Source organism: Streptomyces sp. NPDC088745 (genome assembly GCF_044751045.1).
Classification (GTDB): Bacteria; Actinomycetota; Actinomycetes; order Streptomycetales; family Streptomycetaceae; genus Streptomyces; species Streptomyces cremeus.
The window spans coordinates 64,989-121,903 of the sequence record NZ_JBIVLB010000008.1; the positions used below are offsets into that span (position 1 = coordinate 64,989).

Consider the following 56,915-nt stretch of genomic DNA (forward strand, 5'->3'; position numbering starts at 1 on the left):
GTGTCGCGGCTCCGCGCGACCAGTGGCCGCGCGCGCCGGGGGGCGGCCCGTGGCCCCCCGGTTGTACACGCGGCGGGCGGGCGCGCCGCCCCGCGCGCGCCGCACCTCTTCTGTTTGGGTTCTGTTCGGGGCCCGGCCGGGTTCCCGTCCGGGGTGCCCTTGGAGGATTCCTCCAGGCCTTTCGGGGGTTCCGCCAGGGAAGTGTTTCTCGTATGGTGGAAAACAGTTTCCGAAACGGGAGCACCCATTAACCGGTACCCGCCGGTAGGTGCGACGATCGGACCACGCTGCCCGGTTTCGGAACCGGGCGGCGTAGCAATGAAGCTAGGGAAAGCAGAGGAAGTCGGCCATGGCAACGGCGCCCAGCGTCTCGTACTCGATGACGGTCCGGCTGGAGGTCCCCGCGAGCGGGACCTCGGTCAGCCAGCTCACCTCGGCCGTCGAAGCCTCCGGCGGCTCCGTGACCGGCCTCGACGTCACCGCGTCCGGCCACGAGAAGCTGCGGATCGACGTCACGATCGCAGCCTCCTCCACCTCGCACGCCGACGAGATCGTCGAGAAGCTGCGCGGCGTCGACGGGGTCGTGCTCGGGAAGGTCTCCGACCGTACGTTCCTGATGCACCTCGGCGGCAAGATCGAGATGGCGTCCAAGCACCCCATCCGCAACCGTGACGACCTCTCGATGATCTACACGCCCGGCGTCGCCCGGGTCTGCATGGCCATCGCCGAGAACCCCGAGGACGCGCGCCGCCTCACCATCAAGCGCAACACCGTCGCGGTCGTCACCGACGGCTCCGCCGTGCTCGGGCTGGGCAACATCGGCCCGATGGCGGCCATGCCCGTGATGGAGGGCAAGGCGGCCCTCTTCAAGCGCTTCGCCGACATCGACGCCTGGCCGATCTGCCTGGACACCCAGGACACCGACGCCATCGTCGAGATCGTCAAGGCCATCGCCCCCGGCTTCGCGGGCATCAACCTGGAGGACATCTCCGCGCCGCGCTGCTTCGAGATCGAGGCCCGGCTGCGCGAGGCCCTGGACATCCCGGTCTTCCACGACGACCAGCACGGCACCGCGATCGTGGTCCTCGCCTCCCTGACGAACGCGCTGCGGGTCGTCGGCAAGTCGATCGGCGACGTCCGCGTCGTCATGTCGGGCGCGGGCGCGGCGGGCACGGCCATCCTCAAGCTGCTCATCGCGGCGGGCGTCAAGCACGCCGTCGTCGCCGACATCCACGGCGTGGTGCACGCGGGCCGCGAGGACCTGGTCTCCGCGGACGCTCCCGGGGCCGGCGGTGCCGCGCTGCGCTGGATCGCCGACAACACCAACCCCGAAGGGGTGACGGGCACCCTCAAGGAGGCCGTCGTCGGCGCCGACGTCTTCATCGGCGTGTCGGCCCCCAACGTCCTCAACGGGGACGACGTGGCCGCCATGGCGGAGGGCTCCATCGTCTTCGCGCTGGCCAACCCCGACCCGGAGGTCGAGCCCGCGATCGCCCGTCAGACGGCGGCAGTCGTGGCCACCGGCCGCTCGGACTTCCCCAACCAGATCAACAACGTGCTGGTCTTCCCCGGCGTCTTCCGCGGCCTGCTGGACGCGCAGTCGCGGACCGTCAACACGGAGATGATGCTGGCCGCCGCGGCCGCCCTCGCCGACGTCGTCACCGAGGACGAGCTGAACCCGAACTACATCATCCCGTCCGTCTTCAACGACAAGGTCGCGGGGGCCGTCGCGGGCGCCGTCCGCACCGCCGCCAAGGCCGCGGGCGCCACTGTGACGGGTCCCACGTCCGCCTGACGTGCGGCGCGTCGCGGGTCGCGGCACATCCGGGGCACCTCTAGGGTGGCGGGCTATGAGCCTGCGGAACCCGGTCGCCCCGGGGGCCGCAGCCCGTAAGCAGTCCGCGACAGGGAAGTCGACGGAGCGTCACGACACGAGGCAGTGACGCTCTCCAGGTGGCCTTCGGGTGACTCCGCCGGGTGCCGGATTGGCTTTCCCGCCGCTGGTGGGGGCAGGATGCGTAACCGGGCGCGAGGGTCTGAGCACCAGACCCGGTCCGGGGACTGTCCTAGAGCCCTGGCAGCATCGGCTTCGCTGTGCCCCAACACGCGGCTCCGCCGCGTGGCACGCCTCACAGGCAAGAAGAACACGGGAGTAACAACATGAACCGCAGTGAGCTGGTGGCCGCCCTGGCCGACCGCGCCGAGGTGACCCGCAAGGACGCCGACGCCGTGCTGGCCGCGCTCGCCGAGACCGTCGGCGAGATCGTCGCCAAGGGCGACGAGAAGGTCACCATCCCCGGCTTTCTGACCTTCGAGCGCACCCACCGTGCCGCTCGTACCGCTCGTAACCCGCAGACCGGCGACCCGATCCAGATCCCGGCCGGCTACAGCGTGAAGGTCTCCGCGGGCTCCAAGCTCAAGGAAGCCGCCAAGGGCAAGTAACACCGCCAGGCGACAGAGGCTGAACCTTTCAGGGGGCGGCCGTCCGGAATACGACGGACGGGCGCCCCCTGTGGTGTGTCCGCGCGTCCTGCGGCGCCCCCGCGCTCCGTGGCGCCGCCCACGGGGTTCCCGCGCTCCGTGGCACCGCCTACGGGGTTCCCGCGATCCGTACGTCCTCCAGGGAGGCGTAGAGGTACGTCCTGGGGCCCGGCTCGATCCCGGGGACCGACGGGACCGCCAGCAGCCCGCAGCCGGCCGCCAGGGCCGCCTGCGCGCCCGTGGGGGTGTCCTCCACGGCCAGGCAGTCCGCCGGGTCCGCGCCGAGCGCCCGGGCGGCGGCCAGATACGGGTCCGGGTGGGGCTTGCCGCGCCCGGTCTCGCCCTGGGCCACCGACGCCGCGAAGCGCTCCGCGCCGAGCCCCTCCAGCACCAGGTCGGCGACCTTGCGCTCGGAGGCGGTGACCAGGGCGACGGGGACGCCCAGTTCCGCGGCCCGGTCCAGGAGCCGCAGCGCCCCCGGCTGGACGCTCACCCCGGCGGCCACCAGCGCGGTGAACTCCCGGTCCAGGCGCCCGGCCGTGCCGAGGACGCCGTGCCGGTCGGCGAGGAGGGCGGCCGCGGTGTCGATGGCGGCCCCGGCGAAGGGGGCCAGGGCGTCGGGCGTCGGCTCGACGCCGTGCTCCGTCAGCAGGGCGGCGACGACCGCCAGCCACTGGTGTTCGGTGTCGACGAGGGTGCCGTCCATGTCGCAGAGCAGGGCGGCGGGGCGGGCGAGCGCGGGCGGGTTCATGGGCGGCCTCGGTCTCTCGGGTTCGGTGATCGGTGATCGGTGCGCGCAGTGTGCCGGGCCCACGTGAACACCTGGTGGGCGCACGGGACGGGACAGACGGGACAAGGGGCCGGCCGCCCGGACCCCGCCGGCCCCGCCGACGTCTCGGGCCCGCCCGGAACGTGCGCTCTCGGACTCCGCCCGGTCCGCCCGGGGCGTGCGGCCCCGGACCCGCCCGGTCCGCGCGGGACACGTGCACCGGGTACTGACACGCCGACGGGGGCGCCCCCCGCGCGATGGCGGTGGGCGCCCCCGGTGACGTACGGGACGATCCGTCAGACGAGCGCGCCGCCCGGCAGTTCGACCTTCGCGCCGAGCTTCTCGAGCTTGTCCATGAAGTTCTCGTAACCGCGGTTGATCAGGTCGATGCCGTGCACGCGGCTCGTGCCCTGGGCGGCGAGCGCCGCGATCAGGTACGAGAAGCCGCCGCGCAGGTCGGGGATGACCAGATCGGCGCCCTGGAGCTTGGTCGGGCCCGAGACGACCGCCGAGTGCAGGAAGTTGCGCTGCCCGAAACGGCAGTCGGAGCCGCCCAGGCACTCGCGGTAGAGCTGGATCTGCGCGCCCATCTGGTTGAGCGCGGAGGTGAAGCCGAGGCGGGACTCGTAGACCGTCTCGTGGACGATGGACAGGCCGGTGGCCTGGGTGAGGGCGACGACCAGCGGCTGCTGCCAGTCGGTCTGGAAGCCCGGGTGGACGTCCGTCTCCAGGGCGATGGACTTCAGCGCGCCGCCGGGGTGCCAGAAGCGGATGCCCTCGTCGTCGATCTCGAAGGCGCCGCCGACCTTGCGGTAGGTGTTGAGGAAGGTCATCATCGAGCGCTGCTGGGCGCCGCGCACGTAGATGTTGCCCTCGGTGGCCAGCGCCGCCGACGCCCAGGAGGCCGCCTCCAGACGGTCCGGGAGGGCCCGGTGGGTGTAGCCGTCCAGCCGGTCGACGCCCGTGACGCGGATGGTCCGGTCGGTGTCCATCGAGATGATCGCGCCCATTTTCTGCAGGACGCAGATCAGGTCTTCGATCTCCGGCTCGACGGCCGCGTTGGAGAGCTCGGTGACGCCCTCGGCGAGGACGGCGGTGAGCAGCACCTGCTCGGTGGAGCCGACCGAGGGGTACGGGAGGCGGATCTTGCAGCCGCGCAGCCGCTGCGGGGCCTCCAGGTACTGGCCGTCGGCCCGCTTCTCGATGGTCGCGCCGAACTTGCGCAGCACCTCGAAGTGGAAGTCGATGGGGCGGCCGCCGATGTCGCAGCCGCCGAGACCGGGGATGAACGCGTGGCCCAGACGGTGCAGCAGCGGGCCGCAGAAGAGGATCGGGATGCGCGAGGAGCCCGCGTGCGCGTCGATGTCGGCGACGTTCGCGGACTCGACGTGGGAGGGGTCCAGGATCAGTTCGCCCGGCTCCTCGCCGGGGCGGACGGTGACGCCGTGCAGTTGGAGGAGCCCGCGTACGACGCGTACGTCGCGGATGTCGGGCACGTTGCGCAGTCTGCTCGGCCCGCTGCCGAGGAGGGCCGCGACCATCGCCTTGGGGACGAGGTTCTTGGCGCCGCGGACGCGGATCTCGCCCTCCAGCGGAGTGCCGCCGTGGACAAGCAGTACATCGTCAGTGCCGGTCATGTATCTCGCGTTCCGGAATCGTCGGGCAGGGGGCCAAGAGGAAAGGGTAATGGGCTGATGCCCCGGTTCAGCGTGTGCGAACGCGATGGACGTAGGTCATGAATTCGCCACAACACGTTCTGTTTTCCGTGCATCAGCGGAGGGTCACGGTTCAGTTGTGTGCGGTGGTGCGCGCTCCCGTTGCTGCCGTGCGCCCTGAGCTGGGGACCTGTCGGGCGCCGACGACTCCCCGCGCGGGACGAAACTGCGGGATCATGTGGCGCATGACGGAGGTGTCCTCGCTCACAGGGCGGCTGCTGGTGGCGACCCCGGCACTCGCGGACCCGAATTTCGACCGTGCCGTGGTGCTGGTCATCGACCACGACGACCAGGGCTCGCTCGGCGTGGTGCTGAACCGGCCCACCGCGGTGGGCGTCGAGGAGATCCTCGCGCCCTGGGCCGGGCTGGCGGGCGCGCCCGGGGTGGTCTTCCGGGGCGGCCCGGTCTCGCAGGACTCGGCGCTGGGGGTGGCGGTGGTGCCGGGGGCGGACCCGGCGGGGGCCCGGGCGGGGGCGTGGGCGGGGGGCGGCCCCATGGGGTGGCGGCGGGTGCACGGGGCGATCGGCCTGGTGGACCTGGACGCGCCGCCGGAGCTGCTGGGGGCGGCCCTGGGGTCGTTGCGGATCTTCGCCGGGTACGCGGGGTGGGGGCCGGGCCAGCTGGAGGAGGAGCTGGGCGAGGGGGCCTGGTACGTCGTCGAGTCGGAGCCGGGGGACGTGTCCTCGCCGCGGCCGGAGGGGCTGTGGCGGGAGGTGCTGCGGCGGCAGCGCAGCGGGCTGGCGATGATTGCGACGTATCCGGACGATCCTTCGCTGAACTGAACGCGGGTGCGTGGGTACCCTTGGGTGCCATGAGCACTCTTGAGCCCGAGCCCGAGCGCGGGGCAGGTACGGGGACACTTGTCGAGCCGGTTCCGCAGACGTCGCGCGGCGACGGGGACCACGAGCGGTTCGCCCACTACGTCCAGAAGGACAAGATCATGGCGAGCGCCCTGGAGGGCACTCCCGTGGTGGCGCTCTGCGGCAAGGTGTGGGTCCCGGGCCGCGACCCGAAGAAGTACCCGGTCTGCCCGATGTGCAAGGAGATCTTCGAATCCCTTGGCGACAAGGGTGGCAAGGGCGGCAAGGACGGCAAGGGCGACAAGAAGTAGCCCCGGAGTCCTGCCGGATTCTTTTGCCCGCGGGGCCCCCAGGTCCCGCGGTGCCGTTGTGGGAGGGCAGCCCCCTCGTGGTGCGTTGACGCGCGCCGCGAGGGGGCTGTTCTGCGTTCGGAGCCGTTCCTGAGCCGTTCCGGAGCCGTCCGGGGGTGCGCTTCGGGGCGTGCGGGGCCGTTCGGAGCCGTTCGGGGGTGCGTTTTCGCGGCGGCCGGGGCGTTCGGAGGTGCCTTCGGAGCCATTCGAGGGAGCCTGCCGAGCCCTTCGGATGTGTCTGGCGAGGTGATCGAAACCGTTCGGGGGTTGTTCACGGTCCGGGTGCCGCCTACTCTCCTGCCTGTTGTGTTGTGCAGTACGAAACGTGCGTTGCGGAGAATGCAACGGCGCTTACTCGACAGGGGTTTCCGTACATGAAGCGCATCGTCCGAACGTCCCTGCCCGCGGCGGCACTTGTCCTGAGCGGTGTGCTGGCGGCGAGCGCCTGCGCACCGCAGACCTCCGGCGGGGGCGGCGCCAAGAGCGACGAGAAGAGCGGCACGCTGAGGGTGTGGCTGTTCCAGGAGGTCGGCAACGACCCGAAGAAGAAGGTCGTCGACTCCGCCGTCGCCGCCTTCGAGAAGGCCCACGCGGGCACGGAGGTCGAGGTGGAGTACATCCCCGTCGACACCCGCGCCCAGCGCATCAAGGCCGCCTTCAACGACCCGAAGAGCGCCCCCGACGTGATCGAGTACGGCAACACCGACACCGCCGGGTACGTCCGCGACGGCGGACTCGCCGACGTGAGCGCCGAGTTCGGGGCGTGGAGCGAGGCCAAGGACACCGACCCGACGGCCAGGCAGTCCGTCACCGTCGACGGCAAGGTCTACGGGTCGCCGCTCTTCGTGGGCGTGCGGGCGCTGTACTACCGCACGGACGTCCTGAAGGAGGCCGAGGTGGACGTCCCGACGACGCAGGCCGAGTTGATCACCGCAGCGAAGGCCCTGCACAAGGCGAAGCCGGACATGTACGGGCTGGCCGTGGGCGGCGCGTACACCTACGGGGCGATGCCCTTCGTGTGGGCGAACGGCGGCGAACTCGCCACCGGCAGCGGCTCCTCGTACAAGGCGGCCATCAACAGCGAGGCCTCCCGCAAGGGCATCGCCGCGTACACCTCGCTCTTCGGCGACGACAACTGCCCGGCCGCCAAGTGCGCCAAGATGGGCGGCAACGACGTCATCACCGCCTTCGCCGCCGGCAAGGCCGCCATGGCCGTCGGCGGCGACTTCAGCCACGCGGCCGTGGAGGCGGGCCCGGCGAAGGGCAAGTACGCGGTCGTGCCGCTGCCCGGCGTCGAGAAGGGCTCCGTGGCGCCGGCGTTCGCGGGCGGCAACAACATCGGCGTCCTCAAGTCCAGCCCCCGCCGCACGCTGGCCGTCGACCTGATGAAGTCGCTGACCTCGAAGAAGACCCAGGGCGAACTCTTCGACGCGATGGGCTTCCTGCCGACCTTCAGCGACGTGCGGGCGGCGGCGGCGAAGAAGGAGCCGTTCGTCGAGCCGTTCGTGAAGACGCTGGACGCCGGAACCAAGTTCGTCCCCGCCTCGCCCGGCTGGGGCCAGGTCGACGCGTCCCTGGTCCTGCCGACGATGTTCCAGCAGATCGTCAGCGGCAAGAGCGACGTCGTGAAGGCGTCCGACGAGGCGGCGAAGAAGATGGACGAGGCGTTCGGAGCGGCCGCCAAGTGAGCGCCGCACCTGTGACCGCGCCCCCCGTGGAGAAGCACGGGGCGCCTTCGACGGGGCGTGGCGGGGGCGGGCCCGCGCGCGGGCGGCGCCCGTCGCCGCGCGGGCGCGCCGGGTGGACGCCGTGGCTCTACCTGGCCCCCGCCCTGGTCGTCCTGGCCGCCCTCCTGCTCTACCCGATCTACCAACTTGGCCTGATCTCGTTCCTCGAATACACCCAGGCTCAGGTCAGCGGTGGCGAACCGACCACCTTCCAGGGCTTCGGCAACTACTCCGCCCTCTTCGGCGACGGGCAGTTCTGGCAGGTGCTGGGCGCGACGGTGGGCTTCGCCGCCGCGTGCGTCGTGACGACCCTGGCGGTGGGGTGTGCGCTGGCCGTACTGCTGACGCGGGTGCGGGCGCTGCCCCGGCTGGCGCTGATGCTGGCGGCGCTGGGGGCGTGGGCGACGCCCGCGATCACCGGGTCCACGGTGTGGGTCTTCCTCTTCGACCCGGACTACGGGCCGGTCAACCGGCTGCTGGGCCTCGGCGACTTCTCCTGGACGTACGGCCGCTACAGCGCCTTCGCGCTCGTCCTCCTCGAAGTGGTCTGGTGCTCCTTCCCGTTCGTGATGGTCACCGTGTACGCGGGCATCCGGGCGATTCCGGGGGAGGTGCTGGAGGCGGCGGCGCTGGACGGGGCGTCCCAGTGGAAGATCTGGCGGTCCGTCATGGCGCCGATGCTGCGGCCGATCCTGGTCGTGGTCACCATTCAGTCGATCATCTGGGACTTCAAGGTCTTCACCCAGATCTACGTCATGACGGGCGGCGGCGGCATCGCCGGCCAGAACCTCGTGCTGAACGTGTACGCGTACCAGAAGGCCTTCGCCTCTTCCCAGTACAGCCTCGGCTCGGCGATCGGTGTCGTCATGCTGCTGATCCTGCTGGCGGTGACGCTTGTGTACTTGCGGTTGATGAGGCGTCAGGGAGAGGAACTGTGAACGCGGTGGACGGGGTTTCGCTGAGGGGGCGCCTGCGGGTGCGGCGGCCGTGGCGGCTCTTCGCCGAGGCGTCGGCGCTGCTGGTGGCCGTGGTGGTGGCGTTCCCGCTGTACTGGATGGTGCTGTCGGCGTTCAAACCGGCGGGGGAGGTGCAGTCGACGGAGGCGAAGCCCTGGACGCTGGCGCCGTCGCTGGACTCCTTCCGGAGGGTGTTCGCACAGGAGGACTTCGGGCGGTACTTCCTCAACAGCCTGCTGGTGGCGGGGTCGGTGGTGGTGCTGTCGGCGCTGATCGCGTTCCTGGCGGCGACGGCGGTGACCCGGTTCCGCTTCCGGTTCCGCACCACGCTGCTGATCATGTTCCTGGTGGCGCAGATGGTGCCGGTCGAGGCCCTGACGATTCCGCTCTTCTTCCTGATGCGGGACTTCGGGCAGCTCAACACCCTGGGCTCGCTGATCCTGCCGCATCTCGCCTTCTCCCTGCCCTTCGCGGTGTGGATGCTGCGGGGGTTCGTGAAGGCGGTGCCGGAGGCGCTGGAGGAGGCCGCCTACCTGGACGGGGCCTCCCGGACCCGCTTCCTGTGGCAGATCCTCTTCCCGCTGGTCTTCCCGGGCCTGGTGGCGACGAGCGTCTTCTCCTTCATCTCGACCTGGAACGACTTCCTCTTCGCGAAGACCTTCCTGATCAGCGACGTCTCGCAGTCGACGCTGCCGATGGCGCTGCTGGTCTTCTTCAAACCCGACGAGAACGACTGGGGAGGGATCATGGCGGCCTCGACGGTGATGACGGTCCCGGTCCTGGTCTTCTTCGTACTCGTACAACGCCGCCTGGTCTCGGGACTGGGCGGGGCGGTCAAGGACTGAACCGATGTCCCGGGCGGGACTGATGGGAGTGATGGGCGTGACGGACCAGATACCGGTGATTCCGGCCCCGGCGACGGTGGAGCGGTCTTCGCCGGAGGGCTTCGTACGGCTGGACGCGGCGGCCACCGTGCACGCGGCCCCCGGCACCGAGGGCACCGCCCGCTGGCTGCGCGGTGTGCTGGGCACGGCGTTCGGCCTGCCGCTGGACCCGGCCGGGCGTGCCGAGGACGCGGTCGTACGGCTGGCGCTCGACGCGTCGCTGGCGGCGGAGGCGTACCGGCTCGACATCGGCCCCGACGCGGCCGTGCACCTCACCGGCGGCGGCCCGGCCGGCGTCTTCTGGGGCGCCCAGACGCTCCGGCAGCTCCTGGGACCGGAGGCGTTCCGCAGCGCGCCGGTGACGGCGGGGCCGACGGGGCTCGCGGAGCCGGCGGGGCTGGCGTACCAGCGCATCGAGGACGCGCCCCGCTTCGGCTGGCGCGGCATGATGCTCGACGTGGCCCGGCACTTCATGCCGAAGAACGATGTCCTTCGCTACCTCGACCTGCTGGCCGCGCACAAGCTGAACGTCTTCCACTTCCACCTCACCGACGACCAGGGCTGGCGCATCGAGATCAAGCGCCACCCCCGCCTGACCGAGGTCGGGTCCTGGCGGCCGCGCTCCAAGTGGGGCCACCGGGCGTCCGAGTCGTGGAACGACACCCCGCACGGCGGCTTCTACACCCAGGACGACATCCGCGAGATCGTCGCCCACGCCCACGCCCGGCACATCACCGTCGTCCCCGAGATCGACATCCCGGGCCACTCGCAGGCCGCCATCGCCGCCTACCCGGAACTCGGCAACACCGACGTCGTCGACACCTCGGCGCTGGGCGTCTGGGACACCTGGGGCATCAACCCCAACATCCTCGCCCCGTCCGACCGTGTGCTGCGCTTCTACGAGGAGGTCTTCGAGGAGGTACTCGCCCTCTTCCCCTCGCAGTTCGTGCACATCGGCGGCGACGAGGCCCCCAAGGACCAGTGGAAGCGGTCCCCGGCCGCGCAGGCCCGGATCGAGGAACTCGGCCTGGCCGACGAGGACGAGCTCCAGTCCTGGTTCGTCCGGCACTTCGACACCTGGCTCACCGAACGCGGCCGCCGCCTGATCGGCTGGGACGAGATCCTGGAGGGCGGCCTCGCCCCGGGGGCGGCGGTCTCCTCCTGGCGCGGCTACCAGGGCGGCATCGCCGCCGCCAAGGCCGGCCACGACGTGGTGATGTGCCCCGAGCAGCAGGTCTACCTGGACCACCGTCAGCACGACGGCCCCGACGAGCCGATGCCCATCGGTTACGTCCGCACGCTGGAGGACGTCTACCGCTTCGAGCCCGTCCCGCCGGAGCTCTCGGCCGACGAGGCCCGGCACGTCCTGGGCACCCAGGCCAACGTGTGGACCGAGGTGATGGAGAACCGCGCCCGGGTCGACTACCAGGTCTTCCCCCGCCTCGCCGCCTTCGCCGAGGTGGCCTGGTCGTCCCTCCCGGCCCCCGCCGAACGGGACTTCTCCGCCTTCGCGTCCCGGATGACCGCGCACTACGCCCGCCTGGACGCCCTCGGCGTCGACTACCGGCCGCCCACCGGGCCCCGGCCCGAGCAGCGGCGCCCCGGAGTGATCGGACGCCCGATCGAGGGGTCGCCCCCGAACGTGTGAGCCGCACGGGCGGCGGCGCGTCCTGCGCGCCCGGCCCCGGGACCGTTCCCCGCGACCGTCCCGGGGCCTTCGCCGTGCCCCCGTCCCCGCGTTCCGCCACGCCGCGACCCGTGCCGGGGCCCGGCCCGGCCGGCCGTGCGACGGCACCTCGAACAGCACCCCGAACGCCGGCCCGAACCACGCCCTGAACAGTGCAATGTTGAACAACAGCCGTGAAGGCTGCGGTGCGGCCCGAACGATCCAAAACACCCCGTTCCGGTCAATCCGGCCCGGGCGGGAGGAGCGGGTCAAAGGGGCGGCGTGCCTGCGCACCGGGCGGGAAGTCCTCGGGCGGACCCTCGCGTCGGACCGATTCGAAGATGTGCCAGAGTTGCCACCTCCGGGCCGGGAGCACGTACCGTACGGCGCAACAAGGCGGGAGACCGGGAAGGGGCAGCTGGGTTGACCACGCACGCACCGCAGGCGGCACACTCGGTGACGCTGCCTGCCTCGCTCGACGAGGCGGTGGCGGCTCTCACCGCCATGCCCGCCGCCGTGCCCGTCGCGGGCGGCACCGACCTGATGGCCGCCGTGAACTCCGGGCACCTGCGCCCCTCCGGACTGGTCGGCCTCGGCCGGATCAGCGAGATCCGGGGCTGGCAGTACCAGGACGGGCACGCCCTCCTGGGCGCCGGTCTCACGCACGCCCGGATGGGCCGCCCCGACTTCGCCGCCCTCATCCCCGCCCTCGCGGCCGCCGCCCGCGCGGCGGGCCCGCCGCAGATCCGCAACGCCGGAACCCTCGGCGGCAACATCGTCACCGCCGCCCCGACCGGCGACTCCCTTCCGGTCCTGGCCGCCCTGGAGGCGACCCTGGTCGTCGCCGGTCCCGGCGGTCAGCGCGACGTCCCGGTCTCGCACCTGCTGGCCGGGCGCGCGATGCTGGAACCCGGCGAGCTCATCGCCTTCGTCCGCGCGCCCCTGCTGCACGCCCCGCAGGTCTTCTTCAAGGCCACCGGCCGCACCGGCCCCGGCCGCGCGACGGCCTCCGTCGCCCTCGTCCTGGACCCGGCCCGGCGCGGCGTGCGCTGCGCGGTGGGCGCGATCGCGCAGATGCCGCTGCGTCCGCTGGAGGCCGAGGCGTGGATCGCCTCGCTCATCGACTGGGACGGCGAGCGGCGCCTCGCCCCGGAGGCCTGCGAGGCGTTCGGCGAGTACGTCGCCGCCGCCTGCATCCCCGACCCGCCCCAGCCGACCGACGGGACGGAGGCGCCACCGCTGGCCCCCGCCGTACTGCACCTGCGGCGCACGGTCGCCGCGCTGGCCCGACGAGCACTGGGGAGGGCACTGTCGTGACGGACAACACCGAGCACACCGAGCGCGCGGAGCACACTGAGCACGCGGGCTACGCCGAACGCGCGGGGTACGCCGAACAGGCGGAGCACGCCGAGCAGGCGGGGGAGCCGGGGAACGCCGGCGGGCCCGACCACCGGACGCCGCACGCCCCGGCACTGGGCCTGGTCTCGCACGGCTGGCAGCCGACGCCGCAGAGCGGGGAGTACGACGCCGACGCCACGGCGTTCGTCCAGCTGCCCGAGGGCTTCGACCTCGGCCGCACCGGCACCCCGCTCGCCGCGCCCGGCCACGACTACGTGCCCCCGCACATCACGGCCCCCCTGGAGACCGGGACCTGGAACGTCCACCTCCATCAGGACCCGCCGCCCTACCAGGACCCGCTGCCCTACCAGGGGCCGCAGGACCGGGGCACGCAGTCCTACGGCACGCCGCCCCACGGCGTACCGGGGTACGAGGCTCATGGGGCTCACGGCGCGCAGGAGGCTCCTGGGGTTCAGCCCCACCAGGCACCGGCCGCTTCCGGCTGGCCCGAGGCGGGGCACGACGCCGGTGCGACCAGTCAGTGGAACTTCACCGAGACCCTCGGCCCGTCCTCCTCCCCGACCGCCGCGGGGGCCGCCGCTCCCGGCCGGGGCTCCGCGAACGACGGGATCGGCTCCGTCACCGACGGCACCGACGGCGTCGGCACCGCTGCCGGCGCACCCACGGGCCAGTGGGCCGTGCCGTTCACGGGCGAGGACTCCCGGGACGACTCGGGCGAGTACCCGGCGTTCGGGGCCGTCCCGCCGACCACGGAAGCCGAGGCCGAGACCGTAGCCGCAGCCGGGGCCGCGACTGCACCGCACGCGCCCGGTGAGCCCGGCGCACCGGCCGGCCCCTCGGACCACCCGGCGGGGCCGCACGCCCAGGCAGGCCCGGCCCCCACGGCCGCTCCCGTCCCCCCGGCGACGCCCTGGCAGATGCCCGGCACCCCCGCGACCCTCCCCGGCGGCGCCCCGGCGCCCTGGGCGATCCCGCCCGTCCAGCCGGCCGGTACGACCGAACCCTCCTCGAGCGACGGTGCGCACCCCGGCGACGGTGCCCGCGTCACCGATGCCGCACCCCTGGGCGACGGTGCGCATCCGGCCCAGGAGGCCCCCTTCGACGGCCCCCAGGAGCCCGCGTTCGGCACTCCCGCCGCAGGGACCCCCCTCCCCGCCCCGGACGCCTTCGCCCCCGACGCGGAGGCCGACGCCCCCGGTCCGGCCGAGACCCCCGACGCGCCTGCGACGGAGCCCGCCCCGGAGGCTCAGGACACCGCCACCGAGCTCGGGGGCGCCCCCGGCGACGGACTTCCCGCGGACGAACTCTCCGTGGAAGGACTTCCGGGGGACGGACTCCCCGGCGACGGCACCCCCGCCGACGTTGACCCCGCTGACGGTGACCCCGCCCCCTCCGCTTCCGAACCGGCCGCCGAGGCAGCAGCCCACGATGTCGAAGGAGCCGCCGCGCCCGAGGCGGCCCTCGCGTCCGAGGCGGCCCTGGCACCCGAAGGAGCCCTCGCACCCGAGGCCGCCCCGGCCCCGAATTCGGCGGACCTCCCAGACCTTTCGGACCTCCCGCGCTCGCCGGCCGCTCCGGCCGACGACCCGGAGGCGGCCCCCGCAGCCCTTCACGAGGCTCCGTCCGGTGACGCCCCGGCCGCGGCCCCGGAGCCCGAGACCGGTTATGGCACCGAGCACGCTCCGGACTCCGGCCTCGTGGCCTCCCCGGAGGCGGCCTTCGCCCCGTCCTACGCCGCCCCGCACGAGCCCCCGCCCTTCCACGACGCGCCCAGCGAACACCCCAGCGCCTCCTACGTCCTGCGGGTCAACGGCGCCGACCGGCCCGTCACCGACGCCTGGATCGGCGAGTCGCTCCTGTACGTACTGCGCGAGCGTCTCGGCCTGGCCGGTGCGAAGGACGGCTGTTCCCAGGGAGAGTGCGGCGCCTGCGCCGTCCAGGTCGACGGACGCCTCGTCGCCTCCTGCCTGGTGCCGGCCGCCACCACCGCCGGCTCCGAGGTCCGTACCGTCGAGGGGCTGGCCGCCGACGGCGAACCCTCCGACGTCCAGCGGGCCCTGGCCAACTGCGGTGCCGTCCAGTGCGGCTTCTGCATCCCCGGCATGGCGATGACCGTCCACGACCTCCTCGAAGGCAACCACGCGCCGACCGAGCTGGAGACCCGGCAGGCCCTGTGCGGCAACCTCTGCCGCTGTTCCGGCTACCGGGGCGTCCTGGAGGCCGTACGCGACGTCGTCGCCGAACGCGAAGCCGCCGCCGAGGCCGCCGCCACCGGTCACGCCTCCGACGAGGCCCGCATCCCGCACCAGGCGCCCCCCGGCGCGGGCAGCGCCCAGCACACCCTTCACCACCCGCACGACGGAGGCATGGCGTGAGCAACGACGCGGCCACCGCGACCGCAGCGCTCGGCGGCACGCAACAGGAACAGCCCGCCCACGGACTCGGCGCCTCGCTCCCCGCGGCCGATGCCCGCGCCAAGACCGAGGGCACCTTCCCGTACGCGGCCGACCTGTGGGCCGAGGGCCTGCTGTGGGCGGCGATCCTGCGCTCGCCGCACGCGCACGCCCGGATCCTCTCCGTCGACACGACCGCCGCGGCCGCCATGCCCGGCGTGCGCGCCGTCGTCACCCACAGCGACGTACCCGGGGACCCGCACTACGGCCGCAAGGTCATCGACCGTCCGGTCTTCGCCTACGACCTGGTCCGCCACCACGGCGAGCCGATCGCCGCCGTCGCCGCCGACCATCCCGACACCGCCCGGCTGGCCGCCGCCGCGATCGCCGTCGAGTACGAGGTCCTCGAACCGGTCACCGACCCCGAGCAGGCCTTCGCCGCCGAACCCCTGCACCCCGACGGCAACCTGATCCGGCACATCCCCCTCAGCTTCGGCGACCCCGAGGTCACCGGCGAGGTCGTCGTCGAGGGCCTGTACCGGATCGGCCGCCAGGACCCCGCCCCCGTCGGTGCCGAGGCCGGGCTCGCCGTGCCGCGACCCGACGGCGGCGTCGAGATCTACACCGCCTCCACCGACCCGCACACCGCCCGCGACCTGGCCGCCGCCAGCTTCGGCCTGGACCGCGAACGCGTGAAGATCGTCGTCACCGGTGTGCCCGGCGCCACCGGCGACCGCGAGGACGCGGGTTTCCAACTCCCGCTTGGCCTGCTGGCCCTGCGCACCGGCTGCCCGGTCAAGCTGGCCGCGACCCGCGAGGAGTCCTTCCTCGGCCACGCCCACCGCCACCCGACCCTGCTGCGCTACCGCCACCACGCGGACGCGGAGGGCCGCCTGGTCAAGGTGGAGGCCCAGATCCTGCTGGACGCGGGCGCGTACGCGGACGACTCGTCGGAGTCCCTGGCCGCCGCCGTGTCCTTCGCCTGCGGCCCCTATGTGGTCCCGCATGCCTTCGTCGAGGGCTGGGCCGTCCGCACCAACAACCCCCCGTCCGGCCACGTCCGCGGCGAAGGCGCCCTCCAGGTGTGCGCCGCCTACGAGGGGCAGATGGACAAGCTCGCCGCGAAGCTGGGCCTGGAGCCCGCCGAGCTGCGCATGCGCAACGTCCTGGCCACCGGCGACCTGCTGCCCACCGGGCAGACCGTCACCTGCCCCGCCCCCGTCGCCGAACTCCTGCGGGCGGTACGGGACTTCCCGCTGCCCACCCTCCCCAAGGACTCCCCGGAGGAGGGCTGGCTGCTGCCCGGCGGCCCGGAGGGCGCGGGCGAACCCAGCGCGGTGCGCAGAGGCGTCGGCTACGCCCTGGGCATGGTGCACATGCTGGGCGCCGAGGGCGCCGACGAGGTCTCCACCGCCACCGTGAAGGTCCATGACGGCATCGCCACCGTCATCTGCGCCGCCGTCGAGACCGGCCAGGGCTTCACCACGCTGGCCCGTCAGATCGTCCAGGAGACCCTGGGCATCGACGAGGTGCACGTGGCCTCCGTCGACACCGACCAGCCCCCGGCCGGGCCGGCCTCCCACGGCCGCCACACCTGGGTCTCCGGCGGTGCGGTCGAGCGGGCCGCCAAGATGGTCCGCACCCAGCTCCTCCAGCCGCTGGCCCACAAGTTCGGCATGTCCACCGAACTGCTCTCCATCGCCGACGGCAAGATCACCTCCTACGACGGCGTCCTGAGCACCACCGTCACCGAGGCCCTGGACGGCAAGGAACTGTGGGCCACCGCCCAGTGCCGCCCGCACCCCACCGAGCCCCTGGACGACACCGGGCAGGGCGACGCCTTCGTCGGACTCGCCTTCTGCGCGGTGCGCGCCGTCGTGGACGTCGACATCGAACTCGGCTCCATCCGGGTCGTGGAGATGGCCGTGGCCCAGGACGTCGGCCGGGTCCTCAACCCGGCGCAGCTCGCCGCCCGCATCGAGGCCGGGGTGACCCAGGGCGTCGGCGCCGCCCTGACGGAGAACCTGCGCACGCCGCGAGGTCTGGTGCGCCATCCCAACCTCACGCACTACGCCCTGCCGACCTCCCTGGACGCCCCGGACATCCGGATCGTCAAGCTGGTCGAGGAGCGTGACGTCGTCGCACCGTTCGGTGCGAAGGCTGCCAGCGCGGTGCCCGTCGTGACCTCGCCGGCCGCGGTCGCCTCGGCGGTGCGGGCCGCCACCGGCCGACCGGTCAACCGGCTGCCCATCAGGCCCCAGGCGGCCGTGAGCAACCCGTAGTCGTGGAGCCGCGCGGGTGACCGGACCAGGTACCGGTCACCCGCGTCCGGCCTGACCGCCGGTATTCGCTCCGGCCCGCCCGTCGGCCCCCTGTGCCAGGCCCGCCTGCCGGTCACACGCTTCCGGGCCGCCTGCCGGTCACACGCTTCCGGGCCGCCTGCCGGTCACACGCTTCCGGCCCGTCCGTCGGCAACCCGCGCCCGGCCCGCCTCGTGCGGGCCCGAGCCGCGTCGTAACTCATGAGACGCGTACGGCAGTTCTGGATACGGTCCTTTCATGGTCGATTCCACAATGGCAGAACTGGACTCCGCCGTCGTTCTCGTGACGGGTGCGATGGCCGCGGGGAAGTCGACCGTCGCCCAGGCGCTCGCCGAACGGCTGCCCCGCGCCGCCCACGTCCGCGGGGACGTCTTCCGGCGGATGGTGGTGACGGGGCGCGTCGAGATGACCCCCGACGCGGGCCAGGAGGCGCTGGCCCAACTCCGGCTCCGCTACCGGCTCTCCGTCGGCACCGCCGACGCGTACGCGGCGGAGGGGTACACCGCGGTCGTGCAGGACGTCGTCCTGGGGGAGGAACTGGAGAGGTACGTCGGTCTGGTGCGCACCAGGCCGCTGTACGTCGTTGTCCTCGCCCCGGACGCGGATGCCCTCGCCGCCCGGGAGGAGGGCCGGGCGAAGACCGGGTACGGCGAGGGCTGGACCCCGGCGCTCATGGACCGGGGTATGCGGGAGACCACCCCGAGGATCGGGCTGTGGCTGGACTCGTCGGGGCTGACCCCCGAGGGCACGGTGGACGAGATCCTGGCGCGGCTGGACGAGGCGCGGGTGAGCAGGGCGCGGCCGAGCGGGGCGCTGTCGAGCGGGGCGTAGAGCCTCGGGGGCTCTGCCCGTTTTCCCTATGCAGTTCACAAGGAACTGGTCGCCACAGCGACTCCGCACCGACATCCACGGCACCGACATCCGTGCGTGGAAAAGAGTGTTGCACCCGGGTCTGACAACCGGCCTCTCACCGGCTCGGCACCTGGTCCTGCACCGTTTTTGGCACGCGTCCGCTCTTCTCCGCCCTCCGGAGCACCGCCTGCGTGGCCCCTTGCCGCCGCCCAGTGGTCCACGCCACCATGCGGGGCGCGACACGACGTGCCGGCGGGACGGGAGAGGCGTGAGGGACTTCATGGGTGAGAAGCATGCGGTGGACGGGGTGGACGGGGTGGACGCGGCGGGCGGGGCGGGTGAAGTCCGTACCAGGAGGAGCCCAGAAGCGGCTCTGAGCCGACGGAAGCTGGGTTTCCTCGCAGGCGCGGGGCTCGCGAGCCTGGCCCTGCCGGGGTCCGCGCACGCGGAAGCACCCGCTCCGACCGGTCTCACCGCCGGTTTCGTCAGTTCCGCAGGTCCCGCAGGTTCCCCCCGCTCCTCCGACTCCGCTCGTCCCACCGACTCCGCTCGTTCCTCCGACTCCGCCGGCTCCGACGACCCCGCCCCCACCGCGCTGCGGGCCGCGTTCCTCGGCACGTACACCACACAACCCGGCGGCGGCACCGGCATCGGCCTGGCCACCTACCGGCCCGGCCGGGGCGAGCTGGCCTCGACGGGCGTGCTCCCCGGGATCGCCAACCCCTCCTACCTCGCCCTTTCGCCGGACCGGCGCACGTTGTACGCCGTCAATGAGCAGACGGAAGGAGCCGTCACCGCCGTCCGTGTCGGTCCCGGCCGCCCGACCGAGTTGCTCGGATCCAGGCCGGCGGGCGGAGCGGACCCGTGCCACCTGTCGGTGCACGGAAGGTTCCTGCTGAGCGCCCACTACACGAGCGGCAGCGTCTCCGTGCACCCCCTCGGACGCGACGGGGCGCCAGGGGCGGTCAGCGATGTCGTGCGGCACGAAGGCTCCGGACCCGACCCGGAACGGCAGGAAGGTCCCCACGCGCATCAGGTCGTCACCGACCCGGCGGGCCGGTACGTCCTGGCCGTCGATCTCGGCACGGACACCGTGCACACGTACCGGCTCGACGGCCGGAAGGGGACGCTCCGTGAGATGAGCCGCGCTTCGCTGCGGCCCGGTGCTGGACCGCGTCACCTGGTCTTTCATCCGTCGGGGAGGTACGTCTACCTCGTCAACGAGCTCGACAGCACTCTCGTGGTGTGCGCGTACGAACCACGAACCGGAACGCTCACCCCCGGAAAACGACAGCCGACCCTCCCGCGCGGAACAGTGCTCAACGAGCGCAATTACCCAGCCGGAGTGATCATTTCGGCGGACGGGCGCTTCGTGTACGTGTCCAACCGGGGCCACGACAGCATCGCCGCATTCGCGGTCCGGCGAGGCGGGGCCGAGCTGCGCCCCCTTTCCCTGACGCCTTCCGGCGGTTCGTACCCGAGGCACATCGTCCTCGACCCGACGGGTCGGCTGCTGTTCGCGTCCAACCAGAAGTCGGGAAAGGTGACGACTTTTCGCGTGGACCGGGAGACGGGGCGTCTGAGCTCTGCCGGCGCGGCTTTGGAATCACCTGTTCCGGTCTGTGTGCTGCCGCTCTGAGCAGGGGATTTGGGGTGCTCGCGGTCGATTGTCAGTGGCGGCGTCTAGTCTTTTTCGTACGCGGAGATCCTGCGCGGGAAAGTCAGTGATGGAGGTGCGGACAAGAGGCCGTGATCGGAATCGAACCGACGTAACTCGCTTTGCAGGCGAGCCCCTGAGCCACTCGGGCACACGGCCGTGTGCGGAACAGGCTCACGGAGGAATCGACGTGGCGCCGACTGCTCCCCGGAGAGCGTGTTCCTTGGCAACTCCAGAACGGTAGAACGGAAAGGGAAGCCCCCTCAAGGGGCGTCGGCAGTGTGCAATACGACTGCCACATCCCGTTCACAGAGCGCTGTACGCATCGCCGGGCGGCGGCGGTCGGGTCGGCCATGGGGTCAGCTGTGCTCCGCCCCGCCGGAGGGCGGCCGGTCCTACGACCAAGGGCGGACCCCGGTTACCTCCTGGGGACAGGGGTCCATGCCGGGATTGGCCCTTACCCTGAGGCCATGACCGTGCTGGGGCCCCGCGACGCCGATGTCGCACCGACCGACACTTCTGACACCCCCTACGAATCGCCTTCCGGCACGCCGACGACATCCAAAGCGACAGCCGCCGGGGCACGCACCGACGGGCTTGGCACTCCCGCGATGGCGGCCGAGGCGTCCCAGGAGCCGGGAGACGCCGCCGGGGCGATGCCGGGGGGCTCGCCTGCCGAGGGCGTTGGGGTCGGGCCGATCGGGCGGGCCGGGCCGAACGGGTCAGCCGGGACGGCCGGCTCGGCAGGTTCGGATGGCTCGGCAGGTTCTGCCGGTTCGGCCGGGGCGAGCGCGCCGGCCTCGCCGTCCGTGCCTGAGGGGGTGCTGGGCAAGACGCACCGGGCGCTGAGCATCGGCATCGTGTCGGTCGTCCTGCTCATCGCCTTCGAGGCGACGGCCGTCGGTACGGCGATGCCGGTCGCGGCGCGTGAGCTGCACGGCATTCCGCTCTATGCCTTCGCGTTCTCGGCGTACTTCACCACCAGCCTCTTCGCGATGGTGCTGTCCGGTCAGTGGGCCGACCGGCGGGGCCCTCTCGCACCCCTGACCACGGGCATCGTGGCGTTCGCCGCAGGGCTGCTGCTGTCCGGCACGGCGCAGTCCATGCTGCTGTTCATTCTGGGGCGGGCCGTCCAGGGGCTCGGCGGCGGACTGGTGATCGTCGCCCTGTACGTGGTGATCAGCCGTGCTTATCCGGAGCGGCTGCGACCCGCGATCCTGGCCGCGTTCGCCGCGAGCTGGGTGATCCCCTCGGTCGTCGGGCCGCTCGCCTCCGGGGCGATCACGGAGAACCTCGGCTGGCGCTGGGTGTTCGTCGGCATTCCGGCCCTGGTGGTGTTCCCGCTGGCGCTCGCCCTGCCGGCGATCCGGCGGATGGCCGCCGGGCCCGCCGACCCCGAGGCGCCGGTGCCGCCCTTCGACCGCAAGCAGATCCGGTTGGCGCTGGGTATCTCGACGGGTGCCGGACTGCTCCAGTACGCGGGCCAGGACCTGCAGTGGCTGTCGCTGCTGCCCGGTGCGGCGGGAGCCGCGCTGCTGGTGCCAGCGGTCCTCGGGCTGCTGCCCAGGGGCACCTATCGGGCGGCGCGCGGGCTGCCGTCGGTGGTGCTGCTGCGCGGGGTCGCTGCCGGCTCGTTCATCGCGGCGGAGTCGTTCGTGCCGCTGATGCTGGTGACCGAGCGGGGGCTGTCGCCGACGATGGCGGGGTTGTCCCTGGCGGTGGGCGGGGCGACCTGGGCCTTCGGATCGTTCGTCCAGTCGCGGCCGCGCATGGAGCCCTACCGGGAGCGTCTGGTCTCGTTGGGCATGGTGCTGGTCGCGGCGGCCATCGCGGCCGTGCCGACGGTTCTCCTTCCGGGGGTCCCGGTATGGGTCGTCGGGGTCGCGTGGGGCTTCGGGTGCTTCGGGATGGGCATGGTCATCGCCTCGACCAGCGTCCTGTTGCTGAAGCTCTCCGCCCCCGAGGAGGCGGGCAGCAACTCGGCCGCCCTCCAGATCTCCGACGGCCTGTCCAACGTGATGCTGCTGGCGGTCGGCGGTGCGGTCTTCGCCGGCCTCGGCGGTGGTTCGGTCGCGGCGCACTCCACGGTCGTGGGCGCGGCCGGGGGCTCCCACCCGACGGCGTTCGCCGCGGTGTTCCTGCCGATGGCGTGCGTGGCGCTGGTGGGGGCCTGGGTGGCGACGCGGCTGCGCGAACGGGACGCCGCGTAGGGCCCGGCGGGCCTGCGGCGTATCCCCTGCCAGGACGTTCTCGGCTCAGCCCGGATGTCTTGGCGGCGCGACACCGACCCGAACATTCTGGCGGCATGACACCGGCTCGCCCGGACCGGCGGGTGTAGGGGTCGGGGGCGGCTCCGGAGTGGGCCGGGAGGGGCAGTGGCGGGTCCCGGGCAGGGCTGGCAGGTCCGCAGGTCGGCGGCGGCCCCGGGACGGGCCGGTGGCGGGCCCGGGCCGGGCTGGTCGGGGCGGAGATCGGCGGCGGGTTCCGGCTGGCCGGGCTGGGCCGGCCAGCCGGCAGGTCGGCAGTGGGACCGGTCCTACCTGTCGGGCTGGGTTGTGAGCTGGGTCCCACAGAGGCCGCCCGGACGTGCTCGCCGCACGTTGCGGGTGGAGCGCCGGTAAGGTGGCCCGGTTGTCGTACGGGCCCCGGAAGTCATCCGGCCGGTTCTCCGCGGCAACCGCCACGTACCCGACGCTGCGACCGGAGACCGTGACTACTACCACCTCCCACCACCTCTCACCCGCCTTTCCCGGCCGTGCTCCCTGGGGCACCGCCAACAAGCTGCGAGCCTGGCAGCAGGGGGCGCTGGAGAAGTACATCCAGGACCAGCCGCGCGACTTCCTCGCGGTGGCGACGCCCGGCGCCGGCAAGACGACCTTCGCGCTGACGCTCGCCTCGTGGCTGCTGCACCACCACGTGGTGCAGCAGGTCACGGTGGTCGCCCCGACCGAGCACCTGAAGAAGCAGTGGGCGGAGGCCGCCGCCCGGGTAGGGATCAAGCTGGATCCCGAGTACAGCGCGGGACCGCTCAGCAAGGAGTACCAGGGCGTCGCGGTGACGTACGCCGGCGTCGGCGTACGCCCGATGCTGCACCGCAACCGGTGCGAGCAGCGCAAGACGCTGGTGATCCTCGACGAGATCCACCACGCCGGCGACTCCAAGTCGTGGGGCGAGGCGTGCCAGGAGGCCTTCGACCCCGCGACGCGCAGGCTGGCGCTGACCGGCACCCCCTTCCGGTCGGACACCAACCCGATCCCCTTCGTCCAGTACGAGGAGGGGAACGACGGAATCAGGAGGTCCTCGGCCGACTACACCTACGGCTACGGCAACGCGCTGGCCGACGGCGTCGTGCGGCCCGTGATCTTCCTCAGCTACAGCGGCAACATGCGGTGGCGCACCAAGGCGGGCGACGAGATCGCTGCGCGGCTCGGCGAGCCGATGACCAAGGACGCCATCGGGCAGGCCTGGCGGACGGCCCTCGCGCCGACCGGCGAGTGGATCCCGAACGTCCTGGCCGCCGCCGACAAGCGCCTGACCGAGGTCAGGAAGGGCATCCCGGACGCCGGCGGACTGGTGATCGCCACCGACCAGGACTCGGCCCGCGAGTACGCCAAGATCCTGAAGAGGGTCACCGGCGAGAAGCCCACCGTGGTCCTCTCCGACGAGAAGGCGGCGTCGAAGAAGATCGACCAGTTCAGCGCGGACGAGTCCCGCTGGATGGTCGCGGTGCGCATGGTGTCGGAGGGCGTCGACGTGCCGCGCCTCGCGGTCGGGGTGTACGCGACGACCATTTCCACACCGCTGTTCTTCGCGCAGGCCGTCGGGCGTTTCGTGCGGTCGAGACGACGCGGCGAGACGGCGTCGGTGTTCGTGCCGACGATCCCCATGCTGCTCGACTTCGCGAACGAGATGGAGGTCGAGCGCGACCACGTCCTCGACAAGCCCAAGAGCGGCAGCGAGGAGGAGAACCCCTTCTCGGAGGAGGACAAGCTCCTCGCCGACGCGGAGCGGCTGGAGGACGAGGAGACCGAGGACCAGTTGCCGTTCGAGGCGCTGGAGTCGGACGCGGTCTTCGACCGGGTGCTGTACGACGGGGCCGAGTTCGGGATGCAGGCGCACCCGGGGAGCGAGGAGGAGCAGGACTACCTCGGGATTCCCGGCCTGCTGGAGCCGGACCAGGTGCAGCTGCTGCTCCAGAAGCGGCAGACCCGGCAGATCGCGCACAGCCGGCAGAAGCCCGCCGCCGAGGCCGACCTGCTGGAGAAGGCCGCCGAGGCCAGGCCGGTCGTCACCCACAAGCAGCTGCTGGAGCTGCGCAAGTCGCTGAACACGATGGTCGGGGCGTACGTCCATCAGAGCGGCAAGCCGCACGGTGTCATCCACACCGAGCTGCGCCGGGTCTGCGGCGGCCCGCCGAGCGCGGAGGCGACGGCCGGACAGCTCAAGGAGCGGATCAAGAAGGTCCAGGAGTGGGCCACCCGGATGCGGTGAGACCCGCACCCGCACAAGTACAAGGGAGACAGGGAAGAGGGCGAGACCTCGGGAGCGACTGCGGGCGGGCTCCCGGGAACGGTCGAGGACGGGTCCCCGGGAATGGTCGAGGACGGGTCCCCGGGAATGGTCGGGGACGGGCCCCCGGGAATGGTCGAGGGCGGGACGCTGGGAACGGCTCCGAGCAGGCTTCCGGGGAACGGTGCAGGGCGGGTTCCCCGGAAGGACTGCGGGCAACGGCGCAGAGCGGGTTCTCCGGGAGGACTGCGGGCGGGATCCGGAACTGTGCGCGTTCCGGATCCCGCCCTGCCGTCCCGCAGGACGGGGTCACGCCCGAGGGGCGGCCCCCACGGTCGGCCCTCGGCGTGTTCGTCACACTATTGCGCTGGTCAGCCCGGGTATATGCCCGAAAGTCCTACCCGTCCATGACTTTGGACCCGAGCCGTTCCTCCGGTGCTCTCCGCTGCTCTCCGGTGGATCGCGGACGGATCTCGGCGGGTTCCCGAAGGGGCCTTGGAGTGTCCCGAGTGGGTCCGCACCGGCCCTCGGAGGGCCCCGGGTGGGGGATTGCGGTGGGTTTCGGCGGTTCGGGGCCGGAGGTCCGGAGGGGGCAACTCCCTTTCCGCGCCCGGATTCTGGACGAGGTCTTCCGCTGAGCGGAGTGGATCGCTACCTTTCCGGCAACGCATAACGCCCCGTGGCAGCGCCGCCTCGGAGCGCAGCCGGTGCCAGGGCCTGCCGGCGGCCTCTGCGCGCGTTGCCGACGGAACCGGTGACGAGCTCGATGCGCAGGAGGACCGCCCGCACTCACCACGGAGGAGTGGGCGTCGTGACCGCGGAGACTTCCCAGACGCTCGACAGAGGACTACGGGTCCTCAAGCTGCTCGCCGACACGGACCACGGTCTGACGGTCACCGAGTTGTCCAACAAACTCGGTGTCAACCGCACCGTGGTCTACCGGCTGCTCGCCACCCTGGAACAGCACGCCCTCGTACGCCGTGACCTGGGCGGTCGTGCCCGGGTGGGCCTCGGGGTGCTGCGACTGGGACGGCAGGTGCACCCCCTGGTGCGGGAGGCCGCGCTGCCCGCGCTGAGGTCCCTCGCCGAGGACATAGGGGCCACCGCCCACCTCACCCTCGTCGACGGCGCGGAGGCCCTCGCCGTCGCCGTGGTCGAGCCGACGTGGACGGACTACCACGTGGCCTACCGGGCGGGCTTCCGCCACCCGCTCGACCGGGGGGCGGCGGGGCGGGCGATCCTGGCCGCCCGCCAGAGCGTCCTGACCGAGCCCGGCTACACCCTGACCCACGGCGAGCTGGAGGCCGGGGCGAGCGGGGCCGCCGCACCGCTGATGGGCGTCACCGGGGTGGAGGGAAGCGTCGGGGTCGTCATGCTCTCCGATTCGGTGCCCGAGCGCGTGGGGCCCCGGGTGGTCGACGCGGCCCGCGAGGTCGCCGACGCGCTCAGGTAGGGGGCCCGGCTGGGGGCGGGCCCCGTAGGAGGTGGGCCGGCAGGAGACGGGCCCCGTAGGAGACGGCCCGGCAGGGGAGGGGCGTGCGGGGCGGCCGATAGATTAAGGGCGTGCTCCCTCTTCTCTCTCGGCTCTCCCGCAACAGCCGTCTCGCCCTCTGCGCCCTGCCCGTCGTCGCGCTGCTGGGGGTGGCGGCCCTGGCACCGCTGCCGTTCGCGGTGGCCCAGCCCGGGTCGGCCACCGATGTCCTGGGCAAGGACAGCAAGGGCCGCCCGGTCATCAACGTGACCGGGGTGCCGGCCCGGGAGACCGAAGGAAAGCTGCGGATGACGACCATCGTGGCGACCGGCCCCTCCATCGACCACCGCTTCGGCGACCTGGCCGACGCCTGGTTCCGGGACGACCGGGCGGTCATGCCGCACAGCGTGGTCTACCCGGTCGGCGGTGACGACAAGGAGATCTCCGAGTACAACCAGGGCGAGATGGTGAAGTCGCAGAACAGCGCCGTCTCCGCCGCCCTCGGCTACCTCGGGGACAAGGGGAGGGGCGCCAAGATCACCCTCAACCTCGCCGACATCGGCGGACCCAGCGCGGGGCTCCTGTTCACCCTCGGCATCATCGACAAGATCGACGGAAACGGTGCGGGCGGCGACCTCACCGGCGGCCTCGACGTCGCCGGTACGGGGACCATCGAGGCCGACGGCACGGTCGGCCAGGTCGGGGGCGTACCGCTGAAGATCAAGGGCGCGAAGGCGGACGGCGCGACGGTCTTCCTCGTACCGAAGGCGGAGTGCGAGCAGGCGGCGTCCGACCTGCCGGACGGCATGCGCCTGGTGCCCGTGAGCACCCTTGACGACGCGGTGTCCTCGCTCAGGGAGCTGGCGAAGAAGGACGGGGCGCGGAAGGTGCCGAGCTGCTGACCGGAGCCGTCGCCGGGCCTGCCTTCGCCGTTCCCGTCGGGCCCGCCCCCGGACTTGCTTCCGCCGTACTCGTCAGACCCGCCGCCGGACTCACCCCCGCCGTATTCGTCAGACCCGCCCCCGGACTTGCCTCCGCCGTTCTCGTCAGGTCCGTCCCCGGACTCGCCCCCGCCGGCCCCTCCGGGGTCGGTGTGTCGTCCATGGTGCGCCAGGACGGGAAGACCAGTGGGCTCAGCGTCGCCAGGAAGTAGAGCCCGCCGACCAGCAGCAGCGCCGTCCTCAGGCCCGCGCCCTCGACCAGGAAGCCCGCCGTCAGGCCGCCCAGCGGGATCGTCAGCTGGCAGCCCGCCATGATGATGCCCGAGACGCGAGTGCGCAGTTCCAGGGGTACGCGCTCGAAGATGACCGTGGACAGGATCGGGTTGAGCGTGCCGACCAGCAGCCCGCCGAGCGCCAGGGTGACCGCCAGCGGCAGCGTGCCGTCCGTCAGCGCGGCGACCAGGAAGCGCGGCACCTCGCCCACGACGAACGCCGCCGTGAAGACCGCCCGCCGCGAGAAGCGGTGCCCCACCGCCCCGTACGACAAGGCCCCCAGCAGCGCGGCGCCGCCGAACAGGGCGCTCAGCAGGCCGAGTTGAGCGGCCCCGCCCAGGTTCTCCCGGGCGTGCACGGGGAAGAGGACCGAACTCCAGGACTGGTTCAGCCCGTTGGTGAGCATCACCATCAGGACGACGGCCGTCAGCAGCCCGCCGGAGGCCACGTACGCGTACCCCTCCCGCAGGTTGCGGCGGTACGTACGGAAGGAGGGCCGGGCCGTCGACCGCATCGGCTCCGCCGCCCGCACCCCGCGCACTCCGGCCGCGACCAGCGCCGCCGAGACGGCGAACGTCGCCCCGTCCAGCAGCAGAACGGCCTCCGCGCCGAGCACCGCGATCAGCACCCCGGCCAGTGAGGCACCGGCCGTCCGGGCTCCGCTCGACGCGGCCTCGAAGAGGGAGGCGGCCCGCGCCAGGCTCGTCCCGGCGTGTTCGGCGAGGTCGGGAACGAGGACGGAACGCGAGGTCATCCCGGGCGTCGCGACCAGCCCGCCGAGCGCCATCAGGGCGCACAGCATCCAGAACTCCAGCACCCCCGCGTAGTGCAGCACGGGGATCGCGGAGACCGTGAGGCCGCAGATCAGATCCGTGACGACGCTGGTGCGCCGCCGTCCGAACCGGTCGATCAGCGGCCCGCCCACCAGCGCGGCCACCACCACCGGCAGCGTCGCGCAGAACGCCACCACGCCGGCCCGGCCCGCGCTGCCGGTGGTCTGGAGCACGAACCAGGGCACGCCGATCAGGGTCAGCGAGTTGCCGGCGGTGGAGACGGTGTGCGCGGCGAGGAGGGCGCCGAGGGGCCGCCGGTCGGGCCCGTCGCTCGCGCTCGGGGGAGCGCTCACGAGACGCGGGCCGTACGGAGCCGGGCGTCGTCGGCGGTACGGACGAGACGCAGCCCCAACTCGACCAGTGCCCAACCCAGTTGGGTGCGCACATCGCGGTGGCCCGGGAGGCCGGGGTGCTGGGCCTCGGCGGCCCGGCGGTGGGTGCCGGCCTCGCGCCGGAGGTCGGCGGAACGGGCGTGGTGCAGGCGGTGGAAGGTGTCGGGGTGCATGGCGGTGCTTCCTCTCGGTCGTGGTGGTGCCGGGGGAGGGGGAGGCCGTGCTGTGCGGGTCATGAGGGCGCGCCGGGTCGGCCGGTGGCGGCGGGCATGCCGAAGCGACCGGTGGCGAGTACGGAAGGTGTGGTGGGTGCGGTGGGTGCTGAGAGTGCCGGGTGCCGTCCCCGGGGAGTCTCAGGTCCTGGGCAGGGGGAATCCGTGCAGGTGGAACCGGTACTGACGGGTGCCTTCCGGCAGGTCCTCACCGTCGTCCGCAGGGCGGTAGCTCTCGATCAACTGGTTGAGACGGGCGTTCAGTTCGCGTGCCGACTCCGGGGTCATGGCCATGGTGAAGTCGCTCATCTCGGTGGACCGCCGCCATTCCTCCGGCCAGTCGCGCGAGGTGGCGATCCAGGTGCTGAGTTCCTGCGTGTGCTGGTTGGCGACCTCGTGCACGAAGAGATCCGCCGCGCCGCGCACCGCCGGGTCCGGGCTGTTGGCCAGCGAGGAGTCGAAGGTGGTCCCGTCGTGGCTGGCCCGCCACCAGCGCTCGCGGCCCTTGCCCCGCTCGGGGGCGTCCTCCACGAAGCCGTACGCCGCCAACTGGCGCAGGTGGTAGCTGGTCGCCCCGCTCGACTCGCCCAGTTTCTCCGCGAGTTGGGAAGCGGTGGCCGGTCCGGTCAGCCGCAGGGCGCGCAGGAGCTGGATGCGCAGCGGGTGGGCGAGGCCGCGCAGGGTGCGGGCGTCGAGGGCGTGAATCCTCCGCTCGGCGGTCGGCTCCGGCGAGGCAGATGCGGGCGCGGGAGCGGGGGTGTTCGCACCCTCAGGAGTGCCGGGGGAGTGGGGGGCGTCCGGAGCGTCGAGTTCGGGCATGCCTCCACCGTAAAGTTGCAAAGAACCCCTTGCAAGGGTTTTTCTGCAACTACTTCTTTGCAACTCGGCCTCTGTCCTCGAAGGGCCGGGTCAGGTCAGCCCGGACGCCTGCTCCACCAGCGGGATGATCCGCAGCGGAACGGGATTCTCCATGACGATCGCCGTGGAGGCCCGAACGATGCCGTCAAAACCCACCACCCGGTCGATCACCCGCTGAAGATCCGCGTTCGAGCGCGCGACCAGCCGGCACAGCATGTCCCCGTGCCCGGTCGTGGTGTGCAGTTCCAGCACCTCCGACACCGAGGTCAGGTGGGCCCGTACGTCCGCCCCCTGCCCCTGCTTGATCTCCAGCGTCGCGAACGCCGTCACCGGGTAGCCGAGCGCCGCCGGGTCCACGTCGGGGCCGAACCCCCGGATGACGCCGTTCGACTGAAGCCGGTCCATCCGCGCCTGTACGGTCCCGCGCGCCACCCCGAGCCGCCGCGACGCCTCCAGCACGCCGATCCTCGGCTCGCGCGCCAGCAGCACGATCAGCCGCCCGTCTAGTTCGTCCACTGCCATGCCCGCCCCCGGGGGGTTGTGGTCCTGTGCGAAGTGCCCGGCCATCCTGGCCTGCCGCCGGGCGGATTGGCCAGTCGGTACGGGTGCTGTGCGTGTTGACGATGGTCATCCTGTACAGATAGCCCGCCCTTACCCGCTCACTGCTGAGCACATTGTCCAGTGTTTGTGCGAACTATTGCGCACCTTGCGAAGTGGCGGGACGCTCCCCCCATGACTGAGACCACGACTGAGCCCACCGGGCACGCCACCCCCACCACCGCGCGCGAGGCCGACCCCTTCCCGGTCAAGGGAATGGACGCGGTCGTCTTTGCCGTCGGCAACGCCAAGCAGGCCGCGCACTACTACTCGACCGCCTTCGGCATGAAGCTCGTCGCCTACTCCGGACCGGAGAACGGCAGCCGCGAGACCGCCAGTTACGTCCTCACGAACGGTGCGGCCCGCTTCGTGTTCACCTCCGTCATCAAGGCGGCCACCGAGCACGGCCGCTTCATCGAGTCCCATGTGGCGGAGCACGGCGACGGCGTCATCGACCTCGCCATCGAGGTCCCGGACGCCCGCGCCGCGTACGCCTACGCCACCGAGCAGGGCGCCACCGGCCTCACCGAGCCGTACGAGGTCAAGGACGAGCACGGCGTGGTCGTGCTGGCCGCCATCGCCACGTACGGCAAGACCCGCCACACCCTGGTCGAGCGCAAGGGCTACGACGGCCCGTACCTGCCCGGCTTCGTCGCCGCCTCCCCGATCGTCGAGCCCCCGGCCAAGCGCACCTTCCAGGCCATCGACCACTGCGTCGGCAACGTCGAGCTCGGCAAGATGAACGACTGGGTCGGCTTCTACAACAAGGTCATGGGCTTCACCAACATGAAGGAGTTCGTGGGCGACGACATCGCCACCGAGTACTCCGCCCTGATGTCGAAGGTCGTCGCGGACGGCACCCTCAAGGTCAAGTTCCCGATCAACGAGCCCGCGATCGCGAAGAAGAAGTCGCAGATCGACGAGTACCTGGAGTTCTACGGGGGCGCGGGCGTCCAGCACATCGCCCTCGCCACCAACGACATCGTCTCGACGGTGCGCACCATGCGCGCGGCCGGTGTCGCCTTCCTCGACACCCCCGACTCGTACTACGACACGCTCGGCGAGTGGGCGGGCGAGACCCGGGTGCCGGTCGAGACGCTGCGCGAGCTGAAGATCCTGGTGGACCGGGACGAGGACGGCTACCTGCTGCAGATCTTCACCAAGCCGGTCCAGGACCGGCCGACCGTGTTCTTCGAGATGATCGAGCGGCACGGGTCAATGGGGTTCGGCAAGGGGAACTTCAAGGCGTTGTTCGAGGCGATCGAGCGTGAGCAGGAGAAGCGGGGCAACCTGTAATTCCCCTGCGGGGCCGGCGTCTTCCCCTCGCGGCCCCTCATTCCCGGTGGCCCCACGGACCTGCCCCGTGGGGCCACCGCCCGTCCCCTCGGACTTCCCCCTCAGCCCTCTTGGGCGACGGGGCCGCCCCAAGGGGGCGGGACGGGCGGGCAAGGGGGCGGCCCCTCCCGCTCCCGGCCCACCCGGGTGCCGCCCCCCCTACGTAAGCGCCTGCACCGGCTGTGCGACCCCGCCGAGGCCGAGAGCTCAGCCCCGGCACCGGGCCAGACAGCCCCCTCCTGCTCAGGCAGAGAGGCCCCGGACCCGCCCCTTTCCCTAAAGCGCTCGCCGCGCGGCTGCCTCCGGTTCCCGTGCAGGAGGGTCGTGGCTGGTCGCGCAGTTCCCCGCGCCCCTTGAAGGGGCACCGCCCCCCCCGAGCAGGGGAAATCAGCGCCGCCGAGGCCCGTTCGACGTCGCGCGTGAGCCGGAAGTGCCGGCCGACGGCGACTTCGCCCGGTACCCCCACACGTTCCGCGGCCCACCCTCTACCGGCTCCCCGAGCCGGTCCAGGGCGGTCCGGGCGCGCGGCGCCCACAGCGGGGAGAACGCCGGGTGCACCCGCAGCGCCTCCGTCACGTGCCTGCGGGCCGCCCCGTACTCGCCCAGCGCCCGCTCGATCTCCCCCCGGTGATAGAGGAACAGCGCGTTCCGCGCCCCCTCCTTCACCGCCCTGCGCGCGTACTCCAGCGCCGCCTCGTCATCCCCCGTACGGTGCAACGCCCACCCCAGCGCGTCCGCCACCTCCGCCCCCGGATGCCGCGAGAACTCCTCCCGCAGCAGCTCCACCGCCGTCTCCGCGTCCCCGTGATCGGCCTCCAGCCGCCCCAGGACCAGATTCCCGCGCACCCCCTGCCTGCGGTTCCACTCCACCTGCGCCCGCGCCACCCCGTACTGCGGGTCTCCGTCCCCCGTCGTCGCCTCCATCAACTCGCCGAGTTCCAACGCGTATTCGGGTCTCGGCAGGCGGGCGAGCGCCGACTTGTACGCCTTCACCGCCTCCGCCGTGCGCCCCAGCGCCGCCAGCGCCCTGGCCCGTCCCGCGACCGCCGCCCCCTGCCCCCGCTCGATGCCCAGCGAGGCGTCGTAGTACCCGAGCGACTCCGTCACATCGCCCCGCTCCCACGCCAACTCGCCCGCCCTGCGGAGCTGTTCCGCCTTCTGCGGTCCGCCGTCCGCCGCGGCCACCGCCTCCGTCGCCAGTACGGCCGCGTCCTCCCGCCAGCCCTTGTCGCGGTACGTCTGCGCCGTCCAGCCCAGCGCCGCGGCCCCGCCGCGCCTCTCCATCAGCTCCTCGGCCGTGCGCGCCGCCGCCTTCGTGTCACCGAGGCGGCCGTACGTGTCGATCAGCAGCGGATACGTCTCCCACGCGTCCGGCGTTCGTTTCCGCACCGCCTCCGCCGCCCGCCCGGCCGCCGCGAAGTTCCCCCGGGCGTGGTCGAGTTCCGCCATCGCCAGCAGCGCCCGGACGTTCCCCCGCTCCGCCGCCCGCACCTTCAGCGAGTGCCGCAGCGCACCCTCCGCCCTCGGGTAGTACACGGCGTCCGCCGTCCGCACCCCCCGCGCCACCAGCGCCGCCCCGAGCTCCGCCCAGGCCCCGTCGTCCCGGGGACGCGCCCGCGCCCGCGCCTGGAGCCCCGCCAGCGCCGCCGCCGACCCGGGCGCCCCGGCCGCCGGCCTCGGCGCGGGCTCCTCCTCGGGCTCCGCCCCCAGCACCACCACAGCCCCGGCCGCCAGCACGGCCACCCCCACCGCCGCCGCCCCGATCCGCCGCCCCCACCGCCCGCCCCGCCCGCGCCGCGGCGCGGACCCGCCGGTACCGCCCGACCCAACACCCTGCTCCGGCTCCCTGGCATCCATGCCGCCACCATGCGCCAGTACGACGAGCACACCCGCGTACCCCTCTCCGTTCCGCAGACGGGTTCACACCGATGGCCCCGAGTGCCAGGCTGGCCCCATGCCCCTGGACGATCTTCAGGCCCTGCTCCGCGCCGGCCTCCCCGACGACGCCCTGGTCACCGACCCCGACGTCGCCGCCTCGTACGCCCACGACATGGCCGGCTTCTGCGCGGCGGGCACCCCCGCCGCCGTCGTCCTGCCCCGCACCGTCGAACAGGTCCAGCACGTCATGCGCACCGCGACCGCGCTGCGCGTCCCCGTCGTCCCGCAGGGCGCCCGCACCGGTCTCTCCGGGGCCGCCAACGCCACCGACGGCTGCATCGTGGTCTCCCTCACCCGGATGGACCGCATCCTCGACATCAGTCCCGTCGACCGCGTCGCCGTCGTCGAACCCGGTGTCGTGAACGCCGTCCTCTCCCGCGCGGTCGCCGAGCACGGCCTCTTCTACCCGCCGGACCCCTCCAGTTGGGAGACCTGCACCATCGGCGGCAACATCGGCACCGCCTCCGGCGGCCTGTGCTGCGTGAAGTACGGAGTCACCGCCGAGTACGTCATCGGCCTGGACGTCGTCCTCGCCGACGGGCGGCTGCTGCGCACCGGCCGCCGCACCGCCAAGGGCGTCGCGGGCTACGACCTCACCCGGCTCTTCGTCGGCTCCGAGGGCAGCCTGGGCATCGTCGTCCGCGCCGTCCTCGCCCTGAAACCCGCCCCGCCCGTCCAGCTCGCCCTGGCCGCCGAGTTCCCCTCCACGGCGGCCGCCTGCGCCGCCGTCTGCGCGATCATGGAACGCGGACACGCGCCCTCGCTGCTGGAACTCATGGACCGCACCACCCTGCGCGCCGTCAACGCCATGGCCCGCATGGGCCTCCCCGAAACCACCGAAGCCCTCCTCCTCGCCGCCTTCGACACCCCCGACCCGGCCGCCGACCTGGCCGCGCTCGGCGCGGTCTGCACCGAGTTCGGGGCCACCGAGGTCGTGCCCGCCGACGACCCGGCCGAGTCCGAACTCCTGCTGAAGGCGCGGCGGTTGTCCCTCACCGCCCTCGAAGCCGTCAAGTCCGCCACGATGATCGACGACGTCTGCGTGCCCCGCTCGAAACTCGCCGCGATGATCGACGGCACCGCCGCCATCGCCGAGAAGCACGACCTCACCATCGGCGTCTGCGCGCACGCGGGCGACGGCAACACGCACCCCGTCGTCTGCTTCGACGCCGCCGACGCGGACGAGTCCCGCCGGGCCCGCGAGTCCTTCGACGAGATCATGGCGCTCGGCCTGGAACTGGGCGGCACCATCACCGGCGAACACGGCGTCGGCGTCCTCAAGAAGGAGTGGCTGGCCCGCGAACTCGGCCCGGTCGGACTGGAGATGCAGCGTGGCGTCAAGGCCGCCTTCGACCCGCTGGGCATCCTCAACCCCGGAAAACTGTTCTGATCCGCACGGACCGGACCCGATGACCACCGGGCGCGACACGGACCGGACCCGGTGGCCGCCGGGCGCGACCCCGACGGCCACTCCCGCCACCTCGTCACCCACCCCGACGTGACCGATCAGCCCTCCCCCTCCTGCTGCGCGGTCGCCAACAGCTCGGCCAGCGCGTCGTCCAGGCCGAGCTGCCCCCGCTCGCTGCCCAGCGGCACGACGTCGAGCGTCCGCTCCACCCAGGCCGACACGGCCGGCGACGACGCCTCGAGCAGCGCGTCGCCGTCCGGCGAGGCCAGCGCCAGACACACGACCGAACGCCCGTCGACCTTGGTCGGCCAGATCCGGACATCTCCGTGTCCGCAGGGCCGAAAGACCCCGTCGACCAGCAGTTCACGGGCGAACGTCCAGTTGACGGGGTAGTCCGAACCGATGTGGAACGTCACATGCGCGGCGTACGGGTCACTCGTCCGGTAGACCAGCCGTGCCGGTACGGGGATGGTGCGTTCGGGGGACAGAACGAGGTTCAGCTCCAGCTCTCGTTCCACGACGGTGTGCTGCACGGGGTTCCGCATGGGGACGCGCTTCCTTTCCGGTACGGGGCCCAGGGGCGGGCCGTACAAGGTGAGAGCGCGCACTCCGCTTCCCATTACGCGACTTCGGCGAAAGTTTTTCCCGACGACCGGCAATGACCGGAAAGTGGTGCATCCGGGCGGAGCGGCCCGGTGGCGGGCGGCCGTCTGGTAGATGTGGACCCCGGAAATCAAGACAACGAGGCCACTCACAGATACGGGACACGGTGATGAGCGCCCCCACACCGGCCAACGGCGAGAACGCACCCGGCCACGGCTTCTATCCCGACCCGTCCATCCCCGGCTACGTCCGTTACTGGAACGGCAGTTCCTGGGTGCCCGGCACCAGCCGCCCGGCCCCCGCGCCCGGCGAGCCGATGCCCGTCCCGCCCCCGGGCGCCGTCCCCGTCGCCTCGCCCGCGGCCTCCGCCGGCCTCCCCGACCTGGCCCAGGTCCCGGCCCCCGCCCCCCGGATGGAGGAAACGGGCCCCTTCCCTTCGGCGACCGAGGCGCCGGGCCCTTACCGTTCCGCCGTGGACGAGCCGGGCCCTTTCCGTTCGGCCGTGGACCGGCGGGGCCCCTTCCCCTCCGCGGCCGAGGAGACGGGCCCCTTCCCCTCCACGGCCGAGGAGACCTTCCGTTCCCCCGCGAACCGGAGAGGCCCCTTCCGGTCCGCCCCGGACGAGACCGGCCCCTTCCCGCCCGCGGTCGAGGAAACCGGCCCCTTCTTCTTCGACGAGGACGAGCAGCCCGCCGCCCAGCACCCGGTCCGCCCCGCGTCCTCCTCCCCTTCCCCGTCCACCCGGCCCGCCGCCACCGGTCCGGCCCGTGAGGCCCCGTCCGGCGCCGGCCACGAGGTCCAGGTCCGCCGCGCCCCCGAGTCCCCGGTCGCCTGGCAGGCCGACACCTCCCGCCAGTCCGGCTTCGGCGGCGACCACGACCGCCGGGTCTCCTGGGGCTCCCCGTCCGACGCGGCCCCGGCGGCCGCCGCTCCCGCCTCCTCCGGTACGCCCCCTACGCGCCCCGCGTCCGGCGCCTCCCGCCCCGCCGCGCCCCTCACTCCCGCCCAGGACCGCGCCCCCGGCCCCCGCGACCCCCGCACCCCGGCCGACGCGCTTCCCGCCCGCGCGGAACGCCCCGCCCTGGAGCCCACCCCCGCCGCCGAACCCGACGGGCGGCGGGGCCGCCCCCAGGGGGCGGGCGGGGCATCCCCCGCACAGGCTGAACCGGGTCCTCGGGGAGGAGGGGCCGAGGGAGCGTCCCTCGCCTCCCCCCGCCCCGCCCCGGAGAACGCCGCACCCCGGACCCCGGCCCCCGCGCCCGCCCCCACCCAGGCCGCCCCCTCCCGCGACGGCACGATGACCATCCGTTCCGTCACCCCCGACACCCGCCCGCCCGCGCAGACCGCCCCCGCCCCCCGGGGCCCCGCCGCAGGACAGGCCCCGGCCGGGTCGCAGGCCCCGGCCCAGTCGCAGGCCCAGACCCGCGTCGCCCCCTGGAAACCCCCGGTCGAGGACCCTTTCACCCGCGCCGCCCGCGAGCAGGGCAACGCCCGTCCGGCCGGCCTCGGCCGCCGTCTCGCCGCCCGCCTCCTCGACACCCTCGTCCTCGGCGCCGCCGTGGCCGCCGTCGCCGTGCCGCTGGTCACCCGGGCCGTCGACCACATCGAGGAGAAGATCCGCGCCGCCAAGCTGTCCGGCACGACGGTCACCGTCTACCTCCTCGACAGCACCACCCTCGGCATCCTGGGCGCCGTCCTCGGCGCCTTCCTCCTCCTGGGGCTGCTCTACGAAGCGGTCCCGACCGCCAAGTGGGGCCGCACGCTGGGCAAGAAGGTCTTCGGCCTCCAGGTCCGCGACATCGAGGAGCACGAGCCGCCCCGCTTCGGCGGTGCCCTGCGCCGCTGGCTGGTGTACGGGGTGCTGGGCGTGCTCGGCATCGGCGTCCTCAACGTGCTGTGGTGCCTCTTCGACCGCCCCTGGCGGCAGTGCTGGCACGACAAGGCGGCCCGCACCTTCGTCGCGGGCAGGCCGGGCAGGCCGGGCGGCCGCTGAGGAAGTCCCCCCGCCGGCCCCGCCCGTCCCCCGAACGGCGTCCGACCCGTTGCGGGCCCCGGACGCCGGGGGTCGACTGCCGGTATGAGCACCGACCAGCCGCCGCCCGGCGTGCCGCCTGAGAACGACCCGTTCCGGAAGTACCCGCCACCCCCTCCGCAGGGCGGCGCCGGCAGCCCGTACGACCAGGGAAACGCCGGCAGCCCGTACGACCAGGGCGGCGCCGGCAGCCCGTACGACCGGGGTGGGAACCTGCCCCCGTACAGCGGCGGCCCCTATGACGGCGGGGCCGGCGGTTTCGGCGGCGCCGGCGGCTACGGCGGTGCCGACCCGCTCGCCGGGATGCCCCCGCTGGCCTCCCTCGGCAAGCGCTTCGTGGCCCGCCTCATCGACATGCTGATCGTCGGCATCCCGATGGGCCTGCTGGGCATCCCGTTCGGCTCCTACGAGCGGGTCACCGAGACCACGGACGACTTCGGCGACACCTTCACCCAGGTGACCTCCGGCAAGAGCCTGCTCTGGTCGGTCGTCGTCATCGCCGTCTACCTGGCGTACGACACGATCCTCACCGCGAAGAACGGCCAGACGATCGGCAAGCGCGTGATGGGCCTGCGGGTCGCCGTGCTGAACGACGGCCGCACCCCGACGACCGGTGTGGCGCTGCTGCGCGCCGCGGTGCTGCTGGTGCCCGCGCTGGTCTGCTGCTACTGCCTGTGGTGGCTGGTCAACCTGGTGATGGTCGCCGTCGACAAGCCCTACCGGCAGGGCCTGCACGACAAGGCGGCGAAGACCGTCGTGGTCACCACCGCCTAGTACGAGGCGCGGAGGGCGTCCCCTCCGGGCAGCCTCCCGCGTCTAACCGCGCAGCGAGTGCTCGCCCACCGGGGCCGCCGAGGGGCGTGCGCGCGGACCGGGGACCCGGACCTCGCCGTACGCCTCGGTGGCGGCGGGCGCGGCGGCGGCCGCGGGACCGGCGACGGTCGTGCGCGCCGCCGCCGCGGTTTTCCGGGCCCCCCGCGCCCCCGGCATCGGCACCGTCATCGCCACCAGCACCCCCAGCCCCAGCGCGGCACACGCGATGACCGCGACCCAGGCCCCCGACGTGGTCTGCGAGAGCAGCAGCATGGCGAGGGTGGAGAGCACGGTCGTGAGGGCGCCGTACGCGCACTGGGCGACGGTCGGCGTCGTGAGCTGGATCCGGTGCGGAGTCTGGCGCGTGAGCTGCATGGCAGTTCCGTCCTCGGAGCACGGGGGGCGGGGTCGCGGGGTCCGGGCTGACCCTACGACCATGAGGTTCCCTCGTGGAACGTCAAGTAAGCGTGACCTCACACACGGTGCCGGTGCATGGGGGGCGCACGGTGTCATGCGCCCGTCCGCCCTGTGAGACGCGAGCGCCGGTACGGCCCGGGCCGCCCGGCCGCCTCCCCAACTGCCTAGCGCTTACATCCATTTGATGTCAAGGACTGTCTTTTCTTCGCCAACTCCGGTCGAATGGCGTCACTTGTGACGCGCGCCGCGAACGGTACCCCTCCTACCCCATCGGGATCGGCCGGCGGCCGCGGGGGAGGAACCACCAAGTGAGCAGCAAGAGACAGGTCTTCCGCGGCACCGCGATACTCGCGGCCGTCGCCGCAACGGCGGCCACCGCCTCGGTCCACGCCACCGCGCGGGCCGACGAACGGACACCGGCGCCCATCGAGCGCCAGGACCCGGCGCACACGGAGACCGGCAAGGGCCAGGGCAGCGACCACGGTCACGGCGGCAAGGGCCACCTGATCGACGGCCCCTTCACCGCCCAGCAGGCCCAGCAGCGGCAGACCGCGCTGGAGCAGGTGCTCAGCGGCAGGGCCAGGACCGAGAAGCGCGGCAGCTCGCAGGTCGTCAAGCTCGGCGACAAGAAGTACGTGGAGCTCGGCCGCGAGCGCACCGACCAGATCTTCACCATCCTGGTCGAGTTCGGCGACAAGGTCGACAACACGACGATGTACGACCCGGACGGCGACGGCCCCAAGCCCCCCGTCCCCAAGTACGGCGGGACGCCCGGCCCCCTGCACAACCGGATCCCGGAGCCGGACCGCACGAAGGACAACTCCACCGCCTGGAAGAAGGACTACAACCAGGCGCACTTCCAGAACCTGTACTTCGGTTCCGGCAAGGGTCCCGACGGCAAGCCCGTCGACTCCCTGAAGACCTACTACGAGAAGGCCTCGTCGGGCCGCTACTCGGTCGAGGGCAAGGTCACCGACTGGGTCAAGGTCGAGTACAACGAGGCCCGTTACGGCTCCAACTACTGCGGCAGCGACAACTGCCCCAACGTCGAGGACCTGGTCCGCGACGGCGTCAACGCCTGGGTCGCCAAGGAGAAGGCGGCCGGGAAGACGGACGCGCAGATCAAGGCCGACCTCGCCAAGTACGACCAGTGGGACCGCACCGACCACGACAACGACGGCAACTTCAACGAGCCGGACGGCTACATCGACCACTTCCAGGTCGTGCACGCCGGTGAGGACGGCTCGGCCGGCGGCGGCGCGCAGGGCGGCGACTCCATCTGGGCGCACCGCGGCTACGCGTACAGCCGCGACGACGGCGAGACCGGCCCCGGCGGCTTCAAGGCGGGCGGCGTGCCCGTCGGCGACACCGGCATCTGGGTCGGCGACTACACCGCGCAGCCCGAGAACGGCGGCCTCGGCGTCTTCGCCCACGAGTACGGCCACGACCTGGGCCTGCCCGACCTCTACGACACCACCAACCAGGCCGAGAACTCGGTCGGCTTCTGGTCCCTGATGTCGGCGGGCTCCTGGCTCGGCACCGCCAAGAACGAGATCGGCGACCTCCCCGGCGACATGACCGCCTGGGACAAGCTCCAGCTCGGCTGGCTGAAGTACGACAAGGCGAAGGCCGCCACGACCTCCCTGCACAAGCTGGGCGTCTCGGCGTACAACACCAAGAACCCGCAGGCCGTCGTCGTCGAACTCCCCAAGAAGAACGTCACCACCGAGGTCGTCGCGCCCGCCGAGGGCAGCAAGCAGTGGTGGTCCGACTACGGCGACAACCTCTCCAACACCCTCTCCCGCGACGTGGACCTGACCGGCAAGAAGTCGGCGTCCCTGGAGCTCAAGGGCTGGTGGAACATCGAGAAGGACTACGACTACCTCTACACCCAGGTCTCCACCGACAACGGCGCGAGCTGGAAGACCATCGACGGCAAGGCCGACGGCCAGACCATCCCGCGCGACGGCGGCGACAAGCCGGCCCTGACCGGTGACTCGACCACGTACAAGAACCTGGTCTACCCCCTGGACGCCTACGCCGGCCAGAAGATCGGCATCCGCTTCCGCTACAAGACCGACGGCGGCGCGGGCGGCAAGGGCTTCGCGGCCGACGCGATCACGGTCAAGGCCGACGGCGCGGCCGTGTTCACCGACAACGCCGAGACCGAGGGCGACAACGGCTGGACCGTCCGCGGCTTCTCCAAGGTCGGCGCCTCGATCAACGGCGACTACCCGCAGTTCTACCTGGCCGAGAACCGCCAGTACGTCTCGTACGACAGGACCCTGAAGTCCGGCCCGTACAACTTCGGCTGGCGCAAGGCCGGCGACCCGAAGTACAACTGGGTCGAGCACTACGCCTACCGTCCCGGCCTGATGATCTGGCAGTGGGACACCTCGCAGCGCAACAACAACGTCTCCGAGCACCACGGCAAGGGTCTGCTGCTGCCCGTCGACGCCAACGCCAAGCCCCTGAAGTGGGCCGACGGCAAGCTGCTCAGCAACAAGATCCAGCCCTACGACGCCGCCTTCTCCTGGTGGCCCTCGGCCGGCTTCACCCTCCACAAGCAGGGCGTCCCCACCAAGATCCCCGGCCACCTGGGCACCCCGGTCTTCGACGACCGTAAGGGCACCTACTGGTACAAGGAGAACCCCACCGGGAGCGTCCAGACAACTGACACCAACACCCGGATCTCCATCGTCAGCCAGCCCCTGGACGGCCGGACGATGACCATCCTGGTCGGCAAGAGTGGTCGCTGACGACGACTTTTAGGCCATTCCCCCAGGTCAGAGCATGATCGGCCGTCGCCCCTCTAGCGGGCGGCGGCCGATCACGTTTAGATGCCTCTTACGTACTCGCTATTGACGCGACGTCTTACGGACTTCCTCTCCGGGGTCCTGCGGCGTCGCACGGGGGAGTGATCGGCATGTCCGCAGGAGGTTTCAACAGACTTCCGAACGGGAGCGTGGTGGTGGCCCTGACCCTGCCGCGCCCCGGTCCCTCCGGCACCAAGGTCCGCATCCTGGTCCTCGCCGCGAACCGCGCGAGGGCGCTGACGAGGCTGCGCAACCTCGGCCTCCGCGCCGTCTACCTCCGCGGCAACACGGAACCCCCCACCCCCGACGAGATCACCGCCGTCCTCCACCACCCCGACGGCCTCCTCTGGCGCACGGCCCCCCAGTCCCGCCAGGAACTCTGGCACCCGATACGCAGCCTGATGCGCCCGGCGACCTGAGCCCCGGGCAGCGGACTCAGACCACCGGCTTGCCCGTGAGGGTCACGCCCGCGTCCCGCAGCTCCGTCAGGGCCTGCTCCGTGGTCGTCGCGGAGACGCCCGCCGTCAGGTCCAGCAGGACGCGGGCCGTGAAGCCCTCACGGGCCGCGTCCAGGGCCGTGGCGCGGACGCAGTGGTCGGTGGCGATGCCGACCACGTCGACCTCCGTCACGTCGTGGGAGCGCAGCCAGTCGGCCAGGCCGGCGCCGTTCTCGTCCGTGCCCTCGAAGCCGCTGTACGCCGCCGAGTACGCCCCCTTGTCGAAGACGGCGGCGATCGACCCCGAGGCCACCGCCGGGGCGAAGTTCGGGTGGAAGCCCACGCCCTCCGTGCCCGCGACGCAGTGCACCGGCCAGGAGTCCACGTAGTCCGGGGTGGGGGAGAAGTGGGCGCCCGGGTCGATGTGGTGGTCACGGGTGGCGACCACGTACCGGTAGCCCGCCTGGGACTCGCCGACCAGGTCGGTGATCGCGGCGGCCACGTCCGCGCCGCCCGCGACCGCGAGGCTGCCGCCCTCGCAGAAGTCGTTCTGCACGTCGACGACGATCAAGGCGCGGTGCATGTGTCTTCCTCACGTGGTGGGGCGGCGGAGTGGCGTACTCCCGCTACCGAGGGTAGGGATCGCGGCCCGCCCGCGGGAGGGGGCGTCCGCGGGCGGCCCGGGTCAGACGTACTCGGTCGGGATCACCGGCTCGCCCCGGGAGAGCTGCACCGAGGACATGGGGAGGGCTCCGCGCGCCGCCGTGTGGCGGGCGCGGGCCGCGTCCAGGGGCTCGCGGGCGACGACCTCGCCGGAGCGGACCAGTTCGACCTGGAGCCGGTGGTCGGCCAGCTCCGCCGGGACCGTCCCCGTGCCGATGACCTCGGCCTCCGCGATGCCGTACGCGTCCGGGCGGCGCGCCGCCCACTTGCGGCCGCCGCGCGAGGACTTCGCGCCCATCGACTTCTTCGCGACGGGGATCAGGGGGTCCTGGGGGTCGGCGGACCGGGCGCGGGCGACCAGTTTGTAGACCATCGAGCAGGTGGGGTGGCCGCTGCCGGTGACCAACTGCGTTCCGACGCCGTACGCGTCCACCGGCGCCGCCGCGAGCGAGGCGATGGCGTACTCGTCCAGGTCGGAGGTGACGACGATCCTGGTCTTGGTCGCGCCCAGCTCGTCGAGCTGCTGGCGGACGCGGTGGGCGACCAGGAGGAGGTCGCCGGAGTCGATGCGTACCGCGCCGAGGTCGGGGCCGGCGATCTCGACGGCCGTACGGACGGCCTCGGCCACGTCGTACGTGTCGACCAGCAGCGTCGTGCCGCTGCCGAGCGAGTCCACCTGGGCCCGGAAGGCGTCGCGCTCGGTGTCGTGGAGCAGGGTGAAGGCGTGCGCGGAGGTGCCGACCGTGGGGATGCCGTAGCGGAAGCCCGCCGCCAGGTCCGAGGTCGAGGCGAAGCCGCCGACGTAGGCGGCGCGCGCGGAGGCGACGGCGGAGAGCTCGTGGGTGCGGCGGGCGCCCATCTCGATCAGCGGGCGGCCGCCGGCGGAGGCGGACATCCGGGAGGCCGCGGCCGCGATCGCCGAGTCGTGGTTGAGGATCGAGAGGATGACCGTCTCCAGGAGCACGCACTCGGCGAAGCTGCCCTCGACGCGCAGGATCGGCGAGCCCGGGAAGTAGACCTCGCCCTCCGGATAGCCCCAGATGTCCCCGTTGAAGCGGTACGAGGCCAGCCACTCCAGGGTCGGCTCGTCGACGATGCCCTGCTCGCGCAGGAAGGCGAGCAGGTCCGCGTCGAAGCGGAAGTTCTCCACGGCGTCCAGCACCCGGCCCGTACCGGCGACCACGCCGTAGCGGCGGCCGGAGGGGAGCCTGCGGGTGAAGACCTCGAAGACGGAGCGCCGGTCGGCGGTGCCCGCGCGCAGGGCCGCCTGGAGCATGGTCAGCTCGTACTGGTCGGTGAAGAGCGCTGTCGACGGGACGTCCACCGGCAGGCCGAGATCCGCTGTGTTCATACGACGGATGCTACCCCTGATCTCGTCAGAGTGACGAAATCTAAGGACGGAAGTGGGGCCGTTTGTGCGACGGGCCCGGTGCGGTGGCAGCATGGGAAGGGTGAGTGTCGCCCCCGTAGAGATCGAACGCCCCGAGTCGGCCGAGGAGACCTTCCTGGTCCCCGAGCCGGACACCCCCTGGGTGACCCTGGTCCACAACGACCCGGTCAACCTGATGAGTTACGTGTCGTACGTCTTCCAGACGTACTTCGGGTATTCCAAGGAGAAGGCGAAGAAGCTGATGCTCGACGTCCACCACAAGGGGCGCGCGGTCGTCTCGGCGGGCAGCCGCGAGGAGATGGAACGCGACGTGCAGGCGATGCACGGGTACGGACTGTGGGCGACCCTCTCCCAGGACCGCGGCTGATGGCCGGTTACTTCGAGGCGGTCCCCGGCGGCGGCGCGGCCATCGCCCTGGACACCGTCGAGACCTCCATCCTGCGCTCGCTCGCCGTGCAGCTCCTGGAGATGATCGGCCCCGGCGACGAGCCCGTCGAGGGCGCCGACCCGCTCGCCGCGCTCTTCGCGGAGGGCCCCAGCGAAGCCCCGGCCGACCCGGCGCTGGCCCGGCTCTTCCCCGACGCGTACGCCGATCCGCGCGGCGAGCCCGACGAGGAGGCGCGGGCCGCCTCCGCCGAGTTCCGCCGCTTCACCGAGAACGACCTGCGCACCCGCAAGCGCGAGGACGCCCTGTCCGTCGTGCGGAACCTGGACGCGCTGGCCCCGGCGGCGGGCGAGCCCGCGCTCGTGCTGAAGCTGGCCCCCGAGGAGTCCCGGCGCTGGCTCGGGACGCTGAACGACCTCCGCCTCACCATCGCCTCCCGCCTCGACATCACCGACGAGGACGAGAGCGAGGAGCTGTACCGGCTGCCCGACGAGGACCCGCGCAAGCCGATGGTGATGGCCTACCTGTGGCTGGGCGGGATGCAGGAGACGCTCGTCGAGACGCTGATGCCGTAGCCGCACATCGAGGCCATATCAAGGGCTGGACAGTACGTGTTCGCTCAGCGGACGCTCAAATCCGAATAACGGTTAGGTCAAACTCCCCTGCACGCTTTGCCGTCGCAGGGGAGTTTTGTCCGCTTTTCCCTGTGCAATAGGGCACAAAGCGACGAACGATCACCCCCGCGTCCGTGATAAATCTGCACGACCACCCACGGACGCCACCCCTGTCCCGTGGGGGCGCTCACGCCGGCCGAACCCGGCGATGCACTCCATCCAACATCCGGGGGCACCCGCCCTGACTCAAGGATCGTCACAGTCGGTCCGAGCCGCGCACCGCGTGCGAGAACGGCCGGATCGCATGGAGAAAGGCGCACGATCATGACCTCAGTGCAGGTCGACAAGAAGCACGGCGACGGCAGTGGGGCCGAGGGCACGGGCGCGACCGAGGACGGCTCGGGCGAGGGTTACCAGCGAGGACTCGGCGCCCGCCAGATCCAGATGATCGCCATCGGCGGCGCCATCGGAACGGGCCTCTTCCTCGGCGCGGGCAAGGGCATCTCCAAGGCCGGCCCCAGCCTGATCCTCGCGTACGCCATCGCGGGCCTGGTCATCTTCTTCATCATGCGGGCGCTCGGCGAGCTGCTCATGTACCGCCCGGTGTCGGGCTCCTTCTCGGAGTACGCCCGCGAGTTCCTCGGTCCCTTCTTCGGGTTCGTGACCGGCTGGACGTACTGGCTCTTCTGGGTCGTGACCGGCATCACCGAGGTCACCGCCGCCTCCGAGTACATGCAGTACTGGACCAAGGACGCCACCGGCTGGATCAACCAGCCGCAGTGGGTCTTCGCCCTGATCTTCACCGTGATCCTCTTCGGCGCGAACCTGATCTCGGTCAAGCTCTTCGGCGAACTGGAGTTCTGGTTCTCGATGGTCAAGGTCACGGCCATCATCGGCATGATCCTGATCTGCGCCGGCATCCTGACGATCGGCTTCTCCGACGCGGGCGACACCGCCTCCGTCTCCCTCCTGTGGTCCGAGGGCGGGTTCTTCCCCAAGGGCATCGGCTCGACGCTGATGACGCTCCAGATGGTGATGTTCGCCTTCCTGGCCGTCGAACTGGTCGGGGTGACCGCGGGCGAGTCCAAGGACCCCAAGACCGTCCTGCCGAAGGCCATCAACACCGTCCCGTGGCGCATCGCCGTCTTCTACGTCGGCGCGCTGATCATGATCCTCTCGGTCGTCCCGTGGACGCACTTCCAGCCCGGCATCTCCCCGTTCGTCGCGGCCTTCGAGAAGATGGGCCTCGGCGTCGGCGCGGCGATCGTCAACTTCGTCGTCCTGACGGCGGCCCTGTCCTCCTGCAACTCGGGCATGTACTCCACCGGCCGCATGCTGCGCGACCTCGCGCTCAACGGCCAGGCCCCGAAGTTCTTCACCAAGCTGACCAAGCGCGGGCTGCCGCTGGCCGGCACGTCCTTCTCGGCCGCGCTGATGCTGGTCGGCGTGTGGATCAACTACCAGTGGCCGGGCGAGGCGTTCGACTACGTCGTCTCCTTCGCCACCATCTCCGGCATGTGGGCCTGGATCATGATCCTCTGCTCGCAGATCAAGTACCGCCGGATGTCCGACGCGGGCCTGCTGCCGAAGTCGTCCTTCCGGGCGCCGGGCGCCCCGTGGACGAGCTGGTTCGCGCTGGGCTTCATCGGCCTGGTGATCGTGCTGATGGGCATCGACGAGGACGCCCGGATCTCGCTGGTCTGCGCGCCGTTCTGGGCGCTGCTGCTGGGCGTCTCGTACCTGGTCATGAAGGCCCGGAACCCGGAGAAGTTCGCCGCCAAGAAGTAACCCCGTCCAGCATGCGGTCCCGCTCGTACCATCCCTCGGTACGGGCGGGACCCTTTGCTTATCCTGGCCGCATGCTGACCATTTCCCGGACCGTCTACGACCAGATCGTGGCCCACGCGCGCGCCGACCACCCCGACGAGGCGTGCGGCGTGGTCGCCGGTCCCGAGGGCACCGGCCGCCCCGAACGCTTCGTCCCGATGCTGAACGCGGCCCGCTCGCCCACCTTCTACGAGTTCGACTCGGGCGACCTGCTGAAGCTGTACCGGGAGATGGACGACCGGGACGAGGAACCGGTGATCGTCTACCACTCCCACACGGCGACCGAGGCGTACCCCTCCCGCACGGACATCACGTACGCGAACGAGCCCGGCGCGCACTACGTCCTGGTGTCGACGGCCGACGCGGACGGCCTCGGCGACTTCCAGTTCCGCTCGTACCGGATCGTGGACGGGGTCGTCACGGAGGAAGAGGTCGAGGTGGTGGGGTAGCGGAGCGCCCGTCAGTAGTGGTGCCGGGCCTTGAGGATTCTGACTTCCTTCTCGTCGGCCCGGTACACCAGCCTGTGCTCGTCGTCGATCCTGCGTGACCAGTAGCCGGAAAGGTCGGCCTTCAGCGGCTCCGGCTTGCCGATGCCGCTGAAGGGGTCACGCTGAATTTCGTTGATGAGGCGAGCAATCCTCCGGGCGGCCTTGAGGTCCGCCCCGAGCCAGTACTGCAGGTCTTCCCAGGCGCCGGGTGAGAAGTGGACGCTCCTCACTCCTCTCCGCCGGTCATGGCGCGGAGCTCGTCCATATTCCGGATGACGCCGGGCTCCCCGGACCGATCCCAGGCGACGGCCTCCATGAGGCGACGCGCGTTCTCCGGGGAGCGCAGCAGGTAGACCGTCTCCTGCCAGGAGTCGTAGTCGTCGGCCGACATCAGGACGGCGTCCCCGGCCTTGGACGTGATGCGCACCGGGTCATGGTCGGTGTTGACACGCTCTATCAACGGAAACAGGGTCTTCCGGGCCTCGCTGGCGCTGATGGACATGGCGCATCCCATCCTTTCAGGGTGAACTACCAAGGTACCAGTCTGGTACGAGGTTCCGGTACCGGAGCCGGATGGGCGGCCCGTCCCGCCCGGGTGAGACACTGTGCCCGACTTGGGCGGCAGGACCCAGGAAGCCGGTGCGAATCCGGCGCGGTCCCGCCACTGTGACCGGACGCCACCCGCGTCCGGGAGCCAGGAACTGACCTGCCGCCTCACCATCCGCACCAGGGGACGAGGAAATCCCCGGAGGAGGCCTTCCGCATGCCCGTCCGCCGTGCCCGCACCGCCCTCGTCATAGCCGCGGTCCTGCTGCCGCTCACCGCCTGCGGAAGCGGGCAGCAGGGCCGCGGCCAGGACGAGCCGCAGGCCGCGTCCGCCGAGGGCTTCCCGTACACCGTCGAGAACTGCGGGGTGAAGACCACCTTCACCAAGGCCCCCGAGCGCGCCCTGCCCATGAACCAGCACGCGACGGAGGTCCTGCTGGAGCTGGGACTGGCGAAGTCCGTCACCGGCACCGCCTACCTGGACGACAAGGTTCTTCCGAAGTACGCCGCCGACTACGCGAAGATCCCGGTCATCGCCGAGGAGTACCCCTCCAAGGAGAAGCTCCTCGCCGCCGACCCCGACTTCGTCTACGGCGGTTACGCCTCCGCCTTCGACGCCAAGCAGGGCCGCAGCCGCGAGGACCTCGCGAAGTCCGGCATCCGGACCCGCCTGAACATCGAGTACTGCACGAAGGGCTCCAGCGCGGTCGACGACATCTACCGCGAGGTCGCCGAGACCGGCCGCACCTTCGGGGTCGGCGAGCGCGCCGACACCTGGGTCGCCGCCGCCAAGAAGACCGTCGCCGACACCGAGGCCCGGCTCAAGGGCGTGCGGCCGGTCAGCGTCTTCGCGTACGACAGCGGCGACAAGACCGCCTCCACCACCGGCGGCAAGGGCATCGCCAACGAGATGATCACCCGTGCCGGCGGCAGGAACGTCATGGCCGACGTCCCCAAGTCCTTCACCGACGCCTCCTGGGAGCAGGTCGTCACCCGCAAGCCGGACGTGATCATGATCATCGACTACGGCTCGACGACCGTCGAACAGAAGAAGAAGCGGCTGCTGGAGGACCCCGCGCTCCAGGACGTCCCGGCGGTCAGGAACAAGAAGTTCGCGGTCATGCCGCTGTCCGAACTGGTCGTCGGCGTCCGGGCCCCCGCAGCCATCGAACGGCTCGCCCGCCAGCTCCACCCCGAGCTCGCGAAGTAGCGCAAGCCGTGAGCTGCAAGACCCCGCCCGCCCGCGGGCCGCTGCGCTACACCCTCGTCCTCGCGGTCCTCGCCGCCGCCCTCGCGGCGGCGATGACCGCGGGGCTCGCCCTCGGGCAGGTCCGCATCCCGGCGTCCCAGGTCCTCGACATCGTCACCGGGAACGCCGGCCCCAGCCCCTTCCGCACGATCGTCCTGGACGTGCGCATGCCGCGCGTCCTGCTCGGCGCGATCGTCGGGGCCGGGCTCGCCGTGGTCGGCACGGTCCTCCAGGCCCTCGTCCGCAACCCGCTCGCCGACCCGTACCTGCTCGGGATCTCCTCCGGGGCCTCGGCGGGCGTCGTGCTGGTCATCGTCTTCGGGCTCGGCAGCGGGCTCGGACTCGCGACCACCGTGACCATGCCCGCCGGCGCCTTCGCGGGGTCGCTGCTCGCGCTTGTCCTCGTCTACGCGCTGGCCCGGCGGGGCGGGCAGATGACCGGGACCCGGCTGGTGCTGGCCGGGGTCGCCGTCGCGTACATCCTGTCGGCGCTGACCAGCCTGATCATGGTGACCTCCGCGAAGCGCGAGCACTTCCAGGAGGCCATGTACTGGACGCTGGGCGGGCTCGGGAGCGCGCGGTGGGACGCGCTGCCGCTGCCCGCCGTGGTGCTCGTGGCCGGGACGGCGCTGCTCGTCGCGCTGGCGCGCCCGCTCGACCTGATGCTGGTGGGGGAGGAGGGGGCCACCGTCCTCGGACTCGACACCTCGCGCTTCAGGGCGGGCGTCTTCGTGCTGACCTCGCTGGTCACCGGGGTGCTGGTGTCGGTGTCCGGGGCGATCGGGTTCATCGGGCTGCTGGTGCCGCACGCGGCGCGGATGCTGGTGGGGGCCTCGCACCGGACGCTGCTGCCGGTCGTCGCGCTCGCCGGGGCCGCCTTCCTGGTCCTCGCCGACCTGGGAGCGCGGGTCGTCGCCGAACCGCAGGACATCCCGGTCGGCATCCTCACCGCCCTGATCGGCGGGCCGTTCTTCCTGTGGCTGCTGCGGCGGAGGCCGGAGGGGGCGCCCTCGTGAGGGCGGGGGCGGGGCGCCGTTCCGGCCGCCGCCCGGGGCAGTTCTCCCCGTCTCCCGCCCCTTGACTGACGCGCCTGCCGCGCGGCGGTGAGCGGTTCCCCGCGGGGGAGCGGGCGGCCGGTCGCGCGGTTCCCCGCGCCCCGAGAGCACTCCCCGCGCCCCGGGGAGCCGCCGAAGCCGTACCCCCCCGACGACTCCGAAGGAGCCCCCATGAGCCACCTCCGTACCGAAGGACTCTCCTACGGCGTCGACGGCCGGCACCTCGTCGACGCCGTCGACATCGAGGCCCGTCCCGGCGAGACCGTCGGCCTCGTCGGGCCCAACGGCAGCGGCAAGACCACCCTGCTGCGCTGCGTGTACGGCACCCTCGCCCCCACCCACGGCCGCGCCCTGCTCGACGGCGAGGACCTGCGCGCCATGGGCGCCAAGAAGCGCGCCCAGCGGCTCGCGACCGTGCCGCAGGACGGGCAGGCGGTGTTCGAGCTGACCGTCCGCGAGGTCGTCGCCATGGGCCGCTCCCCGCACAAGAAGTTCTGGGAGGCCGACACCGCCGCCGACCAGGAGCACGTCCGCCGGGCCCTCGACCGGGTCGGCATCGGCGCGCTCGCCGACCGCGCCTTCCCCTCCCTCTCCGGCGGTGAGCGCCAACGCGCCCTCGTGGCACGGGCGTTGGTGCAGGAGCCCGCTCTCGTCGTGCTCGACGAGCCGACCAACCACCTCGACATCCGCTACCAGCTCGAAGTCCTCGGCCTCGTACGCGCCATGGGCACCACCAACCTCCTCGCCCTCCACGACCTCAACCTCGCGGCCTACTACTGCGACCGCCTCTACGTCCTCGACGCCGGCCGCGTCGTCGCCGACGGCACCCCCGCGGAAGTCCTCACCCCCGACCTTCTCAAGCGGGTCTACGGGGTGAACGCCGAGGTCAGCACGCATCCCACCACCGGCGCGCCCACGGTCGTCTACCTCCCGCCATCGCGCTGAAGTCCGCCTGGCGGACGCATTCGTCTCGGCAGGCGAGATCACATGCCGGGATCCGGGCCGGGAATCTATACGATGACCGCATGGTTGCCCACGACGTGACAGCGAAGACGACGCCGAGCACAGTGCTGCTCGTGGCGCGCCTGCACGTCGACCTGTGCCGGCTCGACAGCGCCATCTGTACCGCCGCCTGACCCGCACCGACGCCACACCGAGACGTACGCCCCCCCCGCGCGGGGGACGAGAATGCCGCGCGCCCTTCCCGCCGACGTACCCGCGTCCACGTACGCACGCACTCCCGAACAGGAGCCCACGCCATGGCCATCGAGGTCCGCATCCCCACCATCCTCCGCACCCACACCGACGGCGCGAAGGCCGTCGAGGGCAACGGGGCCACCCTCGCCGACCTCTTCGCCGACCTGGAGACCCGCCACACCGGCATCCAGGAGCGCATCGTGGAGAAGGACAAGGGCGAGCTGCGCCGCTTCGTCAACGTCTACCTCAACGACGAGGACGTCCGCTTCCTCGACGGCATCTCCACCAAGCTCGCCGACGGCGACAGCGTGACGATCCTGCCCGCCGTCGCGGGCGGCTCCCGCTGACATGCGGTACGACTCCCCGCTCGCCGCCGTCGGCAACACCCCCCTGGTCCGCCTGCCGCGCCTCTCGCCCTCCGACGACGTCCGCATCTGGGCCAAGCTGGAGGACCGCAACCCGACCGGCTCGATCAAGGACCGCCCCGCGCTCCACATGGTCGAACAGGCGGAGAAGGACGGGCGGCTGACCCCCGGCTGCACGATCCTGGAGCCCACCAGCGGCAACACCGGCATCTCGCTGGCCATGGCCGCGAAGCTCAAGGGCTACCGCATCGTCTGCGTGCTGCCCGAGAACACCTCCCAGGAGCGCCGCGACCTGCTGGCCATGTGGGGTGCGGAGATCATCTCCTCCCCGGCGGCGGGCGGCTCCAACACGGCCGTCCGCGTCGCCAAGGAGCTGGCCGCCGAGCACCCGGACTGGGTCATGCTCTACCAGTACGGCAACCCCGACAACGCGGGCGCCCACTACGCCACCACCGGACCGGAGATCCTCACCGACCTCCCCTCGGTCACCCACTTCGTCGCGGGGCTCGGCACCACCGGCACCCTCATGGGCGTCGGCCGCTACCTGCGCGAACACAAGTCGGACGTGAAGATCGTCGCCGCCGAGCCGCGCTACGACGACCTCGTGTACGGCCTGCGCAACCTGGACGAGGGCTTCGTCCCCGAGCTGTACGACGCCTCCGTCCTCACCACCCGCTTCTCCGTGGGCTCCGCCGACGCGGTCACCCGCACCCGGGAACTCCTGGCGCAGGAAGGCATCTTCGCGGGCGTCTCCACGGGCGCGGCCCTGCACGCCGCGATCGGCGTCGGGAACAAGGCCCGCAAGGCGGGGGAGAGCGCCGACATCGTCTTCGTCGTCGCCGACGGCGGCTGGAAGTACCTCTCCACCGGCGTCTACACGGCCTCCACCACCGAGGCCGCCATCGAGACCCTGCACGGCCAGCTCTGGGCCTAGGGGTCTTCGTACGGTACGAGGAGGGGCCCGCGCCGAATTCCACGGCGTGGGCCCCTCCTCGTGCTCCCACGGCGGTCAGCGCACCGGTGCCGACCCCGCCCGCGCACCCTCCGCGGCCACCGTGGGCGGCACGTCCGGTGCGGGACCGCCGACCCTGCGGCGCAGGCGCTGCGGCATCCTCCGGTTCAGCCACTGCGCGGCGGGCTCCTCCACGTACCGGAACAGCGCCCACGACAGCGCGATCACCACGACCGCGCAACCGATCATGTCCAGCAGCACGCTGTTGTCGTCCCCGGCCCGGCCCCACGCGTAGGTGGCCAGGCGCGAGATGGAGTGGTGGATGAGGTAGAAGCCGTACGACCAGGCGCCCAGCAGGATCAGCGAGGGCTTGTTCAGCACCCCGCGGTGGCCGTTCACCTCCCGCTGCACGAACGCCAGGATGATCAGCATCGACAGCACGGCGATGACCGGCCGGATCGTGTAGTCGAGCTGCGCGACGACCGGCGCCGGCAGGTTGGCGCGACCCGTGTAGTACCCCCACACGTACAGCGCGAGCAGCACCACGGGGACGAACGGGCGCATCGGCAGCCGCCAGCCGCGCCGCACGGCCAGCGCGACGGTCATGCCCAGCAGGAACTGCGGCAGGTAGACGAGCGGGTTGCGCATGATCCAGCCCTCGAAGGAGGGCTCGAAGGTGGCCGCCGCCCACCAGTTCACCGCCCACATCCCGACCAGGCCGGCCGCCGTCGCGAGCGCCAGGGTGCGGGTGCGGTGGCGCACCGCGATGCGGGCGGCCAGCGGGAACAGGGCGTAGAAGAGCAGCTCGACGCTGAGCGTCCAGGTCACCTCGTTGCCGGGCAGGGTGGGCGTCACGCCCGGGAACCAGGTCTGCACCAGGAACAGCGAGGCGATCACGCTCGGCCAGTCGACGTGCTCGTGCGCGGCGACGTAGTACGCGTAGAAGCCCAGAACCGCCGCGGCCAGCGAGGCCGGCCAGATCCGGGCCATGCGCCGCCAGTAGAACGCGACCGGATGCTCCTGCGGCTTGAACACCCAGGTCAGCAGGAAGCCGGAGAGCACGAAGAAGAAGGTGACCCCGTGCCCGCCGATCATCGAGTACGGGAAGATCGCGGGCGCCGTGCCGTAACCGGTCTTGTTGCCGAGACCCGTGAAGTGGTGGGCGAACACGGCGAACGCGGCGAAGAATCTCAGGCTGGTGAGGGAGTCCAGCCGGTTCGGCAGCGCCGAGGAACGGACGGCCGACCGGAACGGGGCGGGGACGAGGCCGGGGCGTGGAGCGGTGAGCGTCGCAGTCACAGGCTTCTCATGGCGTCGGGGGCGGGGGGCGGGCGCCGTGCGGAGCGGCAGCGGTCGAGGCGGTCGGGGAGGGCCGGTCGGCCGACCGGGCTCTTGTCCGCCTGTCCGGACCTGTCCGTACCTGTCAGGCCTGGCCAGGTGGGACACCTGTCATGACGTCTGCCGCACGTGCACAACGCCACGGTTGGGGACGAGGCTACCGGGGCGGCAGAGGTGTTCACTCACGCGAGTGAACTACGGGAACGTGCGTGCGCTTCGGCCTTCCGGCGGCGGTGTGCCGGGGACGCGCGCACCCGCCGCCGATCCGGCACGGACCCCGTGCGCTGCCCCGGGACGCCCGGGTGGCGGACCCGGTGTGCGCCCTGCCCTGGGACGCCGGGCGGCGGACCCCGCGTGTGCTCCGTTCTGCGAAGCCGGGTGGTGGACCCGCTGCGCCCTCCTAGGACGCCAGGTGACGGACCTGGTCCCACACCGTCGGGTCCGCGACGCCGACCCGGCGGCGGAAGTCCTCCAGCGCGACGTCCCGCAGCTCGTCCGTCTCCAGGAAACTGGGGCGGCCCTGGGCGTCGCCCACCGAACCCGGCGGCAGCGGGATGACGCCCTGCCGCTCGTGGTGCCACTTGCTGGTGATCTTCGCGACGAGGACGTCGTCGCCGCGCACGCCCAGCACCAGGCACGGGCGGTCCTTCGACCCCGGCCCGTCCTCGTACGGCACGTCCGCCCACCAGATCTCACCGGGCTGCGGCAGCCGCTCGGGCCGTCTGCCGGGCCTGCGCCGGGGGCCCTCCGGCCTGCCCGGCGGGCGGGTCCGGCCGCCGGGCCGCCTGCCGGGCCTTCGGCCCCGGCCCCAGCCGTCGGACAGCGCGGCCATCAGTGCCAGCACGACCACGCCGAGCAGCGCCAGCCACCACGAGGTATCCATACCCCGACGCTACCGGCCCCCTCCGGCCCCGGCACGCCTCCACCCCCCTGTCGCCTCCGCCCCCTGCCCGCCCCCCGTCTCCTCGAACGCCCCGGCTCCCCTCCTCTTCCTCCCGGCCCCCCGGGCAGCGACCCGCCCTCCCCTCCGCGCCCCCGCTCCCCGGCGATCCGCGTGCCCACCGCCCCAACACCGCCCTCCGCGCCCCCAGTTCACGCCCCCCGAACCGGTGACGCCCCAGGTGAGTTGCCCCACAACGGCACACGGCCGAGGAGCGAGCACCCTTCCCGCGCCTTACGCTCGAACCCATCCCGCACCTCCCGCCCGCACCCACGGAGGCCCCGCTCAATGAAGCTCACCGTCGTCGGCTGCTCGGGGTCGTTCCCCTCCACGGAATCGGCCTGCTCGAGCTACCTCGTCGAGGCCGACGGCTTCCGGCTGCTGCTCGACATGGGCAACGGCGCCCTCGGCGAGCTCCAGCGCCACATCGGTCTGTACGACCTGGACGCGGTCTTCCTCAGCCACCTCCACGCCGACCACTGCATCGACATGACGGCGTACTTCGTCACCCGGTACTACCGCCACGACGGCGGCATGGCCCCCGCCCTCCCGGTGTACGCCCCCGAAGGCGCCGAGGAACGCCTCACCACGGCGCACGGCGCGACCCCCACCCCCGACTCCATGAGCCGGGTCTTCGACTTCCGCGCCCTCAAGTCCGGCAGCTTCGACATCGGCCCCTTCACCGTCCGCACGGAACAGGTGCGCCACCCCGTCGAGACGTACGGCATCCGGCTGGAGCACGGCGGCCGCACCCTCACGTACTCCGGCGACACCGGCCCCTGCGAGGCCCTGCACGAGCTGGCCGTCGGCGCCGACCTGCTGCTGTGCGAGGCGTCCTTCCTGGACGGCAAGGAGGACATCCCCGACCTGCACCTCAACGGCCGCGAGGCCGGCGAGCACGCCGCCCGCGCGGACGTCGGCCGGCTGGTCCTCACCCACATCCCGCCGTGGACCGACGAGGAGCAGAACCTCGCCGACGCCCGCGCCGCCTACCCCGGTCCCGCCGAGGTGGCCCGCCGGGGCGCGGTCTACGAGGTCTAGCGCCGGGAACGACACGAAGAAAGGGCCCCGGAACCGATCCCTCGGTTCCGGGGCCCTTCGTCAGGCGTGGTGCGGGCTACTTGGCCTCCGCCTTCTGCAGCTCCGCCAGCTCCTCGTCGGACTCGCGGCCCGGCGTCGGAATGTTGAACTTCGTGATCGCGAAGCGGAACAGGAAGTAGTAGACCACCGCGAAGCAGAGGCCGACCAGGACCAGCATCCAGGGCTTGGTCGCGATGCCCAGGTTGAGCAGGAAGTCGATCGCGCCGGCCGAGAAGCCGAAGCCGTCCTTCATGCCGAGCGCCCAGGTCAGGGCCATCGACACACCGGTCAGCACCGCGTGGACCGCGTACAGCGCCGGGGCCAGGAACATGAAGGTGAACTCGATGGGCTCGGTCACACCGGTCACGAAGGCGGTCAGCGCCAGCGAGAACATCATGCCGCCGACGATCTTGCGGCGCTCGGGGCGGGCGCAGTGGACGATCGCCAGGCAGGCCGCCGGGAGGGCGAACATCATGATCGGGAAGAAGCCGGTCATGAACTGACCCGCGTTCGGGTCACCCGCCAGGAAGCGGGCGATGTCGCCGTGCTTGCCGTCGAACTCGCCGGCCTGGAACCACGGGAAGGAGTTCAGCAGGTGGTGCATGCCGACCGGGATCAGCGCACGGTTGGCGACACCGAAGATGCCCGCGCCGACCGCGCCGGAGCCGACCAGCCACTCGCCGAAGTTGTGCAGCGCCGAGCCGAGGACCGGCCAGATGTAGCCGAAGACGATACCGACGACCAGGCCCGCGAAGGACGAGAGGATCGGGACCAGCCGGCGGCCGCCGAAGAAGCCCGCCCAGTCGGGCAGCTTGGTCCGGTAGAACTTCTGGTACAGCAGGGCCACGATCAGGCCCATCACGACGCCGCCGAGCACACCGGCGTTGACCGGGGCCTCGTTCATGACGATCTTGCCTTCGACGACCGCGGCGACCTTCGGCAGGTTGCTGTCGGTGAAGGTGGCGAGCACCTTCTGGAAGACCAGGTAACCGGCGACGGCGGCCAGCGCGGTCGAGCCGTCCGACTTCTTCGCGAAGCCGATCGCGATGCCGACGGCGAACAGGATCGCCA

General features: G+C 72.1%; 50 protein-coding genes, 1 tRNA gene and 1 riboswitch (1 of these 52 only partly in view). Of the genes, 34 read left to right on the plus strand and 17 right to left on the minus strand.

All coding sequences use genetic code 11. The features are described from left to right. Positions 1 to 349 precede the first annotated feature (349 nt). Both ACIP93_RS21785 and ACIP93_RS21790 read left to right on the plus strand, forming a co-directional pair. Positions 350 to 1,795, plus strand: coding sequence for an NAD-dependent malic enzyme (locus tag ACIP93_RS21785; RefSeq protein ID WP_401761099.1), 1,446 nt, complete (start codon positions 350 to 352; stop codon positions 1,793 to 1,795). Between the two features lie 365 nt (positions 1,796 to 2,160). Continuing rightward, positions 2,161 to 2,442: an HU family DNA-binding protein gene (locus tag ACIP93_RS21790; RefSeq protein ID WP_003954777.1), complete on the plus strand. Its 282-nt coding sequence runs from the start codon at positions 2,161 to 2,163 to the stop codon at positions 2,440 to 2,442. 148 nt (positions 2,443 to 2,590) lie between these two features. Here ACIP93_RS21790 and ACIP93_RS21795 read toward each other — a convergent pair whose 3' ends face one another. Together ACIP93_RS21795 and murA are read right to left on the minus strand one after the other, a co-directional pair. Further along, complete coding sequence (locus tag ACIP93_RS21795) at positions 2,591 to 3,232, minus strand: HAD family hydrolase (RefSeq protein ID WP_401761101.1); 642 nt, start codon at positions 3,230 to 3,232, stop codon at positions 2,591 to 2,593. 314 nt (positions 3,233 to 3,546) lie between these two features. After that, a complete protein-coding gene (gene murA / locus ACIP93_RS21800) occupies positions 3,547 to 4,887 on the minus strand; it encodes a UDP-N-acetylglucosamine 1-carboxyvinyltransferase (protein ID WP_345222473.1) in 1,341 nt (446 codons plus the stop codon). A 263-nt stretch (positions 4,888 to 5,150) separates the two neighbouring features. On the opposite strand from murA, the gene ACIP93_RS21805 reads away from it, so the two are divergent. The 11 genes from ACIP93_RS21805 to ACIP93_RS21855 all read left to right on the plus strand — a co-directional run bounded on the left by ACIP93_RS21805 (position 5,151) and on the right by ACIP93_RS21855 (position 19,912). Continuing rightward, complete coding sequence (locus ACIP93_RS21805) at positions 5,151 to 5,747, plus strand: YqgE/AlgH family protein (RefSeq protein WP_345222477.1); 597 nt, start codon at positions 5,151 to 5,153, stop codon at positions 5,745 to 5,747. A gap of 29 nt (positions 5,748 to 5,776) precedes the next feature. Continuing rightward, entirely contained in the window at positions 5,777 to 6,076 is a 300-nt protein-coding gene (locus tag ACIP93_RS21810; protein WP_189823955.1) for a DUF3039 domain-containing protein, read from the plus strand. Between the two features lie 413 nt (positions 6,077 to 6,489). Further along, the gene (locus ACIP93_RS21815) at positions 6,490 to 7,803 is read left to right on the plus strand and encodes an extracellular solute-binding protein (RefSeq protein WP_401761104.1); all 1,314 of its coding nucleotides are present in this window, start codon (positions 6,490 to 6,492) and stop codon (positions 7,801 to 7,803) included. A gap of 26 nt (positions 7,804 to 7,829) precedes the next feature. Beyond that, entirely contained in the window at positions 7,830 to 8,780 is a 951-nt protein-coding gene (locus ACIP93_RS21820) for a sugar ABC transporter permease (RefSeq protein WP_345226432.1), read from the plus strand. Next, entirely contained in the window at positions 8,777 to 9,643 is an 867-nt protein-coding gene (locus ACIP93_RS21825) for a carbohydrate ABC transporter permease (RefSeq protein WP_401761105.1), read from the plus strand. The genes ACIP93_RS21820 and ACIP93_RS21825 overlap by 4 nt, the downstream gene beginning before the upstream one ends. Before the next feature lie 4 nt (positions 9,644 to 9,647). Then, positions 9,648 to 11,330, plus strand: a complete 1,683-nt coding sequence (locus ACIP93_RS21830; RefSeq protein WP_401761107.1) for a beta-N-acetylhexosaminidase — start codon at positions 9,648 to 9,650, stop codon at positions 11,328 to 11,330. A 441-nt stretch (positions 11,331 to 11,771) separates the two neighbouring features. Next, positions 11,772 to 12,665 (plus strand): FAD binding domain-containing protein, encoded by an 894-nt coding sequence (locus ACIP93_RS21835; protein WP_345222487.1) that lies wholly within the window; start codon positions 11,772 to 11,774, stop codon positions 12,663 to 12,665. Further along, a complete protein-coding gene (locus tag ACIP93_RS21840; protein WP_401761109.1) occupies positions 12,662 to 15,082 on the plus strand; it encodes a 2Fe-2S iron-sulfur cluster-binding protein in 2,421 nt (806 codons plus the stop codon). Before ACIP93_RS21835 ends, ACIP93_RS21840 begins: the two co-directional genes overlap by 4 nt. Then, positions 15,079 to 17,382: a xanthine dehydrogenase family protein molybdopterin-binding subunit gene (locus ACIP93_RS21845; RefSeq protein WP_401761110.1), complete on the plus strand. Its 2,304-nt coding sequence runs from the start codon at positions 15,079 to 15,081 to the stop codon at positions 17,380 to 17,382. Before ACIP93_RS21840 ends, ACIP93_RS21845 begins: the two co-directional genes overlap by 4 nt. Positions 17,383 to 17,658: 276 nt before the next feature. Then, a complete protein-coding gene (locus ACIP93_RS21850) occupies positions 17,659 to 18,252 on the plus strand; it encodes an AAA family ATPase (RefSeq protein ID WP_401761112.1) in 594 nt (197 codons plus the stop codon). 301 nt (positions 18,253 to 18,553) lie between these two features. After that, positions 18,554 to 19,912, plus strand: coding sequence for a beta-propeller fold lactonase family protein (locus ACIP93_RS21855; RefSeq protein ID WP_401761113.1), 1,359 nt, complete (start codon positions 18,554 to 18,556; stop codon positions 19,910 to 19,912). A gap of 105 nt (positions 19,913 to 20,017) precedes the next feature. On the opposite strand, the gene ACIP93_RS21860 is transcribed toward ACIP93_RS21855, so the two are convergent. Beyond that, positions 20,018 to 20,089 (minus strand) — tRNA-Cys (locus tag ACIP93_RS21860). 452 nt (positions 20,090 to 20,541) lie between these two features. Between ACIP93_RS21860 and ACIP93_RS21865 the strand changes: the two genes are divergently transcribed. The 4 genes from ACIP93_RS21865 to ACIP93_RS21880 all read left to right on the plus strand — a co-directional run bounded on the left by ACIP93_RS21865 (position 20,542) and on the right by ACIP93_RS21880 (position 26,812). Next, positions 20,542 to 22,140: an MFS transporter gene (locus ACIP93_RS21865; RefSeq protein WP_401761395.1), complete on the plus strand. Its 1,599-nt coding sequence runs from the start codon at positions 20,542 to 20,544 to the stop codon at positions 22,138 to 22,140. Positions 22,141 to 22,639: 499 nt separating this feature from the next. Then, complete coding sequence (locus ACIP93_RS21870; protein ID WP_345222500.1) at positions 22,640 to 24,421, plus strand: DEAD/DEAH box helicase; 1,782 nt, start codon at positions 22,640 to 22,642, stop codon at positions 24,419 to 24,421. 829 nt (positions 24,422 to 25,250) lie between these two features. Then, positions 25,251 to 25,892: a helix-turn-helix domain-containing protein gene (locus ACIP93_RS21875; RefSeq protein ID WP_345222502.1), complete on the plus strand. Its 642-nt coding sequence runs from the start codon at positions 25,251 to 25,253 to the stop codon at positions 25,890 to 25,892. Positions 25,893 to 26,002: 110 nt separating this feature from the next. Then, complete coding sequence (locus tag ACIP93_RS21880; RefSeq protein ID WP_401761115.1) at positions 26,003 to 26,812, plus strand: hypothetical protein; 810 nt, start codon at positions 26,003 to 26,005, stop codon at positions 26,810 to 26,812. Here ACIP93_RS21880 and ACIP93_RS21885 read toward each other — a convergent pair. The 4 genes from ACIP93_RS21885 to ACIP93_RS21900 form a co-directional block, all read right to left on the minus strand. Continuing rightward, the gene (locus ACIP93_RS21885) at positions 26,763 to 28,250 is read right to left on the minus strand and encodes an MFS transporter (RefSeq protein ID WP_401761116.1); all 1,488 of its coding nucleotides are present in this window, start codon (positions 28,248 to 28,250) and stop codon (positions 26,763 to 26,765) included. The two genes, ACIP93_RS21880 and ACIP93_RS21885, sit on opposite strands and share 50 nt — an antisense overlap. Continuing rightward, a complete protein-coding gene (locus ACIP93_RS21890) occupies positions 28,247 to 28,462 on the minus strand; it encodes a hypothetical protein (protein WP_401761118.1) in 216 nt (71 codons plus the stop codon). Before ACIP93_RS21890 ends, ACIP93_RS21885 begins: the two co-directional genes overlap by 4 nt. A 180-nt stretch (positions 28,463 to 28,642) precedes the next feature. Then, positions 28,643 to 29,320 carry an ArsR/SmtB family transcription factor gene (locus ACIP93_RS21895; protein WP_401761119.1) on the minus strand — a complete coding sequence of 226 codons (678 nt, stop codon included), beginning with the start codon at positions 29,318 to 29,320 and terminating at the stop codon, positions 28,643 to 28,645. A gap of 90 nt (positions 29,321 to 29,410) precedes the next feature. Then, complete coding sequence (locus ACIP93_RS21900; protein WP_401761121.1) at positions 29,411 to 29,881, minus strand: Lrp/AsnC family transcriptional regulator; 471 nt, start codon at positions 29,879 to 29,881, stop codon at positions 29,411 to 29,413. 210 nt (positions 29,882 to 30,091) lie between these two features. Between ACIP93_RS21900 and hppD the strand changes: the two genes are divergently transcribed. Beyond that, complete coding sequence (gene hppD / locus ACIP93_RS21905) at positions 30,092 to 31,252, plus strand: 4-hydroxyphenylpyruvate dioxygenase (protein WP_401761122.1); 1,161 nt, start codon at positions 30,092 to 30,094, stop codon at positions 31,250 to 31,252. A 426-nt stretch (positions 31,253 to 31,678) separates the two neighbouring features. Here the strand turns inward: hppD and ACIP93_RS21910 are convergent, their stop codons facing one another. Continuing rightward, positions 31,679 to 33,148, minus strand: a complete 1,470-nt coding sequence (locus ACIP93_RS21910; RefSeq protein ID WP_401761124.1) for a tetratricopeptide repeat protein — start codon at positions 33,146 to 33,148, stop codon at positions 31,679 to 31,681. A 97-nt stretch (positions 33,149 to 33,245) separates the two neighbouring features. On the opposite strand from ACIP93_RS21910, the gene ACIP93_RS21915 reads away from it, so the two are divergent. Further along, positions 33,246 to 34,619: an FAD-linked oxidase C-terminal domain-containing protein gene (locus ACIP93_RS21915; protein WP_345222522.1), complete on the plus strand. Its 1,374-nt coding sequence runs from the start codon at positions 33,246 to 33,248 to the stop codon at positions 34,617 to 34,619. 116 nt (positions 34,620 to 34,735) lie between these two features. On the opposite strand, the gene ACIP93_RS21920 is transcribed toward ACIP93_RS21915, so the two are convergent. Then, the gene (locus ACIP93_RS21920) at positions 34,736 to 35,182 is read right to left on the minus strand and encodes an SsgA family sporulation/cell division regulator (RefSeq protein WP_345222524.1); all 447 of its coding nucleotides are present in this window, start codon (positions 35,180 to 35,182) and stop codon (positions 34,736 to 34,738) included. Between the two features lie 227 nt (positions 35,183 to 35,409). On the opposite strand from ACIP93_RS21920, the gene ACIP93_RS21925 reads away from it, so the two are divergent. Together ACIP93_RS21925 and ACIP93_RS21930 are read left to right on the plus strand one after the other, a co-directional pair. Further along, positions 35,410 to 37,233 carry an RDD family protein gene (locus ACIP93_RS21925; RefSeq protein WP_401761126.1) on the plus strand — a complete coding sequence of 608 codons (1,824 nt, stop codon included), beginning with the start codon at positions 35,410 to 35,412 and terminating at the stop codon, positions 37,231 to 37,233. A gap of 84 nt (positions 37,234 to 37,317) precedes the next feature. Continuing rightward, positions 37,318 to 38,046, plus strand: a complete 729-nt coding sequence (locus ACIP93_RS21930) for an RDD family protein (protein ID WP_401761128.1) — start codon at positions 37,318 to 37,320, stop codon at positions 38,044 to 38,046. 42 nt (positions 38,047 to 38,088) lie between these two features. Here ACIP93_RS21930 and ACIP93_RS21935 read toward each other — a convergent pair whose 3' ends face one another. Beyond that, complete coding sequence (locus tag ACIP93_RS21935) at positions 38,089 to 38,460, minus strand: hypothetical protein (RefSeq protein WP_345222530.1); 372 nt, start codon at positions 38,458 to 38,460, stop codon at positions 38,089 to 38,091. A gap of 350 nt (positions 38,461 to 38,810) precedes the next feature. On the opposite strand from ACIP93_RS21935, the gene ACIP93_RS21940 reads away from it, so the two are divergent. Then, complete coding sequence (locus ACIP93_RS21940; protein WP_401761129.1) at positions 38,811 to 41,261, plus strand: immune inhibitor A domain-containing protein; 2,451 nt, start codon at positions 38,811 to 38,813, stop codon at positions 41,259 to 41,261. A 167-nt stretch (positions 41,262 to 41,428) separates the two neighbouring features. Then, complete coding sequence (locus tag ACIP93_RS21945) at positions 41,429 to 41,737, plus strand: hypothetical protein (RefSeq protein WP_380837362.1); 309 nt, start codon at positions 41,429 to 41,431, stop codon at positions 41,735 to 41,737. Positions 41,738 to 41,753: 16 nt separating this feature from the next. On the opposite strand, the gene ACIP93_RS21950 is transcribed toward ACIP93_RS21945, so the two are convergent. Then, on the minus strand, positions 41,754 to 42,338 hold the full coding sequence (locus tag ACIP93_RS21950) for an isochorismatase family protein (RefSeq protein ID WP_345222539.1): 585 nt from the start codon (positions 42,336 to 42,338) through the stop codon (positions 41,754 to 41,756). Between the two features lie 102 nt (positions 42,339 to 42,440). Next, complete coding sequence (locus ACIP93_RS21955) at positions 42,441 to 43,769, minus strand: nicotinate phosphoribosyltransferase (RefSeq protein ID WP_345222542.1); 1,329 nt, start codon at positions 43,767 to 43,769, stop codon at positions 42,441 to 42,443. 91 nt (positions 43,770 to 43,860) lie between these two features. Here ACIP93_RS21955 and clpS point away from each other — a divergent pair, with 91 nt between their 5' ends. The 4 genes from clpS to ACIP93_RS21975 all read left to right on the plus strand — a co-directional run bounded on the left by clpS (position 43,861) and on the right by ACIP93_RS21975 (position 47,083). Continuing rightward, positions 43,861 to 44,175, plus strand: a complete 315-nt coding sequence (clpS, locus tag ACIP93_RS21960) for an ATP-dependent Clp protease adapter ClpS (protein ID WP_345222545.1) — start codon at positions 43,861 to 43,863, stop codon at positions 44,173 to 44,175. Next, positions 44,175 to 44,768, plus strand: coding sequence for a DUF2017 domain-containing protein (locus tag ACIP93_RS21965; RefSeq protein ID WP_401761132.1), 594 nt, complete (start codon positions 44,175 to 44,177; stop codon positions 44,766 to 44,768). The genes clpS and ACIP93_RS21965 overlap by 1 nt, the downstream gene beginning before the upstream one ends. A 363-nt stretch (positions 44,769 to 45,131) precedes the next feature. Beyond that, on the plus strand, positions 45,132 to 46,595 hold the full coding sequence (locus ACIP93_RS21970; RefSeq protein ID WP_401761134.1) for an amino acid permease: 1,464 nt from the start codon (positions 45,132 to 45,134) through the stop codon (positions 46,593 to 46,595). Between the two features lie 71 nt (positions 46,596 to 46,666). Further along, positions 46,667 to 47,083, plus strand: a complete 417-nt coding sequence (locus tag ACIP93_RS21975) for a M67 family metallopeptidase (protein WP_345222552.1) — start codon at positions 46,667 to 46,669, stop codon at positions 47,081 to 47,083. A gap of 11 nt (positions 47,084 to 47,094) precedes the next feature. Here ACIP93_RS21975 and ACIP93_RS21980 read toward each other — a convergent pair whose 3' ends face one another. Next, positions 47,095 to 47,352: a Txe/YoeB family addiction module toxin gene (locus ACIP93_RS21980; RefSeq protein ID WP_345222554.1), complete on the minus strand. Its 258-nt coding sequence runs from the start codon at positions 47,350 to 47,352 to the stop codon at positions 47,095 to 47,097. Beyond that, a complete protein-coding gene (locus ACIP93_RS21985) occupies positions 47,349 to 47,624 on the minus strand; it encodes a type II toxin-antitoxin system Phd/YefM family antitoxin (RefSeq protein WP_345222557.1) in 276 nt (91 codons plus the stop codon). Before ACIP93_RS21985 ends, ACIP93_RS21980 begins: the two co-directional genes overlap by 4 nt. Positions 47,625 to 47,751: 127 nt before the next feature. Beyond that, a riboswitch (cobalamin riboswitch) is annotated at positions 47,752 to 47,826 on the plus strand. 59 nt (positions 47,827 to 47,885) lie between these two features. Here ACIP93_RS21985 and ACIP93_RS21990 point away from each other — a divergent pair. The 6 genes from ACIP93_RS21990 to ACIP93_RS22015 all read left to right on the plus strand — a co-directional run bounded on the left by ACIP93_RS21990 (position 47,886) and on the right by ACIP93_RS22015 (position 52,468). Continuing rightward, positions 47,886 to 48,878: an ABC transporter substrate-binding protein gene (locus ACIP93_RS21990; protein WP_401761136.1), complete on the plus strand. Its 993-nt coding sequence runs from the start codon at positions 47,886 to 47,888 to the stop codon at positions 48,876 to 48,878. An 8-nt stretch (positions 48,879 to 48,886) separates the two neighbouring features. Further along, positions 48,887 to 49,933, plus strand: a complete 1,047-nt coding sequence (locus ACIP93_RS21995; protein WP_345222563.1) for an iron ABC transporter permease — start codon at positions 48,887 to 48,889, stop codon at positions 49,931 to 49,933. A gap of 210 nt (positions 49,934 to 50,143) precedes the next feature. Further along, entirely contained in the window at positions 50,144 to 50,917 is a 774-nt protein-coding gene (locus ACIP93_RS22000) for an ABC transporter ATP-binding protein (protein WP_401761138.1), read from the plus strand. Positions 50,918 to 50,997: 80 nt separating this feature from the next. Continuing rightward, positions 50,998 to 51,108, plus strand: coding sequence for a putative leader peptide (locus ACIP93_RS22005; protein WP_318299655.1), 111 nt, complete (start codon positions 50,998 to 51,000; stop codon positions 51,106 to 51,108). 123 nt (positions 51,109 to 51,231) lie between these two features. Beyond that, positions 51,232 to 51,516: a MoaD/ThiS family protein gene (locus ACIP93_RS22010; protein WP_266653394.1), complete on the plus strand. Its 285-nt coding sequence runs from the start codon at positions 51,232 to 51,234 to the stop codon at positions 51,514 to 51,516. A 1-nt stretch (position 51,517) separates the two neighbouring features. Further along, complete coding sequence (locus tag ACIP93_RS22015; protein WP_401761140.1) at positions 51,518 to 52,468, plus strand: PLP-dependent cysteine synthase family protein; 951 nt, start codon at positions 51,518 to 51,520, stop codon at positions 52,466 to 52,468. 75 nt (positions 52,469 to 52,543) lie between these two features. Here the strand turns inward: ACIP93_RS22015 and ACIP93_RS22020 are convergent, their stop codons facing one another. Next, positions 52,544 to 53,785, minus strand: coding sequence for an acyltransferase (locus ACIP93_RS22020; RefSeq protein ID WP_345222581.1), 1,242 nt, complete (start codon positions 53,783 to 53,785; stop codon positions 52,544 to 52,546). 439 nt (positions 53,786 to 54,224) lie between these two features. Next, positions 54,225 to 54,707, minus strand: a complete 483-nt coding sequence (locus tag ACIP93_RS22025; protein WP_345222585.1) for a type II toxin-antitoxin system PemK/MazF family toxin — start codon at positions 54,705 to 54,707, stop codon at positions 54,225 to 54,227. A 345-nt stretch (positions 54,708 to 55,052) separates the two neighbouring features. Between ACIP93_RS22025 and ACIP93_RS22030 the strand changes: the two genes are divergently transcribed. Beyond that, complete coding sequence (locus ACIP93_RS22030; RefSeq protein ID WP_401761143.1) at positions 55,053 to 55,805, plus strand: MBL fold metallo-hydrolase; 753 nt, start codon at positions 55,053 to 55,055, stop codon at positions 55,803 to 55,805. Positions 55,806 to 55,881: 76 nt separating this feature from the next. On the opposite strand, the gene ACIP93_RS22035 is transcribed toward ACIP93_RS22030, so the two are convergent. Continuing rightward, positions 55,882 to 56,915 carry the 3' portion of a PTS transporter subunit EIIC gene (locus tag ACIP93_RS22035; protein WP_345222589.1) on the minus strand. The gene runs 235 nt beyond the window's last position, so the window shows 1,034 of its 1,269 coding nt (coding positions 236–1,269); its start codon lies beyond the right edge, outside the window — the gene reads right to left on this strand; it ends in the stop codon at positions 55,882 to 55,884.

Coding starts and splice junctions, on each gene's coding strand:
- ACIP93_RS22010 (WP_266653394.1), top strand. CDS start 51,232: ATGGCCATCGAGGTCCGCATCCCCACCATCCTCCGCACCCACACCGAC.
- ACIP93_RS21850 (WP_401761112.1), top strand. CDS start 17,659: ATGGTCGATTCCACAATGGCAGAACTGGACTCCGCCGTCGTTCTCGTG.
- ACIP93_RS21890 (WP_401761118.1), bottom strand. CDS start 28,462: ATGCACCCCGACACCTTCCACCGCCTGCACCACGCCCGTTCCGCCGAC.
- ACIP93_RS21815 (WP_401761104.1), top strand. CDS start 6,490: ATGAAGCGCATCGTCCGAACGTCCCTGCCCGCGGCGGCACTTGTCCTG.
- ACIP93_RS21900 (WP_401761121.1), bottom strand. CDS start 29,881: ATGGCAGTGGACGAACTAGACGGGCGGCTGATCGTGCTGCTGGCGCGC.
- ACIP93_RS21830 (WP_401761107.1), top strand. CDS start 9,648: ATGTCCCGGGCGGGACTGATGGGAGTGATGGGCGTGACGGACCAGATA.
- ACIP93_RS21865 (WP_401761395.1), top strand. CDS start 20,542: ATGGCGGCCGAGGCGTCCCAGGAGCCGGGAGACGCCGCCGGGGCGATG.
- ACIP93_RS21970 (WP_401761134.1), top strand. CDS start 45,132: ATGACCTCAGTGCAGGTCGACAAGAAGCACGGCGACGGCAGTGGGGCC.
- ACIP93_RS22025 (WP_345222585.1), bottom strand. CDS start 54,707: ATGGATACCTCGTGGTGGCTGGCGCTGCTCGGCGTGGTCGTGCTGGCA.
- ACIP93_RS21895 (WP_401761119.1), bottom strand. CDS start 29,320: ATGCCCGAACTCGACGCTCCGGACGCCCCCCACTCCCCCGGCACTCCT.
- ACIP93_RS21965 (WP_401761132.1), top strand. CDS start 44,175: ATGGCCGGTTACTTCGAGGCGGTCCCCGGCGGCGGCGCGGCCATCGCC.
- ACIP93_RS21945 (WP_380837362.1), top strand. CDS start 41,429: ATGTCCGCAGGAGGTTTCAACAGACTTCCGAACGGGAGCGTGGTGGTG.
- ACIP93_RS22000 (WP_401761138.1), top strand. CDS start 50,144: ATGAGCCACCTCCGTACCGAAGGACTCTCCTACGGCGTCGACGGCCGG.
- clpS (WP_345222545.1), top strand. CDS start 43,861: ATGGGAAGGGTGAGTGTCGCCCCCGTAGAGATCGAACGCCCCGAGTCG.
- ACIP93_RS22015 (WP_401761140.1), top strand. CDS start 51,518: ATGCGGTACGACTCCCCGCTCGCCGCCGTCGGCAACACCCCCCTGGTC.
- ACIP93_RS22030 (WP_401761143.1), top strand. CDS start 55,053: ATGAAGCTCACCGTCGTCGGCTGCTCGGGGTCGTTCCCCTCCACGGAA.
- hppD (WP_401761122.1), top strand. CDS start 30,092: ATGACTGAGACCACGACTGAGCCCACCGGGCACGCCACCCCCACCACC.
- ACIP93_RS21950 (WP_345222539.1), bottom strand. CDS start 42,338: ATGCACCGCGCCTTGATCGTCGTCGACGTGCAGAACGACTTCTGCGAG.
- ACIP93_RS21855 (WP_401761113.1), top strand. CDS start 18,554: ATGGGTGAGAAGCATGCGGTGGACGGGGTGGACGGGGTGGACGCGGCG.
- ACIP93_RS21790 (WP_003954777.1), top strand. CDS start 2,161: ATGAACCGCAGTGAGCTGGTGGCCGCCCTGGCCGACCGCGCCGAGGTG.
- ACIP93_RS21915 (WP_345222522.1), top strand. CDS start 33,246: ATGCCCCTGGACGATCTTCAGGCCCTGCTCCGCGCCGGCCTCCCCGAC.
- ACIP93_RS21795 (WP_401761101.1), bottom strand. CDS start 3,232: ATGAACCCGCCCGCGCTCGCCCGCCCCGCCGCCCTGCTCTGCGACATG.
- ACIP93_RS21975 (WP_345222552.1), top strand. CDS start 46,667: ATGCTGACCATTTCCCGGACCGTCTACGACCAGATCGTGGCCCACGCG.
- ACIP93_RS21920 (WP_345222524.1), bottom strand. CDS start 35,182: ATGCGGAACCCCGTGCAGCACACCGTCGTGGAACGAGAGCTGGAGCTG.
- ACIP93_RS21935 (WP_345222530.1), bottom strand. CDS start 38,460: ATGCAGCTCACGCGCCAGACTCCGCACCGGATCCAGCTCACGACGCCG.
- ACIP93_RS21925 (WP_401761126.1), top strand. CDS start 35,410: ATGAGCGCCCCCACACCGGCCAACGGCGAGAACGCACCCGGCCACGGC.
- ACIP93_RS21955 (WP_345222542.1), bottom strand. CDS start 43,769: ATGAACACAGCGGATCTCGGCCTGCCGGTGGACGTCCCGTCGACAGCG.
- ACIP93_RS21985 (WP_345222557.1), bottom strand. CDS start 47,624: ATGTCCATCAGCGCCAGCGAGGCCCGGAAGACCCTGTTTCCGTTGATA.
- ACIP93_RS21785 (WP_401761099.1), top strand. CDS start 350: ATGGCAACGGCGCCCAGCGTCTCGTACTCGATGACGGTCCGGCTGGAG.
- ACIP93_RS21910 (WP_401761124.1), bottom strand. CDS start 33,148: ATGGATGCCAGGGAGCCGGAGCAGGGTGTTGGGTCGGGCGGTACCGGC.
- ACIP93_RS21990 (WP_401761136.1), top strand. CDS start 47,886: ATGCCCGTCCGCCGTGCCCGCACCGCCCTCGTCATAGCCGCGGTCCTG.
- murA (WP_345222473.1), bottom strand. CDS start 4,887: ATGACCGGCACTGACGATGTACTGCTTGTCCACGGCGGCACTCCGCTG.
- ACIP93_RS21810 (WP_189823955.1), top strand. CDS start 5,777: ATGAGCACTCTTGAGCCCGAGCCCGAGCGCGGGGCAGGTACGGGGACA.
- ACIP93_RS21930 (WP_401761128.1), top strand. CDS start 37,318: ATGAGCACCGACCAGCCGCCGCCCGGCGTGCCGCCTGAGAACGACCCG.
- ACIP93_RS22005 (WP_318299655.1), top strand. CDS start 50,998: ATGGTTGCCCACGACGTGACAGCGAAGACGACGCCGAGCACAGTGCTG.
- ACIP93_RS21805 (WP_345222477.1), top strand. CDS start 5,151: ATGACGGAGGTGTCCTCGCTCACAGGGCGGCTGCTGGTGGCGACCCCG.